The organism is Salmonella sp. 32070601201500089SM (genome assembly GCF_017573605.1).
Taxonomy (GTDB): Bacteria; Pseudomonadota; Gammaproteobacteria; order Enterobacterales; family Enterobacteriaceae; genus Salmonella; species Salmonella enterica.
On the sequence record NZ_JAGETK010000010.1, the window covers coordinates 57,672 to 115,342 of the forward strand.

Consider the following 57,671-nt stretch of genomic DNA (forward strand, 5'->3'; position numbering starts at 1 on the left):
AAAGAAACATCCTTGGTATAGATACGTTGGATCTGGAAAGCCATTTCAGTGTTATTTTGTTCTGACATGTGTAAAACCCTTTAGTGTTGTCCTTAAATACTTGAGTACGCCTTAACGCAACAGCGGATCCAGTCCACCACGCGCATCCAGCGCATACAAGTCGTCACAACCGCCAATGTGCTGTGCATCAATAAAAATTTGCGGAACCGTCGTTCGGCCACTACGTTTGATCATCTCTTCACGCTTCACGGCGTCGCCGTCAATCGCAATTTCCTGGAAACTCACGCCCTTGCTGTTTAACAGCGCCTTTGCACGATGGCAAAACGGGCAGGTTGCTTTGGTGTAGATTTCAATATTGGCCATGACTTCGCTCCTGTTTTTTACCCGATGGATTTCATGTCGACGCAAAGGCAAGTCATTCCCCTTGCGCCATGAAAACGACGGGTAATCACTTACCGCGCACCAGAGGCAGATTCTCGCCGCTCCAGCCTGCTACGCCTTCTTTCAACACAAAGACCTTTTCAAAGCCGGCTTTTGTCAGCGCGTTAGCGGATTCCTGGCACTGCATACCAGAACCGTCGACCACGATAATCGGCTTGTCTTTGTGCTTTTCCAGTTCGCCAACATTGTTGGCTTTGATTTCGCTCGGCAGCAAATTGGTCGCGCCAGCGATATGGCCTTTACGGAAATCGTCACGTTGACGTAAATCCACAACAACGGCGTCCTCTTTGTTGATAAGGCGCGTGGCTTCGCCGCGTGTAATCACCTTAACTTTTGAAGTCAGACCTTTGAACGTGGTAAATAAAACCGCCACCAGTAACGCAATCCAGGCGATACTCAGTATGGGATGACGGCCAACAAATTGCATAATTTCTTGCATGGGGGGTAACAACTCCCGACGTAGTGATTAAAAAACCAGGAAAGGAGTATACCTGTGCAGTGGCGCAAATACAGCCAGAGCGTGCACTGGAATGCATTTTTGCGGGGCGCTACGAAAAAAAATCACGCTATTACTTACCTTCTCACGCCAGCGCGATCCCTTTCTTTGATCTTCTGAGGCTATTTTATCGATTCAGCTGTAGTAAAATTACGCAATTATTTTGTCTATTGAGTATGAGGTTGTCGCAATGTCGGTTTCTAAAAAACCTATGGTACTGGTGATTCTGGATGGCTACGGCTACCGTGAAGAACAGCAGGATAACGCTATCTTAAACGCCAAAACCCCGGTGATGGATGCTCTGTGGGCAAAACGTCCGCATACCCTGATCGACGCATCCGGTCTGGAAGTGGGTCTGCCTGACCGCCAGATGGGCAACTCCGAAGTGGGCCACGTTAACCTGGGCGCAGGCCGCATCGTTTATCAGGACCTGACGCGTCTGGACGTTGAAATTAAAGAACGTACTTTCTTTGCTAACCCAGTCCTGACCAATGCGGTAGACCAGGCGAAAAACGCCGGTAAAGCGGTTCATATTATGGGTCTGCTGTCCGCGGGCGGCGTCCACAGCCACGAAGATCACATTATGGCGATGGTGGAGCTGGCCGCAGAGCGCGGCGCAGAAAAAATCTATCTGCACGCCTTCCTCGATGGTCGCGACACGCCGCCGCGCAGCGCTGAAGCCTCGCTGAAAAAATTCGAAGACAAATTCGCCGCGCTGGGCAAAGGCCGCGTGGCGTCTATCGTCGGTCGTTACTACGCTATGGACCGCGACAACCGTTGGGATCGCGTGGAAAAAGCGTATGATCTGATGACCCTGGCGCAGGGCGAATTCCAGGCAGATACCGCTGTGGCTGGCCTGCAGGCCGCTTACGCTCGTGATGAAAACGATGAGTTTGTCAAAGCGACCGTTATCCGCGCCGAGGGCCAGGCTGATGCGGCGATGGAAGACGGCGACACGCTGATTTTCATGAACTTCCGCGCTGACCGCGCGCGCGAAATTACCCGCGCTTTCGTTAATGCTGATTTCGACGGCTTTGCGCGTAAGAAAGTGGTTAATCTGAACTTCGTGATGCTGACCGAATACGCCGCCGACATCAAAACTGCCGTTGCCTACCCACCAGCGTCGCTGGCGAATACCTTTGGCGAATGGATGGCGAAAAACGACAAAACTCAGCTGCGTATTTCCGAAACGGAAAAATATGCGCACGTAACCTTTTTCTTTAACGGCGGCGTAGAAGAACCGTTTGCTGGCGAAGAGCGCATTCTGATCAACTCCCCGAAAGTGGCCACTTATGACCTGCAACCGGAAATGAGCTCTGCAGAATTGACTGAAAAATTGGTCGCGGCGATCGAAAGCGGTAAGTACGACACCATCATTTGTAACTATCCAAACGGCGATATGGTCGGTCATACCGGCGTGATGGAAGCCGCCATCAAAGCGGTGGAAGCGTTGGATAACTGCATTGAACAGGTAACAAAAGCGGTTGAGTCCGTTGGTGGACAACTGTTGATTACCGCGGACCACGGCAACGCGGAGCAGATGCGCGATCCGGCGACCGGTCAGGCGCATACCGCCCACACCAACCTGCCGGTGCCGCTGATTTATGTCGGCGAGAAAAACGTGAAGGCGGTCGAAGGCGGCAAACTTTCAGACATTGCGCCTACCATGCTGTCGCTGATGGGGATGGAAATCCCGCAAGAGATGACTGGTAAGCCGCTGTTCATCGTGGAATAATCCCTCCCCATGAGGGGAAAGGCGATTAACACCATTCAACAGGCCGTGAAACCAAGAACGTTTTCAGTCAGGCCTTTGTTCTACGCCAGCGTACTTAGCGCTGGCGTATTGTTGTGCGCCTTTTCCGCCCACGCGGATGACCGTGATCAACTCAAATCTATTCAGGCCGATATCGCCGCGAAAGAACGCGACGTACGCCAGCAGCAGCAGCAGCGCGCCAGCCTCCTGGCACAACTGAAAGCCCAGGAAGAGGCCATCTCGGCCGCAGCGCGTAAGCTGCGCGAAACGCAAAGCACTCTGGATCAGTTAAACGCGCAAATTGATGAGATGAACGCCTCAATTGCCAAACTGGAGCAGCAAAAAGCCAGCCAGGAGCGTAATCTCGCCGCACAGTTGGACGCCGCTTTCCGCCAGGGCGAACACACCGGCATTCAGCTTATTCTTAGCGGAGAAGAAAGCCAGCGTGGGCAACGCCTGCAGGCCTACTTCGGCTATCTGAACCAGGCGCGCCAGGAGACTATCGCCGAACTGAAACAGACTCGCGAACAGGTCGCCACGCAAAAAGCCGAGCTGGAAGAGAAGCAAAGCCAACAACAAACGTTGCTGTATGAACAGCGCGCCCAGCAGGCGAAGCTGGAGCAGGCGCGTAATGAACGTAAGAAAACGCTTGCCGGACTGGAGTCGTCTATTCAGCAAGGCCAGCAACAGTTAAGCGAACTGCGCGCCAACGAATCACGCCTACGCAACAGTATCGCGCGGGCGGAAGCGGCGGCCAAAGCGCGAGCGGAGCGTGAAGCCCGCGAAGCGCAGGCGGTACGCGATAAGCAGCAGGAAGCCTCGCGTAAAGGCAGCACCTATAAGCCGACGGAAAGCGAGCGTTCGCTAATGTCCCGCACCGGCGGTCTGGGCGCGCCTCGCGGTCAGGCATACTGGCCGGTACGCGGCCCGATATTGCATCGCTATGGCGAACGGCTGCAGGGTGAGCTACGTTGGAAGGGGATGGTGATCGGCGCGTCGGAAGGCACCGAGGTCAAAGCCATCGCCGACGGCAGGGTGATTCTGGCGGACTGGCTGCAAGGCTATGGCCTGGTGGTGGTCGTGGAGCATGGTAAAGGCGATATGAGCCTTTACGGCTATAATCAGAGCGCGCTGGTCAGCGTAGGCGCGCAGGTACGCGCCGGACAACCTATCGCCCTTGTGGGCAGTAGCGGCGGTCAGGGCAGACCTTCGCTTTATTTCGAAATTCGTCGCCAGGGTCAGGCCGTCAATCCACAGCCGTGGTTGGGAAGATAAGTTTTGCCTCAGTTTCGTCGCTCCATTCTCACGCTGGCCACTTTGCTGGCGTTTGCACATCCCGTTTTCGCTGGCAAGCTCGCCATCGTGATTGATGATTTTGGCTATCGCCCGCACACGGAAAACCAGGTTCTGGCGCTGCCGCCAAACATCTCCGTCGCCGTACTGCCCAACGCGCCGCACGCGCGCGAAATGGCAACTAAAGCGCACAATAGCGGGCATGAGGTGTTAATCCATCTGCCGATGGCGCCGCTAAGCAAACAGCCGCTGGAGAAGGATACGCTGCGACCAGATATGAGCAGCGATGAGATCGAGCGCATTATCCGCGAGGCGGTAAACAACGTGCCGTATGCCGTCGGGCTTAATAACCACATGGGCAGCGCAATGACCTCCAGCCTGTTCGGTATGCAAAAAGTTATGCAGGCGCTGGAACATTACAATCTCTATTTTCTCGACAGCATGACGATTGGCAATAGCCAGGCGATGCGCGCGGCATCCGGTACGGGTGTGAAAGTGATCAAGCGCAAAGTGTTCCTCGACGATACGCAAAACGAGGCAGATATCCGTCGTCAGTTTAATCGCGCTATCGAACTGGCCCGTCGCAACGGTTCCGCTATCGCGATTGGTCATCCACATCCCGCAACGGTTCGCGTGCTGCAACAGATGGTTTATCGCCTGCCGGCGGATATCACCCTGGTACGCCCAGGCAGCCTGCTCAACGAACCGCAGGTAGATACGTCCCGACCTGATTTGATGCCGCAGAAAATTGACGCGCCGCGCAATCCCTTTCGCGGCGTGAAGATGTGCAAGCCGAAAAAACCGCTGCAACCGGTCTACGCTACGCGCTTTTTCAGCGTCATCGGCGAGAGCATTACGCAAAGTTCCGTGGTTGTCTGGTTTCAGCACCAGTGGCAAGGCTGGGGGAAAATCGCCGCGCCTAAAAACGTGAGCGCTAAGACAGATTGAGCGCCTTACGGGCCATACGACGGTGCGACAAGGTTTTGTCGCGCCATTGCCACAGCCGGAAAGACCAGAGCAGCGTCTGATAAGCCGCTTTCGCGCTGCGGACGTTAGCCATCATCCGTCTATACATGCCAGAAGTAAAAATTTCGGCAATCATACGCTGGCGGGTCAAAATATCAGGCTCTTTACGTACCGCATGACAAACGCGTAACGCTTCCCAGGTAATTTGCTGGCGAAACTCCGGGTAAATCGGAATACGCCGGGCATAATCACGATTGAGCTTTTCTAATAACCGCGTAATTTTAATATAATGCCGCTGATAATTAAGATTTTTATTGCCTTGTCTTTGCAAACGGCTTACCGAATTATCATGCAGGAAATATTTATATAATGATTGTTCGGTATAACGTACGCGCGTGGCATTAAACATAACTTCCGTCGACCATAATATGTCCTGATGATGTAGTCCGGGAACGAAAGTAATATTGTTATCGGTAATTAACGCACGTCGATAAACGCCCATCCAGACAACATGCGTCCAGCGCCGCGAGGCCAGCGCCATACGCAACCAATCCGGTCCGCTTAATACCCCGGTGGAGCGCAGACGATCGGTCGGAATAGATTGCCAGGCGTGCCCGGTTTTTCGGACGCACCAGTCCGCATTACACTGCGCAACGTCCAGATCATCGTTAAGCGCCATAGTCATCAGCGTTTCATACATCTTCGGGTAGACCAGGTCATCCGCATCGACAAAGGCGACGTAATCGCCGGTCGCCGCTTGCAGGCCAAGATTACGGGCGACAGATGCGCCAGCATTGGCCTGATGAAGCAGTCGAACATGCGGGTAATGTTCCGCGTAATGTTTTGCTATCTCAACGGAATGATCCGTCGATCCATCATTCACAATAATAATTTCCAGCGCCGACCACGTTTGCGCGATTAACGACACCATGCAAGCATTAAAATCCGCTCCCGCATTATATAACGGGATAATGATACTCACTTTGGTTTTACTATTTTTCATAACGATTACCAGAAAAACCTTAATTTACCCTGCCTTTATACTGTGGCCCTATTAAGAAACTATTAAGCCGCCATAATTAATTTTTACAGTAAAAAGCAAGCACAAAACTCAGAGTAGAGCGTGACGTTAGCGAGTAAAATAAGAGTAAAGCGCAATTACGAATGCTTGATGTCTATGACAATTCTTTACGGCTTTCCAGATTTTCCCTAACAAAAAAGGTTGGCGAATGACACCAACCTTTTACGATGAAACGTATATCAGACCCGATAAAATTATCGGGTCTCTATACCCTTCATACTTCAAGTTGCTTATGTGTTGGCTACGGATTACTCGGCCCATCCATGGGCCTCGCCCTGACGGGCCGTCGCAAGCGACGTTCAAATCTGCTCCCGGCAGATTTGTCGTTCACCCCAGTCACATAGTTATCTATGCTCCTGGGGACTCACTCCCTTGCCGCCTTTAAGCAACTCGAATTATTTTGGGTATATACATATTAATCCCAGCTCAGAATAACTTTTCCTGACTGGCCTGAACGCATGGCATCAAAACCTTTCTGGAAATCATCAATAGAGAAACGATGGGTGATAATCGGTGACAGATCCAGACCGGACTGGATCAGCGCCGCCATTTTGTACCACGTTTCGAACATCTCACGACCATAAATACCTTTAATGAACAAGCCCTTAAAGATGACTTTTGTCCAGTCGATAGACATATCTGATGGCGGAATCCCCAGCATCGCAATACGACCGCCGTGATTCATGGTGTCCAGCATGGTACGAAACGCCGGCGGCGCGCCGGACATCTCCAGACCCACATCGAACCCTTCGGTCATTCCCAGCTCCGCCATGACGTCGTTCAGGCTCTCTTTCGCGACGTTGACCGCGCGGGTGACGCCCATTTTGCGCGCCAGCTCCAGACGGTATTCATTGACGTCAGTAATCACCACATGACGCGCGCCAACATGTTTCGCCACCGCGGCGGCCATTACGCCGATTGGCCCCGCCCCCGATACCAGTACATCTTCGCCGACCAGATCGAAAGACAGCACCGTATGCACCGCATTACCAAACGGGTCGAAAATAGAGGCTAAATCATCAGAAATGTTATCCGGGATTTTAAACGCATTGAACGCCGGGATGACCAGATATTCCGCGAAGCAGCCGGGACGGTTGACGCCCACGCCGGTGGTGTTGCGACACAGGTGAGTACGACCGCCACGGCAGTTGCGACAATGACCACAGGTGATGTGACCTTCGCCGGAGACGCGATCGCCGATTTTAAAGCCTTTCACTTCCTGACCGATGCCGACCACTTCGCCGACATATTCATGCCCCACGACCATCGGAACCGGGATGGTTTTTTGCGACCAGTCATCCCAGTTATAGATGTGAACGTCAGTGCCGCAGATGGCTGTTTTACGGATTTTAATCAGCAAATCGTTATGGCCGACTTCCGGTTCCGGAACGTCGGTCATCCAGATGCCCTCTTCCGCTTTCAGTTTGGATAACGCTTTCATCTTACATCCTCAGGCAATCACGCCCAGTTGTTTACCAATACGCGTGAACGCGTCTACCGCACGCGTAATTTGCTCAGGCGTATGCGCCGCAGACATCTGGGTACGAATACGCGCCTGACCTTTTGGTACGACCGGATAGAAGAAACCGGTAACGTAAATGCCCTCTTTTTGCAGTTCGCGGGCAAATTTCTGCGCGACAACCGCATCTCCCAGCATTACCGGGATGATGGCGTGATCCGCGCCTGCCAGCGTAAATCCCGCGGCAGACATCTGCTCACGGAACTGCCGGGCGTTCGCCCACAAGCGATCGCGCAGTTCTGCGCCCGCTTCCACCATCTCTAACACTTTAATAGAAGCCGCCACGATCGCCGGCGCCAGGGAGTTGGAGAACAGATATGGGCGGGAACGCTGACGCAACCACTCAACGACCTCTTTACGCGCCGCGGTATAGCCGCCGGATGCGCCGCCTAACGCTTTGCCCAGCGTACCGGTAATAATATCTACGCGGCCCATTACGTCGCAGTATTCATGGGAACCACGACCGTTTTCGCCGACAAAGCCTACCGCGTGAGAATCATCAACCATCACCAGCGCATCGTATTTATCGGCCAGATCACAGACGCCTTTCAGATTGGCGATGACGCCATCCATTGAGAACACCCCGTCGGTGGCGATCAGGACATGACGCGCACCGGCTTCACGCGCCTCTTTCAGCCGCGCTTCCAGCTCTACCATATCGTTGTTGGCATAGCGATAGCGCTTCGCTTTACACAAACGCACGCCATCAATGATAGACGCGTGGTTCAGCGCGTCGGAAATAATAGCGTCTTCCGCGCCCAGCAACGTCTCAAACAAGCCGCCGTTAGCGTCGAAACAGGAGGAATACAGAATCGCATCTTCCATGCCGAGGAAGCTTGCCAGCTTTTGCTCCAGCGCTTTGTGGCTGTCCTGGGTGCCGCAGATAAAACGCACGGACGCCATACCGAAACCGTGGCTGTCCATGCCCGCTTTTGCGGCATTAATCAGCTCAGGGTGATTCGCCAGCCCGAGATAGTTATTGGCGCAAAAGTTAATAACGTGGCTTCCATCCGCCACGGTGATATCCGCCTGCTGCGCAGACGTAATAATGCGCTCTTCTTTAAACAATCCTTCCGCTCGGGCGGTTTCCAGATCGTTGGTTAACTGTTTGTAAAAATCCCCACGCATTGCGATTCTCCAGACTGGGCAAATTTCAGCACATATTACCCAAAGCGATACGTTGATACGAGATGACGCGTCATCACTTCTTTAAAATGCAGCATAAATCACGCGTATCCTCACGGGTTATCAGTGAATGGATGAATAGTGTTATGATAAGAGCATTCATGTCTGAGACAGTCTCTGACACCATAATTCAAAGGTTACAGTTATGATCATCGTTACCGGCGGCGCGGGCTTTATCGGCAGCAATATCGTTAAGGCCCTGAATGATAAAGGTATCACCGATATTCTGGTGGTGGATAACCTGAAAGACGGCACCAAGTTTGTAAACCTGGTGGATCTGAACATTGCTGACTATATGGATAAGGAAGATTTCCTGATCCAGATTATGTCCGGAGAAGAGCTCGGCGATATCGAAGCTATTTTCCATGAAGGCGCCTGCTCTTCCACCACCGAGTGGGACGGCAAGTATATGATGGATAATAACTATCAATACTCCAAAGAGCTGCTGCACTATTGTCTTGAGCGCGAAATCCCGTTCCTCTACGCCTCTTCTGCCGCCACCTATGGCGGTCGCACGTCTGATTTCATCGAATCGCGCGAATACGAAAAACCGCTTAACGTTTATGGCTATTCTAAATTCCTGTTTGATGAATATGTGCGCCAGATCCTGCCAGAAGCGAACTCGCAGATTGTCGGTTTCCGCTATTTCAACGTCTATGGACCACGTGAAGGCCATAAAGGCAGCATGGCAAGCGTGGCATTTCATCTGAATACACAGTTAAACAACGGCGAAAGCCCGAAACTGTTTGAAGGCAGCGAAAACTTCAAGCGCGACTTCGTTTACGTGGGCGATGTGGCCGCCGTTAACCTGTGGTTCCTGGAAAGCGGCAAGTCCGGCATCTTTAACCTGGGCACAGGCCGCGCGGAATCTTTCCAGGCCGTCGCCGACGCGACGCTGGCATACCATAAAAAAGGCAGCATTGAATACATTCCGTTCCCGGATAAGCTGAAAGGCCGCTATCAGGCGTTTACGCAGGCGGATTTAACCAATCTACGCAACGCGGGCTACGACAAACCCTTTAAGACCGTCGCCGAAGGCGTCACGGAGTATATGGCCTGGCTGAACCGCGACGCGTAAGTATGAAAATTTTGGTCATTGGCCCGTCCTGGGTGGGCGACATGATGATGTCGCAAAGTCTCTATCGCACGCTTAAAGCGCGCTATCCCCAGGCGATAATCGACGTGATGGCGCCAGCCTGGTGCCGTCCGTTGTTATCGCGTATGCCGGAAGTTAACGAGGCGATACCCATGCCGCTGGGCCACGGCGCGCTGGAAATCGGCGAGCGCCGCAGATTGGGCCATAGCCTGCGTGAGAAGCGCTACGATCGCGCCTGGGTGCTGCCAAATTCGTTTAAATCGGCGCTGATTCCTTTCTTTGCCAATATCCCGCACCGTACCGGCTGGCGCGGCGAAATGCGCTATGGCCTGCTGAACGATGCGCGCGTCCTTGATAAAGACGCCTGGCCGCTGATGGTGGAGCGCTACGTGGCGCTGGCCTATGACAAGGGCGTGATGCGCACGGCGAAAGATCTGCCGCAGCCGCTACTCTGGCCACAGCTCCTGGTTAGCGAGGGTGAAAAGTCGTTGATACGCAGCGACTTTTCGCTATCTTCTGAACGTCCTCTGATCGGCTTTTGCCCCGGCGCGGAATTTGGCCCGGCAAAACGTTGGCCGCACTATCACTACGCCGAACTGGCAAAGCAGCTCATTAACGAAGGGTACCAGGTCGTACTGTTTGGCTCGGCAAAAGACCATGAAGCCGGAAATGAGATCCTAGCGGCGCTGAATAGCGAGCAGCAGGCATGGTGTCGCAACCTGGCGGGGGAAACCCAGCTGGAACAGGCCGTCATTCTGATAGCCGCCTGTAAAGCCATCGTCACCAACGATTCCGGGCTGATGCACGTCGCGGCGGCGCTCGACCGCCCGCTGGTCGCCTTGTATGGCCCAAGTAGCCCGGATTTCACGCCACCGCTGTCTCATAAGGCCCGGGTGATTCGTCTCATTACGGGTTATCACAAAGTGCGTAAAGGCGATACGGCGCAAGGCTATCACCAGAGCCTGATCGATATCACGCCGCAGCGGGTTCTGGAAGAGCTTCATTCGCTGTTGTCGGAAGAGGGCGTTTAATGCGGGTTTTGATCGTTAAAACATCATCGATGGGCGACGTATTACATACCCTGCCTGCGCTTACCGACGCGCAACAGGCTATTCCAGGGATTCAATTTGACTGGGTTGTCGAAGAAGGGTTTGCGCAAATTCCGTCCTGGCACAGTGCTGTCGATCGCGTGATTCCCGTCGCTATTCGCCGTTGGCGCAAAGCCTGGTTTTCCGCGCCCATTAAAGCGGAACGCACAGCCTTTCATCGGGCGGTATGCGCATACCAATACGACGCTGTGATTGATGCGCAGGGGCTGGTGAAAAGCGCGGCGCTGGTGACGCGTCTGGCGCATGGGATAAAGCACGGTATGGACTGGAGTACTGCCCGCGAACCGCTGGCCAGCCTGTTCTATAACCGTAAACACCATATCGCAAAGCAACAACATGCGGTTGAGCGGACGCGCGAGCTGTTCGCCAAAAGCCTGGGATACGATAAACCGCAGTCGCAGGGCGATTATGCCATCGCAAAACATTTTCTGCATTGCCAGCAGGCGGTCAGCGATCCATATGCGGTATTTTTACATGCCACGACCCGCGATGATAAACACTGGCCGGAAGCAAACTGGCGCGAGCTTATCGGTATGGTGGGCAACACCGGATTACGGATAAAACTTCCCTGGGGCGCGCCTCATGAGGAGGCCCGGGCTAAACGACTGGCCGAAGGCTTTGACTATGTGGATGTGTTACCGCGCATGAGCCTGGAGGAGGTCGCCAGAGTGCTGGCTGGCGCAAAATTTGTCGTATCGGTTGATACCGGCCTGAGCCATCTCACCGCCGCGCTCGACAGACCGAATATTACGCTATATGGCCCAACGGACCCTGGGTTAATTGGAGGTTATGGGAAGAACCAAATGGCATGCTGCTCACCAGAAAAAAACCTGGCGAATTTAGATGCCACAAGCGTATTTGGAAAGATTCATTAAAGAGACACTGTCTCATCCCAAACCTATTGTGGAGAAAAGATGCTAACCACATCATTAACGTTAAATAAAGAGAAATGGAAACCGATCTGGAATAAAGCGCTGGTTTTTCTTTTTGTTGCCACGTATTTTCTGGATGGTATTACGCGTTATAAACATTTGATAATCATACTTATGGTTATCACCGCGATTTATCAGGTCTCACGCTCACCGAAAAGTTTCCCCCCTCTTTTCAAAAATAGCGTATTTTATAGCGTAGCAGTATTATCATTAATCCTTGTTTATTCCATACTCATATCGCCAGATATGAAAGAAAGCTTCAAGGAATTTGAAAATACGGTACTGGAGGGTTTCTTATTATATACTTTATTAATTCCCGTACTATTAAAAGATGAAACAAAAGAAACGGTTGCGAAAATAGTACTTTTCTCCTTTTTAACAAGTTTAGGGCTTCGCTGCCTTGCAGAGAGTATTCTGTATATCGAGGACTATAATAAAGGAATTATGCCATTCATAAGCTATGCGCATCGACATATGTCCGATTCCATGGTTTTCTTATTTCCAGCATTATTGAATATTTGGCTGTTTAGAAAAAATGCAATTAAGTTGGTTTTTTTAGTGCTTAGCGCTATCTACCTTTTCTTTATCCTGGGAACCCTATCGCGAGGGGCATGGTTGGCGGTGCTCATAGTAGGTGTTCTGTGGGCAATACTGAACCGCCAATGGAAGTTAATAGGAGTTGGTGCCATTTTATTAGCCATTATCGGCGCTTTGGTTATCACTCAACATAATAACAAACCAGACTCAGAACATTTACTTTATAAATTACAGCAGACAGATAGCTCATATCGTTATACTAACGGAACCCAGGGCACCGCGTGGATACTGATTCAGGAAAACCCGATCAAGGGCTACGGCTATGGTAATGATGTGTATGATAGTGTTTATAATAAACGCGTTGTCGATTATCCAACGTGGACCTTTAAAGAATCTATCGGTCCGCATAATACCATTCTGTACATCTGGTTTAGTGCAGGCATATTAGGTCTGGCGAGCCTGGCCTATTTATATGGCACTATCATCAGGGAAACAGCCAGCTCTACCTTCAGGAAAGTAGAGATAAGCCCCTACAATGCTCATCTCTTGCTATTTTTATCTTTCGTCGGTTTTTATATCGTTCGTGGCAATTTTGAACAGGTCGATATTGCTCAAATTGGTATCATTACTGGTTTTCTGCTGGCGCTAAGAAATAGATAAAAAAACGCGCTGATACTTATTACGGTATCAGCGCGTTTTTCATCATCAGAACTCAATCACTTATCAAACCAGCTTTTCATTTGTTCCTCGAAACGCTGCGCTACATTTTCCCAACTGTATTTTGAAAACACCAGGGATTTTGCTTTTTCGGCAATCTGGTGGCGTTCCTTATCAGCAAGCGCACGGTTAATATCATTAATTATACTGTCGCTCGACATAGGCTCTGCGAGGTGATAGCCCGTTATGCCATCTAACACAAATTCGCTAATCCCCCCTTTTTTGCTGGCAAGAACCGCTTTTCCTGCTGCCATCGCTTCTACAGCCACCATGCAAAATGCTTCTTCAACCTGAGATGGCACAATAACCAGATCGGCTATATGATAGAAGTTATGCATCTGGTCAGGAGATTGCCCCCCAGCCATAATACAATCCGTTCCAATCTCTTTTGCGGCGTCCAGTACTTTCTTTTGATACTCTGCTTTTTCACCCTTGCGGCTTGCATAAGGGTCGCCAACAACGACAAGTTTAATATTACTTCTTAAGGTACGTAATTGTTTGAACGCCTGCAAAAGCAACAGGATGCCTTTATCAGGCGAAATTCTCCCGGCATATAAGAGAACGGTGGCATCTTCCGCAATATTTAATTGCTGACGAAGATTATCTTGTGGGTTTCTTTTATAAGTCTCAGCACAAAAACCATTAGGTACAATACTAACAGCAGCGGCGGGCAATCTTTCTTCATAAAACGCTTTAAGAAACTGACTGGGCACGATAATTTTTGCATCGTTATCAGGAAGTTCTGGTTCAAATGCGTTATGCATGTGCATAACCAGTTTTGCATTCGGATTGCGCTCTCTGATCTGCCGATACAGTTTCATACTATTATGAATAACAATGACGCTATCTTTCTGGGTAGTCACTTTATCTCTAATATTAAGGACGCGCTGGGAATAGGGTAGTGGGTCGAGACGAGTCCATTTCTGAAAAAGACGCTTATAAACTTTACCAAACCCAATGTAATGAATATCACAGTTATCGTTTATTTTATTATATTCAGGATAGCCAACATTCTTTATACAAGCAATAGTACTCGGTATTGATAGTCGTTTTGCAACCTGGTAAATCCAGGTTTCTACCGCAGCCGCACCACGAGGAGGAATTGAAAATATAGGAGTAACAGTAAATATGATTTTTTTAATCATAATAGCTATAATCCAGAATAGTTAACTTTATAGAAAAAGAAATGTTATAGAAAAAGAAATGCGTGCCGAAGCAACGCAAAATAATGATTTATCTAGTGTCTAGACAATTTTATCGTAATATATTTCATCCTCAAGTTCCGAGGCTGTAATATATGGAATAATATCGTAATGAATTGCAGTATCATCTGATAAATTAAAGATATTTAAATCACTCACATTTTTTCTCATAAAAGTAAAAAATGGCAGTATTTTAAACAGGTCTTTACTAAGCTCAGATGGCATAGGGCTGGTAGATTCGTCATAGAAACGTGGGCAACTCCCTGTTAAGTCAAGCCCAGAACATATAATACGGCCATACTTGAGGGAATAGGCAACCTGAATAGCGGTATAAGCAATAGTATGGCAAGAGCAATACCCGATGCTGATATCCTTGCAAAATCCAGCCAGTCGCCCTCTTTTCGAAAGGGGAACTGAAATAAGTAATGCTTTATGAACCCGCTTGAGGATATTAAATTTAATTTTCTTTAAAAAGCCCCCTTTTTCTCGGCGATAAAAGGAGCGAATAATTAAACAGTTTTCTTCAATATATTTTTGATCATCCACTGAAGCCTGTTCGTACACATCAAGATTGACGATAGTAAACTGACTGTTACGGCTAAAGTTATAAAAATCTTCGCGCCGACGATGGAGGAAGCGAACATCCGTCAGAAGGTACAAAAATGGCTTGACGTTATTGTTTAGCAAATATTGAACAGAACCATTGACTGCAATGACATCTTTCATTCGTAACAAGGACAGCGGCGTCTTTCTGGACGTAGGACCAGAAAGAAAAATAATACAATCTTCAGCCGTTCTTTTCGCAATAAGTTGCAGAACATCGGCGTGAGTTATGAAGTTAACGCTGCCCATAAAAAACTCGTATGTTTATCATGCAACCTATAAATAAATGTTATATTCAATAACTAATATTACATCTCAAATTCTCTCAAGTATGTCATAACGCTGCAGCAAATAAAAGTCAGGCAGCCCCTTAAATTAAACCAAACGTGCTACATTGATCAGCGCTTTTCCTTACCCTTAATACGACGAAGGAAATTTCGAAGTTTTTTCTTATAAATCAATAAGTAAAATCCGATATCTCTCACATTATTTTTGATACCATAATGTCTTTCTAAATCAATACGATCCTTTGCTTTTCGTTGTCTGGAAGGTCTTTTTCCGGACAAATCAATAATTCTGATCTCATTGCCTTGCAGGATAAAGTTACCTTTATGGGGATCGCCCGAAACCATACCATGCTGATGCAGAGAATATATCGACTGTTTGATTTTTCCTCTCACTTCGTCAGAAATTTCTGGCATATCAACAAGTTCAATACCTTCAATATACTCAATTATCATCACGTATGTTTTTACATAGCGTAATGTTTTAATTTCCGCCAGCAGGTAAAAATCATTAAGCGCCGCAAACCCTTCACGCCGCACACGATCTGTCTGATGAAAAAGCTTTTCGTAGTAATCTCCTTTTACTAACGATTTGAAAAAGCGTTCAGTATTTTTTACTTTTGGACTAAATACTTTGAGAATATATTTTCCGTAGTCTGTATTAATCAATACAACTTTTGTATCTTCTATATTACGGAAGACTTTAATAACCTGATGATTATAAGATAGAAAATCTTTGAATATCTCAATGTATTTTTCACCGTCTTTTTTGACAAAGACGGTATAGTTTTTAATCTTTTTTTCAATAATCATAATGGAGATTTAGGCAGGGGAATTATTTGTGGAAAAGTTTACGATAAAGATATGCGCTTCCAGCCAGAAGGCCTTTAAAATAATGCCCCTGCACGAGAAGATGTTTATATCGCTTCTTAAATTCAACTATGGTACGCGCATCTTTTGCAGGAGAATCTTTCCAGGGCGAGTTCAGTCGTGCATTTTTATAATAGATAACTGAAGGATAATTTGCCCAGGCATGCCATGGTTTTGTAGCGCCCGTATAATGAATTAAAACAGTATTATCATTAATTATATTGCTATATTTTTTATGTGACTTATCTTTCAACTCACTTTTGATAGTATAAATGGTATTATATGGTCGCGGCAGAAAAATGACTTTGTCCTGTAGGAGAATATTCAAAACATCCTGATCGGGATATTTAAAAGAGTCAGCCTCTTTACCTGCCAGAAGTAAAAATGCCTTTTCAGTTAAGGCATTTTCTTTCCATAGTTTCAGGTTAACAAAAACCACGCCGGAGTTAAAATAACCACCTTGTAAATTAAAAGCGCTTAATCTCTCATTTACCTTATTCTGGATGGAATCAACATCTTTTACGACCGCAGCGATCTTCTCTGTCAGATCAAGCTGTAAAAGATCTTGCAAAGATCCTTTGCATACAACATCGGCATCCAAATAAAGTAAGGTGTTTACCTTCTTGCTGAGATAATCGAAAGCAAATAAACGAAAATACATTGCTCTCGACCATACTTTAGTTTGAGGCAATACCTCAAGGCTTTCTACTTTAATAAGATAAAGAGAAATTTTTATGTGATGCTGTACGGCTAAACGCTCTATATACTTTACAAAACACGGGGAGTATGAATCACAAATAATGTGAAAAGAGAGCGGGATATTATTGTTTAATACAACTGAAGCGATTGATACCCCCACACCATCAAGATAGTTTTCATCAACGCCATAAGAAATGTTTAATACGTTATTATCATTATTATTACTTTCATCAAAAACTTTATATTCAGCTATTTCTATCTCAGGAAATGAATCCATTACATCACCTATGGGTTTTATTCAAGAAGTTTACGTTTAAAGTAGGCTATATAATAATTTACACCCGAAGTATAATGCTTCTGATTAAACATATGCTTTGCCGCATAACGTAACTGATGGCTAGTGACTGGATTTAAAAGTGCACAATGAGACCATGGTGAGTTGCTCTTAGCCTGTAAAAAATATTGTGACACAGGGTAAGCCCCCCAACTATGCCAGGGCTTCGTTGGTCCGATATAATGAACAAATACAGTCTCAGCATCGACTGGATTAATAACTGAATCTTTTAATTCATAGTTAAGACTAAATTGTGTATTAAATTTTTTATCAACAAAACGCGCTTTATTCACTAACAATATATTTAATACATCCTGATCAAGGTGCGTTATGCGCTGTACTACCTCCGGATCTTTTAGCATTTCAATCGCTTTCTTAGAGATATTTTCTGCGGTCCAAAGAGGTATGTTAATTAAAATAAAACCGGCATTAAAATAGCCAGAAACCAGCCCAGGCGTTGCCAGGCTAACCGAGCGCTTAGTCCACCATTCCAACTCGCCTTCAGCAACGACAGCCGCAATCTCATTTTCAGCGAAGTTAAGATCAATAAGTTCCTGAATACTCCCCTTACATGCAATATCTGCATCCAGATAAAGTACTCTATCTGTTTTATCTGAAAAATAATCGGCGATAATGAATCTAAAGTATGTTGCATAGGTCCAGTTTTTGGTACTGGGTAGCGATTTTAAGCGCTCACAGTCGATTAGGTAAACAACAATCTGCGTAGCGTACTGTTTTGCTAATGCCTCAAATCGCTGCTGGTCTTCAGAGTCAAAGAAATCGGTAAAAACATGGAAAGCTAACGCCTTCTCTGGGTTAGCAAGGAGAACCGATGCAATAGAGACACCACAGCCAAAAAGAAAGTTTTTATCAATCCCATAAGCTATATTAAATTTATCAGCATCACTATGTTGTGCATAGTTATAATCTAAAGTCTGTTGAATGACTTCTTCTTCAAAATATTTTCTGCTCATAGTGATCACTTTTGTAATTTCGAGAATATCGCATTATTAAAATTTTTAAAATATAGCACATCGTAAAATCTCTCAATCGTGCCGGGAATAATATCATGCTGATATTTTACTTCACCAGAAATAACGCGATTAAGGTGCCCTACAAAATCATCTATAGCCCCCGGGGTGTAAAGCTCACCATTCAAACCGGGTTTAATCATATCGCGCGGACCAGACATACAATCAGAACTAATACACGGAATTCCATATGACATTGCTTCCAGCAGGGTCATAGGGAATCCCTCAAATGCAGAGGTAAGTAGTAACGCGGTGACATTTTTTATTTTTTGCTGTACAACTTGCCACGGCGCGCTTTGCCAACCGTACCAGATCACACGCTGCTCAATACCAAGCTCCCGACTATAGGACTGGCACTTTTCAAAATCTGAGCCATCACCAATAATATGTAACTGCCATTCCCCTGTCGTACGAGCTAAGCCATCAAATAAATCTTTAACTCTTTTCTGCCCTTCAAATTTAAGACGCCCTACATAGAGAAATACAGCGGGTTTATCGCGCTCAGGCGGCGGCACAATGATTGTTTTAATAGAGACAGGATTATAAACGACGCTAATATCTTGCGCTGAGATACCCCGTGCCATCATCTGTTCTTTAATACCACTACTGATGGCCAGATGATAATCCGCGTACGTTATACATTCTGCATGTTTTTTATGGTCGAGCGAAAAATGCGGCCACGAGAAAATAGTAAACTGTTTACCACTTTTCTTTCGTGCTTTATTGGCATAAAGACATGAGATGACATCAATACATATCACAATATCTGGTGACGTTTCTTTCAGCCACTGACTAAAATTATAAACATGCTTAGCTCGACGAAGGAAACTTAATTTTATATTTGAGAATGATTGCGCATATTTAATCTCTTTTAGCCATGCTTTATCCATTTTGTCATTACGACAAAAGAAAAACATTTCACAGTTGATTTTCGGAGAGCTATTTTCAAACGTATGGATAACGTTGCTAATAACGGTTTCCATCCCTCCAAAACCGGATACCGCTTCGCCAATAAAAGCTATTTTCATATATACCCCAGAGTTAAAACCTTAATCTAAAGACTTTAGATATTAAATAGCAAAAATAGTAATATAACCCTATAGAGTAATTTTTACCTGACATCTCTCTTTTTGCTTTAAGGCGTAGTCAATATCTTTATTATTTTCGATAATGGAATATATTGCCACACCTGCTGGCATTATAAAACCATGATCAAAGCAAAGAGCAATGTCCAGTCTTCTTCCAAAAAAATCATCATGTTGAATTATGTTTTTTTGGTTTGAAATATAACTTTTAATGTTAGACATTCTGTCTATCCTTGTCTCACTCATAAATTACTCACTGAGTGCATAATTATTATAATTACAGATTTTTTCTTATTGTCCTTTCTTTAATTCGAGCGGCTTTAACATCTGCCTGATGAATCAACCCCGATTCTTTTTGCAAAATCTCTCGCAGGGGGAGAGAGAAATACTCACGCATAAACCGGAATATATCTCGCTGAGTCAGGCCAATATTCATTGAAGAAAAATAAAGCCCAATTAAATCTTTGTCACGCCAGCGAAGGGGAACGTGCTGACGTATCTGCGCGCGATGCAGGTCAATTACGGAGATTTTTAAATCCTCTTCGCGACCAGTGAAAGGTAAATGCAGAAGAAAGTGGCAAATATAACAGTCGCGATGGTTAATTCCCCCGGCGTGCATTTTACGTACCATAGTCGCAACACGCTTAATGATCATCCACTTCACCTGCGCGTCCGGTGGATTAACAGCCCAGTCAGCACAGTAGTCTTCAAGGCTAATGGTGGGCGTTAAATCTTCGGTGATAATAAATGATGTTCTGGTTAGCGGGTTTACGCCTTTTTCACCAAAACCAACGCCGTGCATCGTATCAACGCCCAGCTCATGTAGACGATGAATGGCGTGCCATTCTCTGTCAGCGCCCAGAACAGGCATACGTAACGAAATCAGGTTCTTCACAATTTCTTTCAGCGAAGTGCCTTTATGCCACTTCAGGAAGTAACTTTTGCCGTCCAGCTCAAACCGCAATGTTCGACGCGTCTCCAGCTCTCTGAACACTTCGCCCTGTAACGTTTTCACTTCCTCAAAAGCATCTTTACCGCGCCATAGTGTGGTTAACGGCGCTTTCAGCTCAACCATCTAAATCACCTGTAATAATATCTGCGGCCTTCTCCGGTAAGCTGTATAAATCCTGGGTATCAGCATAATACCGCGCATTTTCAGCCCAGGCGTTGCGTAAGGAAGGCTGTGTCAGCGCTTTGAGTAAAACCTCATTTAGCGCATCCTGACGGAATGGTTCAGTCATCGCTTCGCCACAGTTGGCATCCACAATATAATGTGCATAACCGCACACCGCAGTTGTCAGCACCGGCAAACCAGCAGTAATGGCTTCCAGCAAAACAATACCTGCAGCTTCCTGATAGGCTGGATGCAGTAAAAGGTCGGCTGCCGCCATTAACTCCGCGATATCATTACGTCCGGAGAAAAAATGCACATTCGTGCCGACACCGCTTCTTTCAGCCAGTGCTGCAAACTTCTTCGGCTTATCCTGCCCGACAACATAGAGCACCGTATTTTGCCGTAAAGATTCGGGTAGCGATGCCAGCGCTTCAATAGAGCGATCCACACCTTTACGGGTGAAGTCAGACCCTACTTGCAACAGTAATTTTTGCTGTTCTGAGATACCATTTTTCTGACGATAAATTTGACGACTGTTCGGGATCTGTTGGCTATATTTTCTGTCCGGGTAAATCCCCGGAGGAAGAATATGGAAACGCTCCGCTTCAGTCTGATAATGTTTTTGGAAGTCAGCAATCTGCTTATTCGTCAGCATTAATAGTTGCGTCTGCTTGCCGTGTTCAAACGTGGCGCGTTCAAAAGCAGCATAATGCCGATAGCGTGATGTCAGGCGATAGAAAAAACCTTTTTCCTGTGCGACTTTTTCGGCGTAACACACGTCTGCGGCGTAATACACATCAAGGCCTGGCATCTTATTGAACCCAACCACCCGATCGACAGGATGGTCGCGCAAATGGTGTTGCACCCAGGCATAATATTCTGCGTTACGACCGTGGTTCGTCCGGGATTTAACCGGCACGCGGATTAATTCAAAGTTATCCGGGCATTCCCCTTCCCATGACTGAGTATAAACACGAACCTGATGCCCTCGCGCCGCCACGGTTTGGGCAATGCGCATAAAATCACGCTGCAGACCGCCAAAAGGAAAATACTTATATAAGCAAAAGGCAACTCTCATAGCAGGCTGTCCAAATCTATGGCGCGTGCCTCATGCGGCAGCATTTTTTCCGTCGCGGCGATAACATCTTCAGCCGGAATCACGGAAAGGTATTTTTTATTACGATCAAGCTCATGCCGTTCAGGCATCGGCTGATAATTTCCTGCCCAAAACTGAATGATGTCGTCGGTCCAGGGACGCCAGAACACATGATCCGTCGCGCCGAAAAGGCAAATGACCGGCGTTTTGACTGCTGCGGCAATATGACCAGGGGCCGAATCAACGCCGATAAAGAGATCCGCATGGTCAATCAACGCGCCCAATTCAGGAAAGCGAGTTTTACCCGCCAGACCAGTAACCGGTTTTGTTTCACAGCCGCGTGCAATAGCATCCACGCAGGCCATCTCGTCTGCGGCCGGGCCTGACGTCAGTACAACTTGATAACCGCGGCGCTGCACGGCATCAATAACCTGCGAGAATTTATCATTATCCCAGCACTTAAATAACTGCCGTGCCGTAGGCTGAATAACAACATATTGTCGGGTCACACCAAGTTGTTTGAGCTGTTGTCGCATGTTTTCCCAATGTTCCGGGCGATAGCTCATGGTGGTTTCAGTGACATACTGTTTTAGCGCTAACGGCTTTAGCGCGGATAATGTGCGCTCAACAGCATGTTCTCCCGCATAAGGTACTAAATGCGTAAAGCTTTTTTTCCATAAAGCAGACTGACGATTACCGAAATCCTGCGAGATTTTCATTTTTGCGTTTAAAAAACGCACAATAAGCGCCACGCTCCACTGATCGGTGAGATTGACGACCAGATCATACGAGTTAGCACGCAATTTTTTGATTAACGATAGCGCGTTTTTGATCTTCTCTTTTGTTCCTGCGCCTTTGTTACTAATGCCGTAGAGTGCATTAATCTCCGGATTTTCCGACAATATCGGTATGGTGTTCTGGTAAAGAAGCACATCGATTTTTGCATCGGGATAATTCTGCTTCAGCGTGCTGATGACAGGAGTGGTAAGTAACATGTCTCCATGAAAACGCATTTTTATAATCAGAATTCTTCGAAATGGCTTTTCCACAAGCGACTCTTTGGTTGAAATTGTCCGGATAAATAAGCAGAAAAAAGCACGCTACCGCCCCAGGCTCACAGCAACCCGATGGCTAATACCGCACTCATTTTAGATGCGCTAGTGTAACACTTCTTTCGCAGCAATCCGATACGAATAATTTTTATACACAATCATTTTTTTAATCATAAATTCAAAGAGATATTAATTTATCCCTCTCTTGTGAATGGTCATTCCCATTGTCTGGGGCGACAAGGGCGGCAAATTTCAATGGATTGCGTAAAAATGCAAAAATAATGGGGTTCAGCGCCTGGAATCCTCGCTTCTGAGCCAATTTGGCGCAAAAATGGGAAAAGTAATGGTAAAGCCCAGGCTAAATACATAGAATCCCCAGCACATCCATAAGTCAGCTATTTACTATGCTCGAATTGCTTTACACCGCTCTTCTCTACCTTATTCAGCCTCTGATCTGGATACGGCTTTGGGTGCGTGGACGTAAAGCGCCGGCCTATCGTAAACGTTGGGGTGAACGCTACGGATTCTACCGCCGTCCGTTGAAACCGGGCGGAATCATGCTGCATTCCGTCTCGGTGGGCGAAACTCTGGCGGCCATCCCATTGGTCCGCGCTCTACGTCATCGCTATCCCGATCTGCCTATTACCGTAACGACCATGACGCCGACCGGCTCGGAGCGCGTCCAGTCCGCCTTTGGCAACGATGTTCAGCACGTTTACTTGCCTTATGATTTGCCCGATGCGCTCAATCGTTTCCTCAATAAGATTGATCCTAAGCTGGTATTGATCATGGAGACTGAGCTCTGGCCAAATCTGATTGCTGCGCTGCACAAACGTCATATTCCGCTGGTTATCGCTAATGCGCGGCTTTCCGCCCGCTCCGCCGCGGGTTATGCGAAGCTTGGCAAGTTTGTCCGTACGCTCTTGCGCCGTATCACCCTGATTGCCGCGCAAAACGAAGAAGATGGCGAACGCTTTGTGGCATTGGGCGCGAAGAACAATCAGGTCACGGTCACCGGCAGTCTGAAATTTGATATTTCAGTTACGCCGCAGCTGGCGGCTAAAGCCGTTACGCTACGCCGCCAGTGGGCGCCGCACCGTCCGGTCTGGATTGCCACCAGCACCCACGATGGCGAAGAGAGTATCGTTATCGCCGCTCACCAGGCGTTATTACATCAATTCCCGAATTTATTACTGATTCTGGTGCCCCGCCATCCGGAGCGTTTCCCGGATGCTATCAATCTTGTGCGTCAGGCAGGGTTAAGCTACATCACTCGTTCTTCGGGCGAAGTACCGTCCGCCAGCACCCAGGTCGTGGTAGGCGATACCATGGGCGAATTAATGTTGCTCTATGGCATTGCCGATCTCGCCTTTGTTGGTGGTTCGCTGGTTGAACGCGGCGGTCACAACCCGCTGGAGGCCGCCGCTCATGCGATTCCGGTACTGATGGGTCCGCATACCTTTAACTTTAAAGATATTTGCGCCCGTCTGGATCAGGCGAGCGGACTTATCACGATTACCGATGCGGCTACGCTGGCAAAAGAAGTTTCCTCTTTACTGACCGACGCTGATTATCGTAATTTCTACGGACGTCACGCAGTTGAAGTGCTGTATCAAAATCAGGGCGCGCTCCAGCGTCTGCTGCAACTGCTGGAACCTTATCTGCCACCGAAAACGCATTGAGGACTGTCATGCAAAAACGGGCGATTTATCCAGGTACGTTTGATCCGATTACTAACGGTCATCTCGATATTGTGACGCGCGCAACGCAGATGTTCGACCATGTCATTCTGGCCATCGCCGCCAGCCCCGGCAAGAAACCCATGTTCACCCTGGACGAACGTGTGGCGCTGGCGCAAAAAGCGACCGCACACCTGGGTAACGTAGAGGTGGTGGGCTTTAGCGACCTGATGGCCAATTTCGCCCGCGACAGACAGGCGAATATCCTGATTCGTGGTCTGCGCGCGGTGGCGGATTTTGAATATGAAATGCAGTTGGCGCATATGAATCGCCATCTGATGCCGCAACTGGAAAGCGTTTTCCTGATGCCGTCCAAAGAGTGGTCGTTTATTTCATCGTCGCTGGTCAAAGAAGTGGCGCGCCATCAGGGCGATGTGACCCACTTTCTGCCGGACAATGTGCATCAGGCGCTAATGGATAAGTTGAAATAAGTTTCCTTCCCTGCCGGGCCTGGCGTTTTACTTCTGACAGTGACGGCAATAGAACGTCGCACGCTGTGCGTGTTTCGTTGCGACTATCGGCGTACCGCATACCCAACACGGCTCGCCTTTGCGCCCGTACACCTGCAACTCCTGCGCAAAATAGCCCGGTTTCCCATCGCTTTGCAGAAAATCCTTCAGCGTTGTCCCGCCTTGTTCAATAGAGCGCAGCAAAACGGCTTTAATCACCCGTGCCAGCAGGTCGCACTCCTCTGTCGAGAGTGACGACGCCAGGCGGTCAGGGTGAATACCAGCGGCAAACAGCGACTCGCTGGCGTAGATATTCCCCACGCCGACCACCAGCTTGTTATCCATCAGCCAGGGTTTAATCGCCGTCTTCTTCTTCGCGCATTTCTGCTGCAAATATTCGCCATTAAACTCATCGCTTAGCGGCTCCGGTCCCAGATGCGCCAGTACGTTATGCCCTTCCAGCTCTTTGGTCCATAACCAGGCGCCAAAGCGGCGAGGATCGGTATAACGTAGAATTTTGCCGTTGCTCATCACCAAATCGACATGGTCGTGCTTTTCCGCCGGCAGCGCTTCCGACAATATCCGCAAGCTTCCCGACATCCCCAGGTGAATAATTATCCAGCCGTCAGGCAGCTCCAGCAGTAAATATTTAGCACGACGCTGAACGCTAAGGACGGGTGTATCGCTCAGACGATAAATTTCGTCTGAAACCGGCCAGCGCAGACGGCCGTTACGGATATGGGCGTGCAGGATAGTAGCGCCAACTAAATGGGGTTCAATACCCCGGCGGCTGGTTTCAACTTCGGGTAATTCAGGCATAACGTCTCCGGCTGTGTGGCAGGTCTCATTAATATGGGGACGGCCAGAAAACAAAAAACCCCGCCGAAGCGAGGTTTTTGTTACATCAAAGCGAGAATTATTTGATTTTCGCTTCTTTGTAGATCACGTGCTGACGGACAACTGGATCGAATTTTTTCAGTTCCAGTTTTTCCGGTTTAGTACGTTTGTTCTTCGTAGTGGTATAGAAGTGACCAGTACCAGCAGAAGAAACCAGCTTGATTTTCTCACGAATACCTTTAGCCATGATTTATTTCCTCTTAGTACTTAGTACTTTTCGCCACGGGCACGCAGTTCAGACAGAACTGTTTCGATGCCTTTTTTATCGATGATACGCATACCTTTAGCAGATACACGCAGGGTGACAAAACGCTTCTCGCTCTCAACCCAGAAACGGTGAGAGTGCAGGTTAGGCAGGAAACGGCGTTTAGTCGCGTTCAGTGCGTGGGAACGGTTGTTACCGGTCACCGGACGCTTGCCAGTAACTTGGCAGACTCGGGACATGTCTATTCTCCAAAAATCAAATTAGCTCGAGCTTCGTATGGGGTATCGGCGCCTCGTCAGGCTTTACAGCCTGGTCATCGCGCAGTTCTATTGAACTCTCGATTGCCAGGCCCAAATGCCAAACCCGAGATTCTCAAAGGTGGCGTAGTATACGCTGACCCGGCGATATGCTCAAGTCCCGAACAGACAAAGATCCCGATGGATCGCGCAAAGAATCTTAAATCCAGCCGCGTTCGGCAAAAGAAACGTACTCTCCGCGCCCAATTATCAGGTGATCGAGCACCCGGATATCCATAAACTGGCAACACTTTATCACGCGCTCAGTGATAAGTTTATCTGCTTTACTTGGCTCTGCGCAGCCTGAAGGGTGGTTATGCGCCAGAATGACCGCTGAAGCATTGAGTTTAATCGCTTCCCGAACAATCTCACGCGGATGCACCTCTACGTGGTTAAGCGTGCCGGAAAACAGGCGGCTGTGCTGAAGCACCCGGTGCTGGGCATCGAGGAAGATCACCAGAAAGATCTCACGCTCTTCGCCCGTCAGTTGGCTTTGCAGAAATTCCCGCGTCATTTCCGGACTCAGCAACGCACTTTCCTCATTCATGCGCACGCTGTAATAGCGCCTTGCCAGCTCAGCAATGCCTTTCAACTGCGCGAATTTCGCCAGGCCGATGCCGTTTACGCCGCGAAACTGCGCAAAGTCCGCCGACAGCAGGCCATACAGCGACCCAAAGTGCTGCAATATCTCTTTTGCCAACGTCATAACATCTTTTCCCGGCGTGCCGGTACGTAAAAAAAGCGCCAGCAGTTCCACGTCGCTGAGGGAAGCAATGCCGGATCTGAGCATTTTTTCACGCGGCAATAATTCGTCCAACGTATCCATACGCGCACCTCCTTTTTTAAGGAAGCGGCATAGTGGCACAGCCTTTGGGAGAGATCGACGCCCTGATTTTGTTCTTGCGTAGCGCCTCGCAAAGTGGAACGCAGGCAACGACACGACGCCGTAGAGATTGTGATAAAATAGCCGCCTTTCAAAGTCACCCAACAGGAAAGACATGATGAGCCTGGCCGGTAAAAAAATTGTTCTCGGCGTTAGCGGCGGTATCGCTGCGTATAAAACGCCGGAGCTGGTGCGCCGTTTACGTGAGCGCGGCGCTGACGTGCGCGTGGCAATGACCGAGGCGGCAAAAGCCTTTATTACCCCCCTGAGCTTACAGGCAGTGTCGGGCTATCCCGTATCCGACAGTCTGCTTGACCCTGCCGCCGAAGCCGCGATGGGGCATATCGAGTTGGGGAAATGGGCCGACCTGGTGATTCTTGCTCCCGCGACCGCCGATCTGATCGCCCGTGTAGCATCGGGTATGGCTAATGATTTAGTCTCCACCATCTGCCTGGCGACGCCAGCCCCGGTGGCCGTTCTTCCGGCCATGAACCAACAGATGTACCGCGCTGCCGCCACGCAACATAATCTGGAGGTGCTCGCCTCTCGCGGCCTGTTCATTTGGGGGCCGGATAGCGGCAGTCAGGCGTGCGGCGATGTAGGTCCAGGCCGAATGCTGGACCCATTAGTTATCGTTGATAAGGCCGCCGCGCATTTCGCTGCCGTCAACGATCTGCGACATCTTAATATCATGATTACGGCAGGCCCGACGCGCGAACCGCTCGACCCGGTGCGTTATATTTCCAACCACAGCTCAGGTAAAATGGGCTTCGCTATTGCGGCGGCCGCAGCGCGTCGCGGCGCAAATGTCACGCTGGTCTCCGGTCCCGTTTCGTTACCAACGCCGCCTTTTGTAAAACGGGTTGATGTCATAACCGCGCTGGACATGGAAGCCGCTGTTCAGGCCGCCGTTCAACAGCAGCACATTTTCATTAGCTGCGCCGCCGTGGCTGACTATCGCGCAGAGACTATCGCCAGTGAAAAAATCAAAAAACAGGCGGCGCAAGGTGATGAATTACTAATAAAAATGGTCAAAAACCCGGACATTGTCGCCGGGGTGGCCGCACTCAGTGACAATCGCCCCTACGTTGTTGGGTTTGCCGCGGAAACGAATAATGTGGAAGAATACGCCCGGCAAAAACGTACCCGTAAGAACCTTGACCTGATTTGTGCAAATGATGTTTCACTTTCAAATCAGGGATTTAATAGCGATAAAAACGCTTTACACCTTTTCTGGCAGGATGGAGATAAAGTCTTACCGCTTGAGCGAAAAGAACTCCTGGGCCAATTATTACTCGACGAGATCGTGACCCGTTATGATGAAAAAAATCGACGTTAAGATTCTGGACCCGCGTGTTGGTCAGCAGTTTCCGCTGCCGACTTATGCTACTTCTGGTTCTGCCGGGCTTGACCTGCGCGCCTGTCTCGACGACGCCGTAGAACTGGCGCCTGGCGCAACGACGTTGGTGCCTACCGGACTGGCCATTCATATCGCCGATCCATCATTGGCGGCAGTCATGTTGCCGCGTTCTGGCCTGGGCCATAAACATGGTATCGTGCTGGGCAACCTGGTCGGGCTGATTGATTCCGATTATCAGGGGCAACTGATGGTTTCGATCTGGAACCGTGGTCAGGACAGTTTTACCATTGAACCGGGCGAACGTATCGCGCAAATGGTGTTTGTTCCGGTCGTTCAGGCCGAATTTAATCTGGTGGAAGCATTTGACGCCACCGAACGTGGCGAGGGCGGCTTCGGTCATTCTGGCCGTAAGTAAATTTTACGCATCCCCATAACGTCATAATACTGCCGCAAGCGCTGAGTTTGCGGTTATAGCGTGGGTGCTCGCCTGGCAAGTGCTTATTTTCAGGGGTATTTTGTAACATGGCAGAAAAACAAACTGCGAAAAGGAATCGTCGCGAAGAAATACTTCAGTCACTGGCGCTGATGCTTGAATCCAGCGATGGAAGCCAACGCATCACGACGGCAAAACTGGCGGCCTCGGTCGGCGTTTCCGAAGCGGCGCTATACCGCCATTTTCCCAGCAAGACCCGCATGTTCGATAGCCTGATTGAGTTTATCGAAGATAGTCTGATTACCCGTATCAATCTGATTTTAAAAGATGAAAAAAACACCAGCACGCGTTTGCGCCTGATTGTGTTGCTGATTCTGGGTTTTGGCGAACGCAACCCTGGCCTGACGCGCATTCTTACCGGGCACGCGCTGATGTTTGAACAGGATCGCCTGCAGGGGCGCATTAATCAGCTTTTTGAACGCATCGAAGCGCAGCTCCGCCAGGTGCTACGAGAAAAAAGAATGCGTGAAGGCGAAGGCTACACGACGGATGAAAATCTGCTGGCAAGCCAGCTGTTAGCCTTCTGTGAAGGTATGCTTTCACGGTTCGTGCGTAGCGAATTTAAATACCGCCCAACGGACGATTTCGACGCCCGCTGGCCGCTCATTGCCGCTCAGCTACAGTAACGCTGACTGGATAGTGGCTCACGCCTTATCCAGGCGACAGAAACATAAGCCCGGTAAAGCGCCACCGGGCAATTCGCTTACACGCCAAATTCTTCCCGGTATGCTCGCACAGCCGCCAGATGCTCAGCCATATCAGGTTTTTCTTCCAGATAGGCAATCAGGTCTTTCAGCGTAATGATGGAGATAACCTTACAACCATAGTCGCGCTCCACTTCCTGAATCGCGGAAATCTCGCCGCGGCCACGTTCCTGACGATCCAGCGAAATCAGTACGCCAGCCAGCGTAGCCCCGTGCGCCTGAATAATCTCCATCGACTCGCGAATCGCCGTACCTGCAGTAATCACGTCATCCACCAGCATCACGCGGCCCTGTAGCGCACTGCCCACCAGACTCCCGCCTTCGCCATGATCTTTTGCCTCTTTGCGGTTAAAGCAGTACGGCAGGTCTTTATCGTGATGTTCCGCCAGCGCAACCGCCGTCGTCGTCGCGATCGGAATACCTTTGTATGCGGGGCCAAACAGCAGATCAAATTCAATACCGGAATCCACCAGCGCTTCGGCATAAAAACGGCCTAACAACGCCAGGTCGCGCCCGGTATTAAACAGCCCGGCGTTGAAGAAATAGGGGCTTTTGCGGCCGGATTTCAGCGTAAACTCGCCAAACTTTAGTACCTGCTTGTTAAGCGCAAACTCAATAAACTGGCGCTGATACGGTTTCATGGATTCGCTCCTTTTCTTACTTTCATCATTTACGAAATTTACGGACAAAAAAAAGGCGACTTTTCAGTCGCCTTAAAATCAATTTTCTAGCGCCGCCTTCTGCGTCGCCACAATGGATTCAATTCCCCCTCGGGCCAGCGCCAACAAAGTGAGAAGTTCTTCATGGCTGAACGGCTCGCCTTCCGCGGTACCCTGTACTTCAATAATGCGGCCGTCTTCAGTCATCACGACGTTCATGTCGGTTTCTGCTGCGGAATCTTCAACATATTCCAGATCGCAGATCGCTTCGCCGTTAACGATGCCTACGGAAACCGCCGCCACCATGCCTTTCATCGGGTTGGTTTTCAGCTTACCGTTGGCAACCAATTTATTCAGCGCATCCGCCAACGCCACGCAGGCACCGGTAATAGACGCTGTACGCGTACCGCCATCGGCCTGGATTACATCGCAGTCCAGCGTAATGGTAAATTCGCCGAGCGTTTTCAGATCGACCGCCGCACGCAGCGCACGCGCGATCAAACGCTGAATTTCCATAGTACGGCCGCCCTGCTTACCCTTTGCTGCTTCACGCGCATTACGGGTATGGGTAGCGCGAGGCAACATGCCATACTCTGCGGTGATCCACCCCTGGCCTTGTCCTTTCAGAAAACGTGGAACGCCTTCTTCAATGGAGGCGGTGCACAACACTTTGGTATCTCCAAATTCGACCAGTACCGAGCCTTCAGCGTGTTTTGTATAGTTACGGGTCAGGGTTACGGGACGCACCTGATTAGCGCTACGGCCTGCTGGACGCATATTGAGATCTCCGGCTTAAAACGAATGTGGCTGCGCATTATACGGACTTCCGATGGTTATTCCTATCCTGACAAGGCATGGATAGCTATAATCCCCTCATCTCTCCTTTAAAAACGGGAACATCTATGATCCGCAGTATGACCGCCTACGCCCGGCGTGAAATCAAGGGTGAATGGGGTAGCGCGACCTGGGAAATGCGCTCGGTAAACCAGCGTTATCTGGAAACTTACTTTCGTCTGCCGGAACAGTTCCGTAGTCTTGAACCCGTCGTGCGCGAACGCATTCGTACACGCCTGACGCGCGGCAAAGTCGAATGTATGCTGCGTTTTGAACCCGATGCCAGCGCGCAAGGCGAGCTTATTCTGAATGAAAAGCTCGCGAAACAATTAGTTAGCGCCGCAAACTGGGTCAAAATGCAGAGCGACGAAGGGGAAATCAATCCGGTTGATATTTTGCGCTGGCCAGGTGTCATGGCGGCGCAAGAGCAGGATCTGGACGCGATTGCCGCAGAAATTTTAGCCGCCCTGGACGGTACGCTGGATGACTTTATCGTGGCGCGTGAAACGGAAGGCCAGGCGCTGAAAGCGCTGATTGAACAACGTCTGGAAGGCGTCAGCGCCGAAGTTGCGAAAGTCCGCGCGCATATGCCAGAAATCCTGCAATGGCAGCGTGAACGCCTGGTCGCGAAGCTGGAAGATGCTCAGGTTCAGTTGGAAAACAACCGTCTGGAGCAAGAGCTGGTGATGATGGCGCAACGCATTGATGTGGCGGAAGAGCTGGATCGTCTCGAAGCGCACGTCAAAGAGACTTACAACATTCTGAAGAAAAAAGAGGCGGTAGGTCGCCGTCTGGACTTCATGATGCAAGAATTTAACCGTGAGTCGAACACCCTGGCCTCCAAATCCATCAACGCTGATGTAACTAACTCCGCTATTGAATTAAAAGTGTTGATCGAGCAAATGCGCGAGCAGATCCAGAATATTGAATAATTCTGGCGCTCAATATGTCACAGAGCCCGCCTTATGCGGGCTCTCGCGTTTATCGGTAGTACGTTTTTAATTTCCGGCGAATAGCGTCGATAAGGCGCCGCTTCCACTCTACCGTCGAAGCCCGATACTGCATAAAAATAGCGCCTTCCGCCTGCTCCCCGGTAAGCGGCAGGACAAAAAGACCGCGCTTATCGGATAAATTTTCATACCAGGGGCGCGGTACAATCGCCATTAGCGGCGCCGACTGGACAGCAGGCGCAAGTTGACTGTAATCATGACAAACAAACGCCAGCGGACGTTCAAACCCGGCACGAGCCTGCTGCCTGTCCAGTTCGTTGTTCTCTTTTGTCCACGGCAAACAGTAAATGTGTTGATAATGCTGCAGATCAGCAAAATTCAACGCTGCGGCATTCTCCAGACGTGAACGCAATGGCGCGCCATAAACCGCGATCAAACGCGTCGTCCCCACCCGCTCGTAATGCAGAGCGCTGACCTGCTTTTGATGGTCGCCAATTGCCAGCACCAAATCAACCGAGCTATCCAACAGTTCATCACGCCAGGGTCGGCGGGCAAAAGGAAGGCACTCGATCACCGCCTGATGAAGATGACCTTTCTCTGCGAGAACGGGCGTAAGCAGCGCGTTCAATGCGGGAGGAAGTACCACCCGAAAACAACGGGAGCCGTTCTCTTTATCGCCAAATAGCTCCTCATTAAGCGAAACAAACACAGGCGCCAATTTGTCACGCAGCGCCTGCGCATAAGGAGTAGCAATCTGGCGGTTCCCTTCCCGTCGAAACAACGGATCGTTTAGCGCATCGCGCAATCTCATTAGCGCATGACTTACCGCAGAAGGCGACAAAGCCAGCTTTTGCGCCGTTTTCCCCGTAGAGCTCGTCTCCAGCAGCACATACAGTACTTTTAACAGGTTCATATCCATTTGCAGCAAGTTCATTAAACGTCTCTCTTATTGAACCTGGCTAAATTACTGCCAGGTATACTGCGGGCGCTTCAATCAGGAGAACATTATGAATCGCTATGCATTATTCTTTGTATGTATATTTTCAACATCAGCACTTCCTGCCATGGCGGCATTAGATCCTTCACAACCGTTATCACCCGCGCCTCCGTTATCACTGTTTAAAGCGTGGGCTAAGCCTATAAAGCCGTTTCAAATCACAGAAGGCGTGTGGTATGTCGGCACGGAAAATCTCTCTTCTATTCTGCTGACCACTCCGGCAGGGCATATTCTTATTGATGCGGGGTTGGATGAAAGCGCACCGCAAATTAAAGCGAATATTGAAGCGGCAGGATTCCGCCTCACAGACGTGCGCTATCTGTTGAATAGCCATGCGCGGCTGGATCAAGCGGGGGGCATGGCACGTTTGAAAGCGTGGAGCGGCGCACAATTGGTCGCCAGCCAACCCAACGCCGATCAGATGGCGAGGGGTGGACGACAGGATTTTGCGCTTGGCGATGCGCTCCCCTTCCCGCCCGTCACCACCGATAAAATTATCCACCACCAGGAAAGCATCATCCTCGGAGGGATAACCGTGACAGCGCTATTCACGCCTGGACATCTACCCGGCTCAACCTCCTGGCGCGTAACGCTCCGCAACGGCAAGACGCTAATTTACGCTGACAGTCTCGCCACGCCCGACTATCTGCTGATTAACAACAAAAATTACCCTGACCTGGTTACTGATATTCAGGGTAGCTTTAAGACACTGGCCGCCCAGCATGTTGATATCTTTATTGCCAATAAAGGTGACCGCTTCGGGCTACTGGAGAAACGACAGCAACTTCGCAACGGCGATACACAGGCATTCTTTGATTCCAATGGCTTGCAACAGTATGTAGAACGCTCGCGTCAGCGCTTCATCACACAACTTACCGCACAGCAGCCATAATGAAATGACTCACCGGCGGCGCGTCCGGGGCGCCGTTCTTTTAAATTATCTAAGTCAAAACAGAAAAACCTCGCATACAATAAACCACAAAAATGATGCTCAATTTATTGATATTTATAATAAATAATTATTAATCATAAATTTAAAATCATTACTAAAATTTATTAATCGCGTAATGCCTTAGAAAATCTCAATCGTGATACAGCGCACAAATCGTTAATCTTCGCCCCCAGTAAATTAGGGGGAAATCATGCTGTTGCACGTTCTTTATTTAATTGGCATCACTGCCGAGGCCATGACGGGCGCACTCGCTGCGGGTCGTCGTCGCATGGATACATTCGGCGTAATTATTATTGCTACCGCCACCGCCATTGGTGGAGGCTCGGTTCGCGACATTCTGCTCGGTCACTATCCGCTGGGTTGGGTGAAGCATCCCGAATATGTCATTATTGTGGCGACTGCCGCTGTATTGACCACCATTGTTGCCCCCGTCATGCCCTATTTACGCAAGCTTTTCCTGGTACTTGACGCGCTGGGGTTGGTGGTTTTCTCTATTATTGGCGCTCAGATAGCCCTTGATATGGGCGAAGGGCCAATTATCGCCGTGGTAGCCGCCGTCACTACCGGCGTCTTTGGCGGCGTGCTCCGCGATATGTTCTGCAAACGCATTCCACTGGTGTTTCAAAAAGAGCTATATGCCGGCATTTCGTTCGCCTCGGCGGTGCTCTATATTGCGCTGCAACATTACGTCATGAATCCGGATGTCGTCGTTATCTCTACGCTACTGTTTGGCTTTACAGCAAGGTTATTAGCGCTACGTCTTAAACTTGGCCTGCCGGTATTTTATTACCGCCATGAAGGGCACTAAGACCCAAATCCGGGAATATGCTGAGCAGCCAGCCATCTGCTCAGCGTTTTGATCTGCGGATTATCCCGCCAGTCGATAACTCTCCCGGCACGGCGCTCGCCCGTCGCTGGCAACTGCCGCCAGTGTTGCTCTGTTCGCATTAATAACTGCTCCCATGAGCGATCGCCGCTGGCCTGTAATGCGGCCTGCGTTAAGGGGATATCCATCGCCATGATCCAGCGGGTAAACGGCTGCCGGCGCGCCAGGTTAAATTGCCGCCATATCTGCTCGCTTTTTCCTTTAGCAAAGCCTGGCGTGTTGGCTATTTGCGCTGACGTCAGGGCAAGCCAGGAGAAGATATGCTCAAAGCGATGCGTCTGATGCAAGGCCCGCCAGCTGGCTTCGCCCATTCCGTCCAGACCCAACGCCGACCGTGACCCCAGCCATACCAGCCTGGAGATAAACTGTTCCTGACACGTTTCCGACGCGTAAAAGCAGGTCAGCGAGTTGAAATGGCTATCAGGCGGTACAGGCTTACTCCGCTCACGACTCCGCCAGACGACCTCATCAAGCCGGGGAATGCCTTGCCCCGCCAGACTCACCAGGATCTGATCGCCCGGCGCGATATCCCACGCTTCCCAACGCTTCACAGAACCGATATTGACCCGCTGAACCCGCTTATCATCCAATATAACGGGGACAAGCGACGCTACTACGGTAATTTTGCCGCTTTTCCCCACCGAGAACTGAATAGCGCTCACTTGCGCGACCTGCGCTACTGGCGGATATTTCCATGCTGCCAGCCAGTCGCCCTGCCCGGGTCGCCAGTATTGTGACGCGGGTTCTTTAGCCATGCGTATCACTACGCCATCCGTCACAAAGGGTAATGCTGACGTCAGCCATGACTGGCGCGCCCGCTCGACCTCGCTGGTATCTTTTACCGCCAGAGAATATTTCTTCGTCAGACTGAATCCAGCCTTAGCAAGTTGGCTTAATCTTTCGGGCATATTTGCCGGACCGTCCGGCCACGCCCAAATAAAAATACCCAACGAATTTAGCTCGGAGGCGTTATCCTGGCGCATTAACATTCCTGCGGCTTTCGAGCGCGCATTCATCCCGCCCATCCGTTGCTGGATATGTCCCTCGCGCTGTAGAAAGATTTCGCCCTGCAACACCGCGTTAGCTAGCGCGCCTTGTGTTGTCTGCGGTATAGAGGGGATCAGGCGAATTTTTGGCGTCCAGTCCTCGCCTTGTAGTCCGTTACCCCGGCTAATGGCCCTGGTCAGTTTACCGTTTTGATAAACCAGTGTTACCGCTACGCCATCCACTTTTGGCTGTACCCAAAGCTCGCTGCGCCCGCGCATCCACTGTTCTACCGCCTGTCGGTCCGCGAGTTTACGTACGCCCGTGTGCGCAACAGGGTGCATTGTTGTACCGTTTAACGGCGGTGAAACCGGAGTAGATGAAACATCCTGACCAACACAGCGTTGCCACTGAACCAGCCTTGCGCTGAGCTGGTCGTACACACTATCGTCAACCGCGCTAACACCTTGTTTCCAGTAGATGTCATTCCAGTCAGCGAGCTGTTGCTGTAAACGGGTGATTTCTTCAGCGGCCCTTGCTGGCAGCCAGGCCGGGCAAAGCGCCCCACTCTGCGAATGCCACAATAAAATTCCCCACGCCATACTTTTCCATAATCTCATCACGACCTCCTGCGCACATTGCCCGGCAGGTATAGCGCTTTAGTGAATAAAAACCGACAGGTAAAAATGCATCATCCGAGCCGCTTTCCAGATTTTTTGGTGGGTTGCTGCAACGACGCGATAAAAGCGGAAAAAGGGACGCAAAATGCAATAATCTGGCGCAAAAAGTGTGACAAAGACTACGTCGCATAACGGCGATGTGTATAATAAGCCCGTATCAAGGCTCTATTTCGATAATCACAGACGTAAGATACTCATGGCTCAAGGTACGCTTTATATTGTTTCTGCCCCCAGTGGCGCGGGTAAATCCAGCCTGATTCAGGCTTTATTAAAAACCCAACCGTTGTACGACACTCAGGTTTCCGTTTCACATACCACGCGCGCGCCGCGTCCGGGTGAAGTGCACGGTGAGCACTATTTCTTTGTAAATCATGATGAGTTTAAAACCATGATTGGCAGGGAGGCGTTTCTGGAGCACGCGGAAGTGTTTGGCAATTACTACGGCACTTCGCGCGAAACCATTGAGCAAGTGCTGGCAACCGGCGTTGATGTTTTTCTGGATATCGACTGGCAGGGCGCCCAGCAAATTCGCGAAAAGATGCCGCAAGCACGCAGCATTTTTATTTTGCCGCCATCAAAGATCGAATTGGATCGCCGTTTACGCGGCCGCGGGCAAGATAGCGAAGAAGTCATTGCCAAACGAATGGCTCAAGCGGTTGCAGAAATGAGCCATTACGCCGAATATGATTATCTTATTGTGAATGACGACTTTGATACCGCGTTAAGCGACTTGAAAACCATCATTCGCGCTGAACGTCTGCGTATGAGCCGCCAAAAGCAGCGTCATGACGCTTTAATCAGCAAATTGTTGGCAGACTGAACCCACTTTCAGTATCATGCCCAGTCATTTCTTCACCTGTGGAGCATTTTAAGTATGGCACGCGTAACTGTTCAGGACGCTGTAGAGAAAATTGGTAACCGTTTTGACCTGGTACTGGTCGCCGCGCGTCGCGCTCGTCAGATGCAGGTAGGCGGAAAGGATCCGCTGGTACCGGAAGAAAACGATAAAACTACCGTTATCGCGCTGCGCGAAATCGAAGAAGGTCTGATTAACAACCAGATCCTCGACGTCCGCGAGCGCCAGGAACAGCAAGAGCAGGAAGCCGCTGAATTACAAGCCGTTACCGCTATTGCTGAAGGTCGTCGTTAATCACAAAGCGGGTCGCCCTTGTATCTGTTTGAAAGCCTGAATCAACTGATTCAAACCTACCTGCCGGAAGACCAGATTAAGCGTCTTCGGCAGGCGTATCTCGTTGCACGTGACGCTCACGAGGGCCAGACACGTTCAAGCGGTGAACCCTATATCACGCACCCGGTAGCGGTGGCCTGTATTCTGGCCGAGATGAAACTCGACTACGAAACGCTGATGGCCGCTCTGCTGCATGACGTGATTGAAGATACCCCCGCCACCTATCAGGACATGGAACAGCTTTTCGGTAAAAGCGTTGCCGAGCTGGTAGAGGGGGTGTCGAAACTTGATAAGCTCAAGTTCCGCGATAAGAAAGAGGCGCAGGCCGAAAACTTTCGCAAAATGATTATGGCGATGGTGCAGGATATCCGCGTCATCCTCATTAAGCTTGCTGACCGTACCCATAACATGCGCACGCTGGGCTCGTTACGCCCGGATAAACGTCGTCGTATTGCCCGTGAAACCCTCGAAATCTACAGCCCGCTGGCGCACCGTTTAGGTATTCATCACATTAAAACCGAGCTGGAAGAGCTGGGTTTTGAAGCGCTGTATCCCAATCGTTACCGCGTCATTAAAGAAGTGGTAAAAGCGGCGCGCGGCAACCGTAAAGAGATGATCCAAAAAATCCTCTCTGAAATCGAAGGACGTTTGCAAGAGGCGGGAATTCCGTGTCGCGTTAGCGGTCGCGAAAAACATCTTTACTCGATCTACTGCAAAATGGTGCTCAAAGAGCAGCGTTTTCACTCGATCATGGACATTTACGCTTTCCGCGTGATCGTTCATGACTCCGATACCTGCTATCGCGTACTCGGCCAGATGCACAGTCTCTATAAGCCGCGTCCGGGACGCGTGAAAGACTATATAGCCATTCCCAAAGCGAACGGCTATCAGTCTTTGCACACCTCGATGATCGGCCCGCACGGCGTTCCTGTTGAAGTCCAGATCCGTACCGAAGATATGGATCAGATGGCGGAAATGGGGGTCGCAGCGCACTGGGCGTATAAAGAACACGGTGAGACCAGCACCACGGCGCAGATCCGCGCCCAGCGCTGGATGCAGAGCCTGCTGGAGCTACAACAGAGCGCCGGTAGTTCGTTTGAATTTATCGAAAGCGTAAAATCCGATCTCTTCCCGGATGAGATTTACGTTTTCACCCCGGAAGGACGCATTGTCGAACTGCCCGCTGGCGCTACGCCGGTGGATTTTGCCTATGCAGTGCATACCGACATCGGCCACGCCTGCGTCGGCGCGCGTGTCGACCGGCAGCCTTATCCGCTGTCGCAGCCGCTTAGCAGCGGTCAGACCGTCGAAATTATTACCGCGCCGGGCGCACGTCCTAACGCCGCCTGGCTGAACTTTGTCGTCAGCTCTAAAGCGCGCGCTAAAATTCGTCAGTTGCTGAAAAACCTCAAACGTGATGACTCCGTAAGCCTGGGCCGTCGTCTGCTTAACCATGCTTTAGGCGGTAGCCGTAAGCTGGCGGAAATTCCGCAGGAAAATATTCAGCGCGAACTGGATCGTATGAAGCTGGCAACGCTTGACGATCTGCTGGCGGAAATCGGTCTCGGCAACGCGATGAGCGTAGTGGTCGCGAAAAATCTGCAGCAAGGCGAAGCCGTGGTGCCGACCGTTGCGCAATCGAATCACGGCCACCTGCCGATTAAAGGCGCGGATGGCGTGCTTATCACCTTTGCGAAGTGTTGTCGTCCGATCCCAGGCGACCCGATCATCGCTCACGTCAGCCCAGGTAAAGGACTGGTGATCCACCACGAATCCTGCCGTAATATCCGTGGATACCAGAAAGAGCCAGAGAAATTTATGGCGGTCGAATGGGACAAAGAGACGGAGCAGGAATTCATTACCGAAATCAAGGTGGAAATGTTTAACCATCAGGGCGCGCTGGCTAACCTGACGGCGGCGATTAATACCACCACCTCCAATATTCAAAGCCTGAATACTGAAGAGAAAGATGGTCGCGTCTATAGTACCTTTATTCGCCTTACCGCACGCGATCGCGTACATCTGGCGAATATCATGCGCAAAATCCGCGTGATGCCAGACGTTATTAAAGTCACCCGTAACCGAAACTAGCGCTATGAATCCAAAACGTTATGCGCGTATATGCGAAATGCTCGCCAGGCGTCAGCCTGATCTCACGGTCTGCATGGAGCAAGTCCACAAACCTCATAACGTTTCTGCAATCATTCGTACCGCAGATGCCGTTGGCGTCCATGAAGTCCATGCTATCTGGCCAGGTAGCCGGATGCGCACCATGGCTTCCGCGGCGGCGGGCAGCAACAGTTGGGTACAGGTGAAAACTCACCGTACCATTGGCGATGCGGTAGCCCATTTGAAAGGACGGGGAATGCAGATTCTGGCAACCCATCTTTCTGATAAAGCCGTAGACTTTCGCGAGATTGATTACACGCGCCCGACCTGTATTCTGATGGGTCAGGAGAAAACCGGTATTACTCAGGAAGCATTAGACCTGGCGGATCGGGATATCATCATTCCGATGATCGGCATGGTACAGTCGCTGAACGTTTCCGTCGCCTCCGCGCTCATTCTTTATGAAGCCCAGCGCCAGCGACAGAACGCGGGCATGTATCTGCGTGAAAATAGCATGTTGCCGGAAGATGAACAGCAGCGCCTGCTGTTTGAGGGTGGTTATCCGGTGCTGGCGAAAGTCGCTAAACGTAAAGGTCTGCCTTATCCTCGCGTCAATCAGCAGGGCGAAATCGACGCCGATGCTGACTGGTGGGCGACGATGCAGGCGGCAGGGTAATCACCATGTCAGGCCGCTTGTTAGACGCTGTTTCGCTCAATTCCCTGACAGGCGTCGGCGCAGCGCAAAGCAGTAAACTGGCGAAAATTGGCCTGCACACCGTGCAGGACCTCCTGCTCCACCTCCCTCTGCGTTACGAAGACCGCACCCATCTCTACCCCATTGGCGAACTGCTGCCTGGCATCTACGCCACCGTTGAAGGCGAAGTGCTGAACTGCAATATCACTTTCGGCGGTCGTCGGATGATGACCTGCCAGATTAGCGACGGTTCCGGCATTCTTACCATGCGCTTTTTCAATTTTAACGCAGCGATGAAAAACAGCCTGGCGACGGGACGACGTGTGCTGGCCTACGGGGAAGCGAAGCGCGGCAAGTATGGCGCAGAGATGATCCATCCGGAATATCGCCTGCAGGGCGATCTCAGCACGCCGGAACTTCAGGAAACGCTCACCCCCGTCTATCCGACCACCGAGGGCGTGAAGCAAGCGACACTGCGCAAGCTTACCGATCAGGCGCTGGAGTTGCTCGACACCTGCGCCATTGCCGAACTACTGCCGCCGGAACTGGCGCAGGGTATGATGAGCCTGCCGGAGGCGCTACGTACCTTGCATCGCCCGCCGCCGACGCTCCAGCTCGCCGATTTAGAAACCGGCAAACACCCGGCGCAGCGGCGGCTTATTCTTGAAGAGCTACTGGCGCATAATCTCAGTATGCTGGCGCTTCGCGCAGGCGCGCAGCGCTACCACGCTCAGCCGCTAAGTACCAACAACATATTGAAAGACAAGCTGCTGGCGTCGTTGCCGTTTAAACCCACCAGCGCGCAGGCGCGGGTGGTAGCAGAGATCGAACGTGATATGGCGCTCGATGTGCCGATGATGCGTCTGGTTCAGGGCGACGTGGGTTCCGGTAAAACATTGGTTGCGGCGCTTGCCGCCTTGCGCGCTATTGCCCACGGTAAGCAGGTGGCGTTGATGGCGCCGACCGAACTGCTGGCTGAACAGCACGCAAATAATTTCCGCAACTGGTTCGAACCGTTGGGCGTTGAAGTGGGTTGGCTGGCCGGTAAACAAAAAGGTAAAGCGCGTCAGGCGCAGCAAGAGGCTATTGCCAGCGGTCAGGTGCAGATGATTGTCGGCACTCACGCTATCTTCCAGGAACAGGTGCAGTTTAACGGGCTGGCGCTGGTCATTATCGATGAGCAGCACCGCTTTGGCGTCCACCAGCGGCTGGCATTGTGGGAAAAAGGCCAGCAGCAGGGCTTTCATCCGCATCAGTTGATTATGACCGCAACGCCCATTCCGCGCACCCTGGCGATGACTGCCTACGCCGATCTCGATACCTCGGTGATTGACGAGCTACCGCCGGGCCGTACCCCTGTCACTACCGTTGCGATTCCGGATACCCGTCGCCATGAAATCATTGATCGTGTGCGCAACGCCTGCACAACCGAAGGCCGTCAGGCCTACTGGGTCTGTACGCTGATTGAAGAATCTGACCTGCTGGAAGCGCAGGCGGCGGAAGCCACCTGGGAGGAGCTCAAGCTGGCGTTACCGGAGTTGAATATCGGCCTGGTACACGGCCGCATGAAGCCCGCCGAAAAACAGGCGGTGATGCAGGCCTTTAAGCAGGGCGAACTGCAACTGCTGGTCGCCACTACGGTGATTGAGGTGGGGGTCGATGTTCCTAACGCCAGCCTGATGATTATTGAAAATCCGGAGCGACTGGGCCTGGCGCAGTTACACCAGCTCAGAGGACGCGTTGGCCGTGGCGCGGTCGCGTCGCACTGCGTGCTGCTCTATAAATCGCCGTTGTCGAAAACGGCGCAGAAGCGTTTACAGGTATTGCGCGACAGCAACGACGGCTTTGTGATTGCACAAAAAGATTTAGAGATTCGCGGCCCGGGGGAATTACTGGGCACGCGCCAGACAGGGAACGCCGAATTTAAAGTTGCGGATTTACTGCGCGATCAGGCCATAATCCCCGAAGTTCAGCGTATTGCCCGTCATATTCACGAACGTTATCCGCAGCAGGCACAAGCGCTGATTGAGCGCTGGATGCCGGAAACCGAACGTTATTCCAACGCCTAATCCTATTCGCCGCGCGACAGAGCCGACAGAAGATCCTCAATCTGGATAGCGATAACGTCCTGGGCTGCCAGGGCATCGCGCGAGATACGCGTTGCCATCGCACTCTCCGGCTCGTCCCGCAGCATTGCCGCCGCCTTCTGCACCCCGTCGAGGATCATCTCCGGCGTTAACTGCCGGGTTAAAAACGCCAGATTATTTTCCAACCACGGTTCTTCCGTCGCACCTAATGGCGGTTGCCACTGCCACGAGCCTTCTGGCCAAAGCGGGTTAACCTCTACCGGATAAATTAAATGCGCGGCGTACTGCAACGCGCATACCGCTTTACCCGGCGTATCCAGTAACCACCACTGATTCCAGAGCGAACGGATAAACGGCGCAATGCCACCGAGAACATTGAAGGTATCCAGCCAGGTCAGCGGAGAATTGAAACCGCGCTCGTGATTGATTCGCGCCAGCATGGTCTCCAGCAAAAAATGCCGTACCTGCTGGCGCTGAGCGGCATCCATCATTTCCCGCCAGAGATAAGGCCGCCGTAACGCGCGCAGGAAAGACTCCTCGAAGTGATCGCCATAGCCATGGGTTAACAGCGTTTCGCGCCAACAGGCAAGGCACAGCGGAAACAGATAACGAAACAATTCCGGCTGCATCGGCTCGTGGTAAACCAGATTCAGCACATAATAAACGCTCAGATGCCAATCGGTAATCTGCCGCCAGTCCGTCGCCGCCAGCGCCTGCAACTCAGCATCGGCATAGTCAAACTCCGCTTCCCATACGTTAAGAACCGGCGGCTCATCGCCAAAAATATGACGGCAGCGTTCACGCAGGGTTTCAGGTTGACGGCAACGTTTTTTCATCTTTATCCGGCAAACATTGGCAGCATCAGGTACAGCTTGATCACCAACGCATTGACGATATCGATAAAGAACGCGCCGACCATCGGCACCACCAGGAACGCCATATGCGAGGGGCCAAAACGATCGGTAATCGCCTGCATATTAGCAATGGCGGTCGGCGTTGCGCCCAGGCCAAAACCGCAGTGACCCGCCGCCAGCACCGCCGCATCGTAGTTTTTCCCCATCATGCGCCAGGTGACGAAGATCGCGTACAGCGCCATGAAGATGGTCTGTACCACCAGAATCGCCAGCATCGGCAGCGCCAGCGACGCCAGTTCCCACAGCTTCAGGCTCATCAGCGCCATTGCCAGGAACAGTGACAAACTCACGTTCCCCAGTACCGAAACAGCACGCTCAAATACGCGATAAAAACCCACCAGCGCCAGGCCATTGCTGAGGATCACCCCAACAAATAGCACACAAACGAAGACCGGCAGTTCAAGCACCGTTCCCGCCAGTAGCTGCGCTACGATTTTGCCCACGGTCAGACAGATAGCAATCAGGGCGATGGTTTCGATTAGCACCAGAGAGGTGATCATACGGCCCACATCCGGCTTTTCAAAGGCTGTCGGCACGGCCTGATCGTCAGGCATTCCATCCGGCGTGGTGGAGTGTTTCACCAGATAACGCGCTACCGGGCCGCCAATCAACCCGCCCAGCACCAGGCCAAAGGTTGCACATGCCATCGCAACTTCGGTGGCATTGGCAAAACCATAACGTTCGACAAACAGTTTACTCCACGCCGCGCCGGTACCGTGTCCGCCGGACAGCGTAATTGACCCGGCAATCAGCCCCATTAACGGGTCCAGCCCCAACAGACTCGCCATGCCGATACCGATGGCATTCTGCATCAGCAGTAATCCGACCACGACGACCAGGAAGACGCCAACAACGCGTCCCCCCTTGCGCAGGCTGGCAAGGTTAGCGTTAAGGCCGATCGTCGCGAAAAACGCCAGCATCAACGGATCGCGCAGGGTCATATCAAAGTTGACTTCCCAACCGACGCTTTTTTTCAGCACAAGCAGAGCAACCGCGACCAGTAACCCCCCTGCCACCGGCTCCGGAATCGTATATTTCTTCAGTAAGGAGACAGACTGGACCAGCTTGCGACCCAGTAGCAGCACCAGCGTGGCGGCGACAAGGGTCGATAAGGTATCGAGTTCAAACATTTAAAGCTCCTGTAGTGCGCTGTGACACGTGCGCACAAATCATTTCCTGAGTCAGTTTTTTAGCTCTTTGCGAGTCTTCGGCATGGATTTTAAGCAGAAAAAGGCAAAAAGTTATATAAAAAGGTGCATTTATCTTTTTTAAATATTAAGAATATTCGCTCGCAATCGTTTGCTTTTACCATCTGGTCAGATAAAATCACCGCTTTTCCACCACGAGAATGTCCCTGATGTCCGTTAACGCCATCGAGCCGGCAGATGCGCAACCGGTTGCGCAGACGCAAAACAGCGAATTAATTTACCGTCTTGAAGATCGCCCGCCGCTCCCTCAAACCCTTTTTGCCGCTTGTCAGCATCTGCTGGCCATGTTTGTCGCGGTAATCACGCCAGCGCTGTTAATCTGCCAGGCGTTGGGTTTACCGGCGCAGGATACGCAGCACATTATCAGCATGTCGCTGTTCGCCTCCGGCGTAGCCTCTATTATTCAAATCAAAGCGTGGGGGCCGGTAGGATCGGGGCTGTTATCCATCCAGGGAACCAGTTTTAACTTTGTCGCCCCGCTGATTATGGGCGGTACCGCGCTGAAAACCGGCGGCGCGGACGTCCCGACGATGATGGCGGCGCTGTTCGGCACGCTGATGCTGGCAAGCTGCACCGAGATGGTGCTTTCTCGCATTCTACATCTGGCGCGCCGGATTATCACGCCGTTAGTCTCCGGCGTAGTGGTGATGATTATTGGCCTGTCGCTGATTCAGGTGGGGCTAACCTCCATCGGCGGCGGCTATGCCGCCATGAGCGACAACACCTTTGGCGCACCGAAAAACCTGCTGCTGGCCGGCGTCGTCCTGGCCATTATTATCCTGCTGAATCGGCAGCGTAATCCCTACCTGCGCGTGGCTTCTTTGGTTATTGCCATGGCGGCAGGCTATCTTTTGGCCTGGTTTATGGGCATGTTGCCTGAGAATAACGCGCCGGTCTCACAGGACATCCTGATGGTGCCGACCCCGCTGTATTATGGTCTGGGCATTGACTGGAACCTGTTACTGCCGTTGATGCTGGTCTTTATGATTACGTCGCTGGAGACCATCGGCGACATCACCGCCACCTCTGATGTCTCCGAGCAGCCGGTATCCGGCCCCTTGTACATGAAACGGCTAAAGGGCGGCGTACTGGCTAACGGCCTGAACTCATTTGTTTCAGCGGTATTTAATACGTTCCCGAATTCCTGTTTCGGTCAGAACAACGGCGTCATTCAGTTGACCGGCGTCGCCAGTCGCTATGTGGGATTTGTCGTCGCGCTGATGCTGATTGTACTCGGCCTGTTCCCGGCGGTAAGCGGTTTTGTGCAGCATATCCCGGAACCGGTGCTCGGCGGCGCCACGTTGGTGATGTTCGGCACCATTGCCGCCTCCGGGGTGCGTATTGTCTCGCGTGAGCCGCTGAACCGCCGCGCGATTCTGATTATCGCCCTGTCGCTGGCCGTGGGTCTTGGCGTCTCGCAACAGCCGCAGATCCTGCAGTTCGCGCCGGAATGGGTGAAAAATCTGCTCTCATCCGGAATTGCCGCTGGCGGCATCACGGCTATCGTGCTGAACCTGATTCTCCCGCCGGAAAAACCGTAAAAACCCTGCGGCGGCGACACGATTCGCCGCTGCTGTAACGCTCTTTCACCATTCCTGTCTTGAGGATTGCACGCAAATCGTGCATAAATCCCCTATGTGCATTTCACGGGATGGAAGACCATGAAATTGATTGGGAGGTTGCTTCTCTATGTGCTGATCGCCTGTTTAGTGGTGATTTTCGGCTTTTATTTTCTGCTGCAAACGCGCTGGGGCGCAGATCACATCAGCAACTGGGTATCAGAGAACAGCGGTTATCACCTCACATTCGACGTGATGGATCATCGTTTTTCCGCCCCATCCCATCTTTTACTGGAGAATGTGACCTTTGGTCGTGATGGTCAGCCTGCTACCCTGGTCGCGAAAACCGTAGATATCGGTCTGAGCATTCGCCAGTTAACCGCGCCGCTGCATGTCGACACGATCCTGTTACAGGACGGCACGCTGAATATTTCAGTGCAAACCGCCCCTTTCCCGTTTGAGGCCGACCGCCTGCAACTTCGCAATATGGCGCTCAATAGTCCCGGCAGCGAATGGCGGTTGAGCGCCCAGCGCGTTAACGGCGGCATTATGCCCTGGCGCCCCGAAGCCGGTCGGGTATTAGGCAATAAAGCCCAGATCCAACTGAGCGCCGGTTCGCTGACGTTAAACGACGTTCCCGCCACTAATGTGCTTATTGAAGGCAGTATCGACCATAATCAGGTGATGTTAAACACCGTCGGCGCCGATATGGCGCGCGGAGCGTTAACCGGCGTCGCCCGACGTAACGCTGATGGTAGTTGGGTCGTTGAAAATCTGCGGCTGAATGATATTCGGTTACAAAGCGATAAATCCCTGAGCGAGTTTTTCGCGCCACTGACTACGGTTCCATCTTTGCAGATTGGTCGTCTTGAAGTGACGGACTCCAGCCTGCAAGGACCAGGCTGGGCAGTCACCGATCTTGACCTGAGTTTGCGCAATCTGACTCTGCGCAAAGAAGACTGGCAAAGTCAGGAAGGTAAATTATCGATGAACGCCAGTGAGTTTATTTACGGCTCACTGCACTTGCTCGATCCAATCCTGAACGCCGAATTTTCACCACAGGGCGTTGCGCTACGCCAGTTCACCACCCGCTGGGAAGGCGGTATGGTCAGAACCTCCGGCGCCTGGTTACGCGAGAGCAAAGCGCTGATTCTGGACGATACCGCTATCGCCGGGCTGGAGTATACGCTGCCGGAAAACTGGAAGCAGTTATGGATGAAGCCGTTGCCCGACTGGTTGAACAGCCTGACGCTGAAAAAATTCAGCGCCAGCCGCAATCTGGTGATCGATATCGACCCGGCCTTCCCGTGGCAAATCACCGCTCTGGACGGCTACGGCGCAAACCTGGAGCTGGTACAACATCATCAATGGGGCGTCTGGAGCGGCAATGCGACCCTCAACGCCGCAGCGGCAACCTTTAACCGTGTGGACGTGCGCCGCCCGTCGCTGTCGTTGACGGCTAATGCCAGCACGGTCAACATCAGCGATCTGAGCGCGTTTACTGGAAAAGGGATACTGGAAGCCACTGCCAGCGTATCGCAACTGCCGCAGCGTCAGACGCAAATCAGCCTGAACGGACGCGGCGTACCAATGGATGTGCTACAGCAGTGGGGCTGGCCGGCATTACCGATTGCTGGCGATGGCAATATTCAGCTCACGGCCAGCGGCAATATTCAGGCCGATGCGCCGTTGAAACCGACGGTAAACGGGCAATTACACGCGGTCAACGCACAAAAGCAGCAGATAACACAGACGATGCAAGCGGGCGTGGTGTCCGGCGGTGAAGTTACGTCAACGGAGCCAACGCTGTAATTGAGGGCTTGCCCGGTGGCGATGGCGCTTACCGGGCTTACGGTTCTTGCTCATTTGTAGGCCGGATAAGCGCAGCTCACGGCGCCATCCGGCGATTCAGATTTAAAGCGTAATCACCACTTCATTTCCCTGCGGGGTGACCACTACGCCCAGTTCACTTCCCGCATATGAGCCGCATTTGGTACCGCTAATCTGCGTAATATTACGCAGACACAGCGTCCAGTTGCGCGCCTTGCCTTCGCCGCTCACCGTAATAGTATTGCCTGTGCGTTTCGCCTGCAGCGTAAAGATTGTCGAACCATCCGTAGCAGGGACTTCGCAGACCGCTTCGCAGCCGTCATCCAGATGGAATAACTGGAAGGCCGTACCCTCATGCCAGGCGTAATCGGGCTTCTGGCTATTGTTGCCCAGCGCCAGTAGTGTATTGTCACGCACGTACACTGGCAGACTCAGGAAGTCATGCTGCTGTTTATGCCAGCGGCTGCCCTGCACTTCATCGTTGCGCCACAGGTGCGTCCAGCGGCCTTCTGGCAGGTAGAACTCCACGTCGCCCGCTTCACTAAATACCGGCGCTACCATGACCGCATCTCCCAGCATGTACTGGCGATCAAGATAATCACACGCCGGATCGTCCGGGAACTCCAGCATCATCGCCCGCATCATTGGCGTACCGGCTTCGTTGGCGCGCGCCGCTTCCCGATACAGATACGGCATCATCCGGCACTTCTGTTCGGTGAAGAAGCGCACCACGTCACAGGACTCGTCGTCATAGGCCCACGGAACCCGGTAGGATTTGCTACCGTGCAGGCGGCTGTGGCTGGAGAGCAAGCCGAATGCGCACCAACGCTTGTAGACATGCGCCGGCGCGGTATTCTCGAATCCGCCAATATCATGACTCCAGAAGCCAAACCCTGACAGGCCGATGGACAGCCCGCCGCGCAGGCTTTCCGCCATCGATTCGTAGTTGGCGTAGCAGTCGCCGCCCCAGTGCACCGGGAACTGTTGCGCGCCCACCGAGGCGGAACGGGCGAACAGCACCGCCTCTTCAACGCCGACGGTCTCTTTCAGCACGTTCCACACCAGTTCGTTGTAGATGTAGGCATAATGGTTGTGCATTTTCTGTGGATCTGAACCATCAAACCACTGCACATCCGTTGGAATGCGTTCGCCGAAGTCAGTTTTGAAGCAGTCCACTCCCATCTCCACCAGGCCCTTCAGCTTGTCGGCATACCATTCGCAGGCTTGCGGGTTGGTGAAGTCGTAAATCGCCAGTCCCGGCTGCCATTTATCCCACTGCCACAAGGAGCCGTCCGGGCGTTTAAGTAAATACCCTTTCTCTTTCAGCTCCTGGAAAACCGGGGATTTCTGGCCGATGTAGGGGTTAATCCACACGCAGACTTTCAGCCCTTTCGCTTTCAGGCGGCGAATCATCCCTTTCGGATCGGGGAAAGTCACCGGGTCCCATTCAAAATCGCACCACTGAAAAGCTTTCATCCAGAAACAGTCGAAGTGGAAGACGTGCAGCGGCAGATTGCGCTCGGCCATACCGTCGATAAAACTGTTAACGGTCGCTTCGTCGTAGTTGGTGGTGAATGAGGTGGTCAGCCACAGGCCAAACGACCAGGCGGGCGGCAGCGCCGGACGACCCGTAAATTGGGTATAGCGGTTCAGCACGTCTTTCGGGGTCGGGCCGTCGATGACGAAGTATTCCAGATACTCGCTCTCGACGCTGAACTGAACTTTGGAGACTTTCTCGGAGCCAATTTCAAACGACACGCACTGCGGATGATTCACCAGCACACCGTAGCCACGGTTGGTGATATAGAACGGGATATTCTTGTACGATTGCTCGGTACTGGTGCCGCCGTCGCGGTTCCAGGTCTCCACCGTCTGACCGTTACGCACCAGCGCGGTAAAGCGCTCGCCCAGCCCGTAGACGGTTTCGCCCACGCCGAGATCCAGACGCTCGAACATGTAGTTGCGCCCGCTGTTGGTATCCTGCACATAGCCGTTATTCTTCAACTGGCTACCGGTGATACGTACACCGTTGCGCAGAAAATCCAGAGACCAGATCTCGCCTTTGGTGACGCGCACGCTCAGGCTGCCGCTCTTAAGTTCGGCAAATTCGGCGTTGTTCTGCATCTCCACGTTGATATCTTGCAAGACATTGAGCGGATAATGTGGGCCGTTATCCAAAGCGCCCTGGAAGTGTTCCATCCGTACACCTATCACTCCTTCCTGCGGCGAGAAAAAGCGCAGGGTAAACAACGGGGTATCCAGTTGCCAGGTTCGTTCGCGGACATCGCGCGGCGCGGCATAGACCACCATCTCATTCCCGTGCTGTTCAACGTCGAACACCTGAACCGGGTGAATCAAATTAAGGCCAGGCTGGATCAGCCAGTTTCCGTCGCTAATTTTCATAGTCTGTTCCTTTAGTTCTGCAATTCTTTATGGGTAAATTCTTGTTCATTACGGTGTGCGCCCTGCGCCAGTTGTTCCAGAATGGTTTTCAGGAACGGGCTTTTCAGGGTGTAGTAGCGTTTAGCGATCGCGGCGCTCAGCAGATAACAGATGGCCGGGACGATAGTGAACAGAGCGATGATGATGCTGATCGTGGCGCTGTTTTGCGTTTTCGCCGCCGCGTCGTAACCGCCGCCTGCCAGCATCCAGCCAATCAGCGCCCCGCCGAGGGCAAGACCCAGTTTCAGCACGAACAACGTGCCGGCAAAACTGATCCCCGTCAGGCGTTTGCCGTTACACCATTCGCCGTAGTCGACGGTGTCGGACATCATCACCCACTGAATAGGCGTGACTAACTGGTGCAATACGCCAATCACGAAGATAAAGACGAACATAGCGATCGTGGCGTGCATCGGTACGAAGAACATCGCCACGCTGATTACTGCGAGTAAAGCGTTGGTCCACCAGAAAACGCTCACTTTGCATTTCCAGTCGGTCAACGGTTTTGCCAGCGCCGAGCCAATCAGGTTGCCGACACAATAGGTGGTGAGGAAGGCGACAAACACGCCCGGTTTGCCCAATATCCAGGTGACGTAATACATCATCGCCCCGCCGCGCACGCATACCGCCAGAATATTCAGGATGGTGAGCAGGCCGACTATGCGCCACTGGTCGTTGTGCCAGATATCACGCAGGTCTTCACGCATGGAGGTATGGGTGGCAGGCGCTTCAACGCGCTCTTTGGTGGTAAAGAAGCAGAACGCCAGCATCAGGAACGCCACCACCGAGAGCGCCGCGATACCCCCCTGGAAGCCCAGCGCCTTATTCTCGCCGCCAATCAGTTTCACCAGAGGCATCATCAGTACGGTAGAGAGCATTCCGCCCGCCGTTGCCAGCACAAAGCGCCAGGATTGCAGGGAGATACGCTGCGTTGGGTCATTGGTTATTACACCCCCCAACGCGCAGTAAGGGATGTTGACCACAGTGTACAGAAGGGTGAGCAACGTGTAGGTGATGGCGGCATAAATCATTTTGCCGTTCAGACTGAGATCCGGCGTGCTATAAGCCAGCACACAAACGATACCAAACGGCAACGCACCAAACAGCACCCAGGGCCGGAATTTGCCCCAGCGAGAGCGGGTGCGGTCGGCCAGCAGGCCCATGCAAGGGTCGGAGATGGCATCAAGCGCACGCGCCAGTAAAAACATGGTGCCGACAAAACCAGCGGGAATACCGAAAATATCGGTATAGAAGAACATCATATATAACATGACGTTATCAAAGATGATGTGGCTCGCGGCATCGCCCATACCATAGCCAATCTTCTCCTTAACGGAGAGAATCTCACTTTTCATTACGCATCCTTAATGCTCACAACGCTCACTGATACCGGTTACAGTTTTTGTAAACCTTCCCTGCGAGCGTGAATATTCCGTTATTTAGTTATCAAATTACGATTCTTGTTTTCTGTGATCAGGGTAGCGTCAAAAAGTGTGATGAAATGTAACTAATGGATTTTATGGGGGTTTATATGAAACCGGTCATGGCAGAAGGAAAGGGAAGTTAAAAAAGCACGGGAGGGGATGTGGAAACGCCAGGAAGTAGCTATAATGCGCGCGCCTCCATGTAGCAATCGAGGCGCGGAAGATCGTCGTCTCCGGTGAGGCGGCTGGACTTCAAATCCAGTTGGGGCCGCCAGCGGTCCCGGGCAGGTTCGACTCCTGTGATCTTCCGCCAAAATCCTTCTCTCATGCCCACCATTCGTCCTCTATTTCGGGACAAAGTATTTGCTTATTATTAAGACCAGTTCTTGCATATAATACGAAAGGAAAGGTGGAGAGAGAAAGTGGAATATTATTTTATTAATCACCATTTACCGATTGCTAAAACCAAACGTCCATTTATTGTGGGATATCGTCCGCAAAGAAGGGATAAAAGTACGCCAGAACTAACGCGGGCGGGACTTAACTAATCACCAAACGAACTTGTGGGTCATACTTACAGGCTCATCCTTTCTCAAAAGAGGTAACGCTTACCAGGCCAAAATTATGAGATCAACGTATAGAGCCATCTGGATAAAGATACATGCCTCCCTCCAGATACACGGGTTCTCCTTCGTCTACCGCTAAATTATGATATAGCGATTGCATTTCATCATCTGCACTTTCTTCCTGTTGGTTTTCAACTCGATAATAGGTATCTACATCATAGTTCTGTTTACGGAGATCGTCGTCGCTGTATACGCCAAGCCGTTTTTTTAAGCCTGTTATATTAAATATCCATTTTAATCCATCTTTAATATAATAGGCATCACCATAAGCATTTTCATCGGGGCATTCTTTATAGCCCATCCGCAATGCAACATCACAGCCATGCTTACCAACATATTTATAACTCATATCCCCCCCAATATGTTGCTTCAATATCCCAGATAAAATTCATAACGAAAACCTATCCTGATAACCTATGCCACATGAAGGATAGAATTTAAACTAAAGTACGCGTTATATTATCCCCTAAGTCCGTATCAAGTATGCGTATTCTGTAGTAGTTAGTAATATGTTCTAATTTATTAATGTGAGTTATATATGAAGAGATTATTTACAGCGATGATTATCGCTTTTATTACCGTCACGGCATCATCCAGTGCGCTTGCCTGCCCAAAGGGTCAACATCCACATGGGGGTACAGGCTCACATCATAAGGGTGGATGGTGTTCATACGAGCAGTAACGTCGCAGCTTACTCATCTACTTGAAGGCACTATAGCCTTACGTTTATCAACGCAGGCGCTACGTTTGTCGATGCCGTAACTTTCTGAAGAAAAAACATGAACGAGTTGGTATCGATCGCAAAGAATATGGTTACCAGCAACAGTCACCTTGTCTCCAGGCTGTCGATATTCTACGGACACGACAGGAAAGGATTTTATTAATTCCTTATAAAAACCATGTTAATCAACAGGATAAATAGTTAAAACGTGATAAAAGGCGTAACCTTTACCCGCTTAAAGCGGGCAAGATTGCAGGCAAGAGATGTTATTATACTAAAACATAAAAACAGGTGAGGCTGGTGTAATGAGAATCGACAAACTTTCACTGCTTCACTTTCGTTGTTTCAGGCAGCTCGATATTACTTTTGATGAACACATTACGATTCTGGTTGCACCAAACGGCGCGGGCAAGACGACAGTACTGGATGCGGTACGCCTGGCGCTGTTCCCCTTTATTCGTGGCTTGCCGGCCTCTATGTAAAAGATAAATCGCTGGCGATCCGTACAGAAGATGTACGTCTGGTTTTCCGCCCCGAAGCGCTGAACATGGAAATGTCGTCTCCGGCCATGATTACGGCTACCGGGGAATGGGAAAGTGGAAAGACGGCAACCTGGATGCTCGACAAGCGAGGAGAACAGCCGCCGCATGAAGATAAGACGGCGGCGCAGCTTACCCGTTGGGGTGAACAACTTCAGACGCTGGTGCGTGAAGAGCATAATTTGCTGCAGGTTGAACTTCTCCTAATGCTTTATCTGGGGACTGCTCGCTTGTGGTATCAGGAACGTTATGAGGCACAGCCTACTGAACAGCGTCTGGATAACAGCGCCTTTTCACGTTTGTCTGGTTATGACGATTGCCTCTCGGCCACATCAAACTATAAACAGTTTGAGCAGTGGTATAGCTGGCTATGGCATAGCTACCGTGAACATCAAATCACACAACTTGAATCACCTTCAACAAAGTTAAAAGAAGATGTTCGTATTCGCGGATGAAAGAAGCTATTCAGGCTATCCAGCAAGCCATTAACTGTCTGACAAAAGACGTAACTGGCTGGCGCGATCTGGAATACAGCTCCAGCCATAACCAGCAACTGGTAATGAATCATCCGCAGCACGGCAATATCCCCTTAGCCCAGCTCAGCGACGGCCTGCGTAATGCGGTTGCGATGGTAGCGGATATCGCGTTTCGCTGTGTCAAACTCAACCCCCATTTACGCGATGAAGCCGCCTTAAAAACACAGGGATTGTGCTGATCGATGAAGTCGATATGTTCCTGCACCCAGCCTGGCAGCAGCAAATTATCCAGTCTTTGCGCAGCGCATTTCCACTAATCCAGTTTATTGTCACTACCCATAGCCCGCAGGTTATCAGCACGGTAAAACGTGAGTCTGTTCGCCTACTTGAACAGGACGAGAAAGGTAATGGTCTGGCGTCAATACCACCGGGGCGACCTACGGCGAGCCAAGTAATGATGTACTGCACAGCGTGATGGGCGTCGATCCCCAACCTCCGGTTAAGGAACAGGATGTTTTCGAACGTGGGATTATCAATGTATTTAAGGGGTTAAGCCAAGAGTACAAAACCAATAATCCTTGTTATTTCGGCAAGAAGATTATCGTCAACAATCTGGTGAAGCATGACCGATGGGGCTACAGCCTGAACTGGGGCTGGCGACGCGACCAGCTCGCCGATCTGGAACGAATGCTCTACCTGCTGGATAGTAAAACCATTCCTGACAACCGGCATGATGTCTCTATCCGGTTTATGGACTTCGTGCGCGATAATCCGCGTGAGCAGGTCTTTGAAGACGATATGTTCACCATCCGCTACTTTCAGAAGGGCAGCGGACATATCACGTTTAAGCGTCTGGATCTGGTGGAGAAGATGAATGATATCGTGGCGAAGCATTATCCGGGGGCGCTGCCCGCAAAATAAACGCTATCTGCGTAATAAGCTTCACCAGGAATTTCTGGCATACTAGGCAGATTACGGCATTGCGAGTCAGATATAAGCGGAGGCGGCATGGCAGACAAATACTTAACCCAATCCCCGGCAGGCGAATTTGTTATGTTTGCCAGCGATGACGGTGAAGTTCGTGTGGAGTGCCGCTTTGAGCAAGAGACGCTATGGCTCCCTCAGGCAACCATCGCCAACCTTTATCAGATCACTCCCCAGGCAGTTACACAGCACATTAAAGCGATCTATGAAGAAGGCGAACTTGAGCAAAACGCAACCTGTAAGTCTTACTTACAAGTTCAACAGGAAGGTAGCCGTCAGGTAAGCCGCAACAGGCTTCACTACAGCCTGCCTGTCATCCTTGCTGTCGGCTACCGCGTTCGCTCCCCGCGCGGCACACAGTTCCGCCAGTGGGCAACCCAGACGCTCCAGGAATACCTGATCAAAGGTTTTGTGATGGACGATGAGCGCCTGAAAAATCCGCCCGTGGGTTCATCGGCTGTACCCGACTATTTTGCTGAGATGCTGGAGCGTATCCGCGATATTCGCGCCAGCGAACGTCGGGTTTATTTGCGGGTACGAGAGATCTTTGCGTTAGCCGCCGACTATCAACCATCGCTCAAAGAAACCACGCAATTTTTTCAAACCATCCAGAACAAGTTGCATTTTGCCTGTACCGGACATACCGCTGCTGAACTCATTCATCAGCGTGCTGACGCCAGCCAGCCGCATATGGGGCTGACCAGCTATAAAGGTGAAGAGGTACGTAAGGGTGACGTGACGGTGGCAAAAAATTATCTCACTCAAGATGAAGTCAGCGAGCTTAACCGCGTAGTTAACATGTGGCTGGATTTTGCCGAGGATCAGGCCCGTCGTCGTCAGCAGGTCTTTTTACGCGACTGGCAGGATAAGCTGGATCAGTTCCTGCAATTTAACGACCGTGAGGTTTTACAAGGCGCAGGTAAAGTCACTAAGAAAATGGCCGATGAAAAAGCGCAGGCGGAATATAGTCAGTTTGCTGAACAACAACGGCGCTTAAAAGAAGCCGAAGGTGAGAAGGATATCGCCGGTTTGCTACAATGGAAAACAGAACCTAAAAAGTAGCTCAGAATGCCCCGAACCCCACAAGCAAAATCATTTGAGGGCATAATAGGGGGCATCAATAAAAACCCAACACAATAAAAGTCAATAAATTCAACAGACCAAGATATCAAATTAGACTCCTGTGATTGCATGATGCCGTCGTGAATATGGCGGTTTTATCCAGGCGTAAAGACTGTGGGTAGTAATATCAAGACGTGTTGCGACGCTGGAAACAGAATGGCCGCGCTCAATAACCTGTTTTACCGCTTTAATTATAAACTCTTCGGGATAACGTTTACCGCTCATGGGCTCCTCTCTTTAAGTCATCTTAAATGACTCAGCGGTGTCTGTTAAACCTGTGGCGATTCCCTCCTCCGTTTTATCCAGACGAAATTATCCTGATAATGCGCTGTAGCGGCTGAATGACTTAATATCACATCAACCTAAACACTGAATAGTTTCTCAATTACCTGATTTTTCATTGTTATCTATTAGATACTGCAAGCATTTTATCTTTATACCCTTTCTCTCCCATACGTCCTGTTTATTCATAACCCCTCCCATTATTATATTTCAGCAGTAAAATATCCGTATACATTCTTATACCATGTGCTCATATTACTCCACATAATCGTGCTACTCACATTTAGAGATCACGTAATCGATCTGCTGACGAAGGAATCTCTATGCGTAAAGTCCGTCTTACTGAGCATCAGAACATCGCCGTAATTAAGTTGGCCGAAGCCGGATGAATGGTTAAAGATATCTGCCCTGAGGCGGATATTTGTGAAGTGACTGACTATATCTATGGACATTGGGTTTCACCACATCCTGTTTCTCACTAATGTGCTCCGGGAAAGAGTTTTCATCAGATGAGCGATTGAAAAGAGAAGCCAGAAGCTGAAGTTGCTTCGACCAATAAGTCTGTCACTTGCTCAGACTGTCACGATCAGAATTAAGTCAGATCAACTTATTGGCAAGGTATGACTCCCGGCGTTAAGTTACAAAATTTTCTCATGGCATTAGCATTACACCCTCTTAAAGTTTACATGCGTCTCTATAAAATAGTCTTAAATTTGTATATAAGAAGTTGATGAGAGCACAAATATCACCATTAAGTCATTGAATAACAATGCAATAAAAGAAAAAATCTTAAATTAGCTTTTAATAATAAGAATTCATTACAGGTTTACAGGAATTACTTTTATATTTCATCACATCACCCCGATAGTGACAAAGGCAGCAGACAGCTGGTATTGAGAACCGTTATTTATCACTCTCATGATTTAGCAAATAGTGCTGTTTTAAGATTTTTTATGATACTGGAGATACTGTATAAAAATCTCAATGCGTGAAATACAAATC

Annotated in this window: 51 protein-coding genes, 1 tRNA gene and 5 pseudogenes (1 of these 57 only partly in view); 27 read left to right on the top strand and 30 right to left on the bottom strand. The window is 50.5% G+C overall.

Annotated elements, in window-relative coordinates; genetic code table 11:
• The 3 genes from secB to J4728_RS16335 form a co-directional block, all read right to left on the bottom strand.
• A protein-coding gene (secB, locus tag J4728_RS16325) for a protein-export chaperone SecB (protein ID WP_000003370.1) crosses the window boundary here: on the bottom strand, positions 1-68 show its 5' end (the start). It extends 400 nt beyond the left edge of the window; the window shows 68 of its 468 coding nt (coding positions 1-68); its start codon is at positions 66-68; its stop codon lies beyond the left edge, outside the window.
• A 43-nt stretch (positions 69-111) separates the two neighbouring features.
• Positions 112-363, bottom strand: a complete 252-nt coding sequence (gene grxC, locus J4728_RS16330; protein WP_001273795.1) for a glutaredoxin 3 — start codon at positions 361-363, stop codon at positions 112-114.
• A gap of 85 nt (positions 364-448) precedes the next feature.
• Positions 449-880 (bottom strand): rhodanese-like domain-containing protein, encoded by a 432-nt coding sequence (locus tag J4728_RS16335; RefSeq protein WP_001156179.1) that lies wholly within the window; start codon positions 878-880, stop codon positions 449-451.
• A gap of 247 nt (positions 881-1,127) precedes the next feature.
• Between J4728_RS16335 and gpmM the strand changes: the two genes are divergently transcribed.
• Genes gpmM through J4728_RS16350 form a run of 3 tightly spaced genes read left to right on the top strand, consistent with a single transcriptional unit; the run spans position 1,128 to position 4,931 of the window.
• Entirely contained in the window at positions 1,128-2,672 is a 1,545-nt protein-coding gene (gene gpmM / locus J4728_RS16340; protein ID WP_000116576.1) for a 2,3-bisphosphoglycerate-independent phosphoglycerate mutase, read from the top strand.
• Between the two features lie 33 nt (positions 2,673-2,705).
• Positions 2,706-3,965 (top strand): murein hydrolase activator EnvC, encoded by a 1,260-nt coding sequence (gene envC / locus J4728_RS16345; RefSeq protein WP_058814511.1) that lies wholly within the window; start codon positions 2,706-2,708, stop codon positions 3,963-3,965.
• A gap of 3 nt (positions 3,966-3,968) precedes the next feature.
• The gene (locus J4728_RS16350; protein ID WP_001135509.1) at positions 3,969-4,931 is read left to right on the top strand and encodes a divergent polysaccharide deacetylase family protein; all 963 of its coding nucleotides are present in this window, start codon (positions 3,969-3,971) and stop codon (positions 4,929-4,931) included.
• Here J4728_RS16350 and J4728_RS16355 read toward each other — a convergent pair.
• The 3 genes from J4728_RS16355 to kbl all read right to left on the bottom strand — a co-directional run bounded on the left by J4728_RS16355 (position 4,918) and on the right by kbl (position 8,677).
• Positions 4,918-5,952, bottom strand: a complete 1,035-nt coding sequence (locus J4728_RS16355; protein WP_023243765.1) for a glycosyltransferase — start codon at positions 5,950-5,952, stop codon at positions 4,918-4,920. The genes J4728_RS16350 and J4728_RS16355 overlap by 14 nt on opposite strands.
• A 493-nt stretch (positions 5,953-6,445) precedes the next feature.
• The gene (gene tdh, locus J4728_RS16360; protein ID WP_208212078.1) at positions 6,446-7,471 is read right to left on the bottom strand and encodes an L-threonine 3-dehydrogenase; all 1,026 of its coding nucleotides are present in this window, start codon (positions 7,469-7,471) and stop codon (positions 6,446-6,448) included.
• Between the two features lie 9 nt (positions 7,472-7,480).
• On the bottom strand, positions 7,481-8,677 hold the full coding sequence (gene kbl / locus J4728_RS16365) for a glycine C-acetyltransferase (protein WP_001213794.1): 1,197 nt from the start codon (positions 8,675-8,677) through the stop codon (positions 7,481-7,483).
• A gap of 202 nt (positions 8,678-8,879) precedes the next feature.
• On the opposite strand from kbl, the gene rfaD reads away from it, so the two are divergent.
• The 4 genes from rfaD to rfaL are packed head-to-tail and all read left to right on the top strand — an operon-like array spanning position 8,880 to position 13,068.
• A complete protein-coding gene (gene rfaD, locus J4728_RS16370; protein ID WP_000587771.1) occupies positions 8,880-9,812 on the top strand; it encodes an ADP-glyceromanno-heptose 6-epimerase in 933 nt (310 codons plus the stop codon).
• 2 nt (positions 9,813-9,814) lie between these two features.
• Entirely contained in the window at positions 9,815-10,861 is a 1,047-nt protein-coding gene (rfaF, locus tag J4728_RS16375; RefSeq protein WP_024157568.1) for an ADP-heptose--LPS heptosyltransferase RfaF, read from the top strand.
• A complete protein-coding gene (gene rfaC / locus J4728_RS16380) occupies positions 10,861-11,814 on the top strand; it encodes a lipopolysaccharide heptosyltransferase RfaC (protein ID WP_001264616.1) in 954 nt (317 codons plus the stop codon). The genes rfaF and rfaC overlap by 1 nt, the downstream gene beginning before the upstream one ends.
• Before the next feature lie 39 nt (positions 11,815-11,853).
• Positions 11,854-13,068, top strand: a complete 1,215-nt coding sequence (rfaL, locus tag J4728_RS16385; RefSeq protein WP_208212080.1) for an O-antigen ligase RfaL — start codon at positions 11,854-11,856, stop codon at positions 13,066-13,068.
• Between the two features lie 56 nt (positions 13,069-13,124).
• On the opposite strand, the gene J4728_RS16390 is transcribed toward rfaL, so the two are convergent.
• The 10 genes and pseudogenes from J4728_RS16390 to rfaQ form a co-directional block, all read right to left on the bottom strand.
• Positions 13,125-14,270, bottom strand: a complete 1,146-nt coding sequence (locus tag J4728_RS16390; protein WP_208212082.1) for a lipopolysaccharide N-acetylglucosaminyltransferase — start codon at positions 14,268-14,270, stop codon at positions 13,125-13,127.
• Positions 14,271-14,369: 99 nt separating this feature from the next.
• On the bottom strand, positions 14,370-15,179 hold the full coding sequence (waaZ, locus tag J4728_RS16395; protein WP_000536017.1) for a 3-deoxy-D-manno-oct-2-ulosonate III transferase WaaZ: 810 nt from the start codon (positions 15,177-15,179) through the stop codon (positions 14,370-14,372).
• 149 nt (positions 15,180-15,328) lie between these two features.
• Positions 15,329-16,027, bottom strand: a complete 699-nt coding sequence (gene rfaY, locus J4728_RS16400) for a lipopolysaccharide core heptose(II) kinase RfaY (protein ID WP_000582809.1) — start codon at positions 16,025-16,027, stop codon at positions 15,329-15,331.
• A gap of 22 nt (positions 16,028-16,049) precedes the next feature.
• On the bottom strand, positions 16,050-17,060 hold the full coding sequence (gene rfaJ, locus J4728_RS16405; protein WP_208212084.1) for a glycosyltransferase family 8 protein: 1,011 nt from the start codon (positions 17,058-17,060) through the stop codon (positions 16,050-16,052).
• 17 nt (positions 17,061-17,077) lie between these two features.
• Positions 17,078-18,091 carry a lipopolysaccharide 3-alpha-galactosyltransferase gene (gene waaO / locus J4728_RS16410; protein WP_000088483.1) on the bottom strand — a complete coding sequence of 338 codons (1,014 nt, stop codon included), beginning with the start codon at positions 18,089-18,091 and terminating at the stop codon, positions 17,078-17,080.
• A gap of 5 nt (positions 18,092-18,096) precedes the next feature.
• The gene (gene waaB / locus J4728_RS16415; protein ID WP_000683985.1) at positions 18,097-19,176 is read right to left on the bottom strand and encodes a lipopolysaccharide 1,6-galactosyltransferase; all 1,080 of its coding nucleotides are present in this window, start codon (positions 19,174-19,176) and stop codon (positions 18,097-18,099) included.
• Positions 19,177-19,293: 117 nt separating this feature from the next.
• A pseudogene (locus J4728_RS16420) lies at positions 19,294-19,455 on the bottom strand (glycosyltransferase family 8 protein); the annotation flags it as partial.
• A 55-nt stretch (positions 19,456-19,510) separates the two neighbouring features.
• Positions 19,511-20,308, bottom strand: coding sequence for a lipopolysaccharide core heptose(I) kinase RfaP (gene rfaP / locus J4728_RS16425; protein WP_000229825.1), 798 nt, complete (start codon positions 20,306-20,308; stop codon positions 19,511-19,513).
• A complete protein-coding gene (locus J4728_RS16430; RefSeq protein WP_001261581.1) occupies positions 20,301-21,425 on the bottom strand; it encodes a glycosyltransferase family 4 protein in 1,125 nt (374 codons plus the stop codon). The genes rfaP and J4728_RS16430 overlap by 8 nt, the downstream gene beginning before the upstream one ends.
• The gene (gene rfaQ / locus J4728_RS16435) at positions 21,422-22,492 is read right to left on the bottom strand and encodes a lipopolysaccharide core heptosyltransferase RfaQ (RefSeq protein ID WP_208212086.1); all 1,071 of its coding nucleotides are present in this window, start codon (positions 22,490-22,492) and stop codon (positions 21,422-21,424) included. The genes J4728_RS16430 and rfaQ overlap by 4 nt, the downstream gene beginning before the upstream one ends.
• Before the next feature lie 407 nt (positions 22,493-22,899).
• Here rfaQ and waaA point away from each other — a divergent pair, with 407 nt between their 5' ends.
• The gene (gene waaA / locus J4728_RS16440; protein ID WP_000891582.1) at positions 22,900-24,177 is read left to right on the top strand and encodes a lipid IV(A) 3-deoxy-D-manno-octulosonic acid transferase; all 1,278 of its coding nucleotides are present in this window, start codon (positions 22,900-22,902) and stop codon (positions 24,175-24,177) included.
• 8 nt (positions 24,178-24,185) lie between these two features.
• Entirely contained in the window at positions 24,186-24,665 is a 480-nt protein-coding gene (gene coaD / locus J4728_RS16445; RefSeq protein ID WP_001171884.1) for a pantetheine-phosphate adenylyltransferase, read from the top strand.
• Between the two features lie 27 nt (positions 24,666-24,692).
• Here the strand turns inward: coaD and mutM are convergent, their stop codons facing one another.
• From mutM to radC, 4 genes are all read right to left on the bottom strand, one after another.
• Positions 24,693-25,502 carry a bifunctional DNA-formamidopyrimidine glycosylase/DNA-(apurinic or apyrimidinic site) lyase gene (gene mutM, locus J4728_RS16450; protein WP_208212088.1) on the bottom strand — a complete coding sequence of 270 codons (810 nt, stop codon included), beginning with the start codon at positions 25,500-25,502 and terminating at the stop codon, positions 24,693-24,695.
• A gap of 97 nt (positions 25,503-25,599) precedes the next feature.
• The gene (gene rpmG / locus J4728_RS16455) at positions 25,600-25,767 is read right to left on the bottom strand and encodes a 50S ribosomal protein L33 (protein WP_001051798.1); all 168 of its coding nucleotides are present in this window, start codon (positions 25,765-25,767) and stop codon (positions 25,600-25,602) included.
• A 20-nt stretch (positions 25,768-25,787) separates the two neighbouring features.
• Positions 25,788-26,024 (bottom strand): 50S ribosomal protein L28, encoded by a 237-nt coding sequence (rpmB, locus tag J4728_RS16460; RefSeq protein WP_001519051.1) that lies wholly within the window; start codon positions 26,022-26,024, stop codon positions 25,788-25,790.
• A gap of 217 nt (positions 26,025-26,241) precedes the next feature.
• Positions 26,242-26,907, bottom strand: a complete 666-nt coding sequence (radC, locus tag J4728_RS16465) for a RadC family protein (protein ID WP_000380129.1) — start codon at positions 26,905-26,907, stop codon at positions 26,242-26,244.
• Between the two features lie 175 nt (positions 26,908-27,082).
• On the opposite strand from radC, the gene coaBC reads away from it, so the two are divergent.
• From coaBC to slmA, 3 genes are all read left to right on the top strand, one after another.
• Entirely contained in the window at positions 27,083-28,303 is a 1,221-nt protein-coding gene (gene coaBC, locus J4728_RS16470; RefSeq protein ID WP_020838483.1) for a bifunctional phosphopantothenoylcysteine decarboxylase/phosphopantothenate--cysteine ligase CoaBC, read from the top strand.
• Entirely contained in the window at positions 28,281-28,739 is a 459-nt protein-coding gene (gene dut / locus J4728_RS16475; RefSeq protein WP_000976078.1) for a dUTP diphosphatase, read from the top strand. The genes coaBC and dut overlap by 23 nt, the downstream gene beginning before the upstream one ends.
• Before the next feature lie 107 nt (positions 28,740-28,846).
• Positions 28,847-29,443, top strand: a complete 597-nt coding sequence (gene slmA / locus J4728_RS16480) for a nucleoid occlusion factor SlmA (protein ID WP_000818607.1) — start codon at positions 28,847-28,849, stop codon at positions 29,441-29,443.
• Between the two features lie 77 nt (positions 29,444-29,520).
• Here slmA and pyrE read toward each other — a convergent pair whose 3' ends face one another.
• Both pyrE and rph read right to left on the bottom strand, forming a co-directional pair.
• Complete coding sequence (gene pyrE, locus J4728_RS16485) at positions 29,521-30,162, bottom strand: orotate phosphoribosyltransferase (protein ID WP_000806167.1); 642 nt, start codon at positions 30,160-30,162, stop codon at positions 29,521-29,523.
• A gap of 78 nt (positions 30,163-30,240) precedes the next feature.
• A complete protein-coding gene (gene rph / locus J4728_RS16490) occupies positions 30,241-30,957 on the bottom strand; it encodes a ribonuclease PH (RefSeq protein WP_001247078.1) in 717 nt (238 codons plus the stop codon).
• A 125-nt stretch (positions 30,958-31,082) separates the two neighbouring features.
• Here rph and J4728_RS16495 point away from each other — a divergent pair, with 125 nt between their 5' ends.
• Positions 31,083-31,946 carry a YicC/YloC family endoribonuclease gene (locus J4728_RS16495; RefSeq protein ID WP_000621352.1) on the top strand — a complete coding sequence of 288 codons (864 nt, stop codon included), beginning with the start codon at positions 31,083-31,085 and terminating at the stop codon, positions 31,944-31,946.
• Between the two features lie 49 nt (positions 31,947-31,995).
• Here the strand turns inward: J4728_RS16495 and J4728_RS16500 are convergent, their stop codons facing one another.
• Positions 31,996-32,898 (bottom strand): LysR family transcriptional regulator, encoded by a 903-nt coding sequence (locus tag J4728_RS16500; RefSeq protein ID WP_001050862.1) that lies wholly within the window; start codon positions 32,896-32,898, stop codon positions 31,996-31,998.
• A 73-nt stretch (positions 32,899-32,971) separates the two neighbouring features.
• On the opposite strand from J4728_RS16500, the gene J4728_RS16505 reads away from it, so the two are divergent.
• Both J4728_RS16505 and J4728_RS16510 read left to right on the top strand, forming a co-directional pair.
• Complete coding sequence (locus tag J4728_RS16505) at positions 32,972-33,853, top strand: HARLDQ motif MBL-fold protein (RefSeq protein WP_085376194.1); 882 nt, start codon at positions 32,972-32,974, stop codon at positions 33,851-33,853.
• A gap of 250 nt (positions 33,854-34,103) precedes the next feature.
• Positions 34,104-34,721 carry a trimeric intracellular cation channel family protein gene (locus tag J4728_RS16510; protein ID WP_000924334.1) on the top strand — a complete coding sequence of 206 codons (618 nt, stop codon included), beginning with the start codon at positions 34,104-34,106 and terminating at the stop codon, positions 34,719-34,721.
• On the opposite strand, the gene ligB is transcribed toward J4728_RS16510, so the two are convergent.
• The gene (gene ligB, locus J4728_RS16515; RefSeq protein ID WP_208212090.1) at positions 34,718-36,403 is read right to left on the bottom strand and encodes an NAD-dependent DNA ligase LigB; all 1,686 of its coding nucleotides are present in this window, start codon (positions 36,401-36,403) and stop codon (positions 34,718-34,720) included. The genes J4728_RS16510 and ligB overlap by 4 nt on opposite strands.
• Before the next feature lie 256 nt (positions 36,404-36,659).
• Between ligB and gmk the strand changes: the two genes are divergently transcribed.
• From gmk to recG, 5 genes are read left to right on the top strand one after another with little or no spacing between them, the layout of a single operon-like run.
• The gene (gene gmk / locus J4728_RS16520; protein WP_000046966.1) at positions 36,660-37,283 is read left to right on the top strand and encodes a guanylate kinase; all 624 of its coding nucleotides are present in this window, start codon (positions 36,660-36,662) and stop codon (positions 37,281-37,283) included.
• Positions 37,284-37,337: 54 nt separating this feature from the next.
• On the top strand, positions 37,338-37,613 hold the full coding sequence (gene rpoZ, locus J4728_RS16525; RefSeq protein ID WP_000135058.1) for a DNA-directed RNA polymerase subunit omega: 276 nt from the start codon (positions 37,338-37,340) through the stop codon (positions 37,611-37,613).
• Between the two features lie 18 nt (positions 37,614-37,631).
• A complete protein-coding gene (spoT, locus tag J4728_RS16530; RefSeq protein WP_000280481.1) occupies positions 37,632-39,743 on the top strand; it encodes a bifunctional GTP diphosphokinase/guanosine-3',5'-bis pyrophosphate 3'-pyrophosphohydrolase in 2,112 nt (703 codons plus the stop codon).
• A 4-nt stretch (positions 39,744-39,747) separates the two neighbouring features.
• The gene (gene trmH / locus J4728_RS16535; protein ID WP_001068436.1) at positions 39,748-40,437 is read left to right on the top strand and encodes a tRNA (guanosine(18)-2'-O)-methyltransferase TrmH; all 690 of its coding nucleotides are present in this window, start codon (positions 39,748-39,750) and stop codon (positions 40,435-40,437) included.
• A 5-nt stretch (positions 40,438-40,442) separates the two neighbouring features.
• A complete protein-coding gene (recG, locus tag J4728_RS16540; protein ID WP_208212092.1) occupies positions 40,443-42,524 on the top strand; it encodes an ATP-dependent DNA helicase RecG in 2,082 nt (693 codons plus the stop codon).
• A 2-nt stretch (positions 42,525-42,526) separates the two neighbouring features.
• Here recG and J4728_RS16545 read toward each other — a convergent pair whose 3' ends face one another.
• Complete coding sequence (locus tag J4728_RS16545; protein WP_000745466.1) at positions 42,527-43,378, bottom strand: hypothetical protein; 852 nt, start codon at positions 43,376-43,378, stop codon at positions 42,527-42,529.
• A gap of 2 nt (positions 43,379-43,380) precedes the next feature.
• A complete protein-coding gene (gltS, locus tag J4728_RS16550) occupies positions 43,381-44,586 on the bottom strand; it encodes a sodium/glutamate symporter (RefSeq protein WP_000462251.1) in 1,206 nt (401 codons plus the stop codon).
• A 227-nt stretch (positions 44,587-44,813) separates the two neighbouring features.
• Between gltS and xanP the strand changes: the two genes are divergently transcribed.
• Together xanP and J4728_RS16560 are read left to right on the top strand one after the other, a co-directional pair.
• A complete protein-coding gene (xanP, locus tag J4728_RS16555) occupies positions 44,814-46,205 on the top strand; it encodes a xanthine/proton symporter XanP (RefSeq protein ID WP_000115428.1) in 1,392 nt (463 codons plus the stop codon).
• Between the two features lie 120 nt (positions 46,206-46,325).
• Positions 46,326-48,035 carry an AsmA family protein gene (locus tag J4728_RS16560; RefSeq protein ID WP_023209653.1) on the top strand — a complete coding sequence of 570 codons (1,710 nt, stop codon included), beginning with the start codon at positions 46,326-46,328 and terminating at the stop codon, positions 48,033-48,035.
• Between the two features lie 102 nt (positions 48,036-48,137).
• Here the strand turns inward: J4728_RS16560 and yicI are convergent, their stop codons facing one another.
• On the bottom strand, positions 48,138-50,456 hold the full coding sequence (yicI, locus tag J4728_RS16565; RefSeq protein ID WP_183047258.1) for an alpha-xylosidase: 2,319 nt from the start codon (positions 50,454-50,456) through the stop codon (positions 48,138-48,140).
• An 11-nt stretch (positions 50,457-50,467) separates the two neighbouring features.
• Positions 50,468-51,850: a glycoside-pentoside-hexuronide family transporter gene (locus J4728_RS16570; protein WP_000834259.1), complete on the bottom strand. Its 1,383-nt coding sequence runs from the start codon at positions 51,848-51,850 to the stop codon at positions 50,468-50,470.
• Between the two features lie 287 nt (positions 51,851-52,137).
• Between J4728_RS16570 and J4728_RS16575 the strand changes: the two genes are divergently transcribed.
• Positions 52,138-52,232, top strand: a tRNA-Sec gene (locus J4728_RS16575).
• 317 nt (positions 52,233-52,549) lie between these two features.
• On the opposite strand, the gene J4728_RS16580 is transcribed toward J4728_RS16575, so the two are convergent.
• Positions 52,550-52,894, bottom strand: coding sequence for a hypothetical protein (locus J4728_RS16580; RefSeq protein ID WP_000120777.1), 345 nt, complete (start codon positions 52,892-52,894; stop codon positions 52,550-52,552).
• Positions 52,895-53,305: 411 nt separating this feature from the next.
• Here J4728_RS16580 and J4728_RS16585 point away from each other — a divergent pair.
• The 4 genes and pseudogenes from J4728_RS16585 to rhuM form a co-directional block, all read left to right on the top strand.
• Positions 53,306-53,467: pseudogene (locus J4728_RS16585) on the top strand (TA system toxin CbtA family protein); the annotation flags it as partial.
• Between the two features lie 104 nt (positions 53,468-53,571).
• Positions 53,572-54,756 (top strand): annotated as a pseudogene (locus J4728_RS16590) (AAA family ATPase).
• 29 nt (positions 54,757-54,785) lie between these two features.
• Positions 54,786-55,202 (top strand): annotated as a pseudogene (locus J4728_RS16595) (DUF4942 domain-containing protein); the annotation flags it as partial.
• A gap of 87 nt (positions 55,203-55,289) precedes the next feature.
• The gene (rhuM, locus tag J4728_RS16600) at positions 55,290-56,327 is read left to right on the top strand and encodes a virulence protein RhuM (protein ID WP_000774137.1); all 1,038 of its coding nucleotides are present in this window, start codon (positions 55,290-55,292) and stop codon (positions 56,325-56,327) included.
• A gap of 132 nt (positions 56,328-56,459) precedes the next feature.
• Here the strand turns inward: rhuM and J4728_RS16605 are convergent.
• Positions 56,460-56,612, bottom strand: a pseudogene (locus J4728_RS16605) (transposase); the annotation flags it as partial.
• Between the last annotated feature and the right edge of the window lie 1,059 nt (positions 56,613-57,671).

Excerpts from the sequence above, each read along its gene's own strand:
- grxC (WP_001273795.1), bottom strand. The coding sequence starts at position 363 with ATGGCCAATATTGAAATCTACACCAAAGCAACCTGCCCGTTTTGCCAT.
- J4728_RS16335 (WP_001156179.1), bottom strand. The coding sequence starts at position 880 with ATGCAAGAAATTATGCAATTTGTTGGCCGTCATCCCATACTGAGTATC.
- gpmM (WP_000116576.1), top strand. The coding sequence starts at position 1,128 with ATGTCGGTTTCTAAAAAACCTATGGTACTGGTGATTCTGGATGGCTAC.
- J4728_RS16355 (WP_023243765.1), bottom strand. The coding sequence starts at position 5,952 with ATGAAAAATAGTAAAACCAAAGTGAGTATCATTATCCCGTTATATAAT.
- tdh (WP_208212078.1), bottom strand. The coding sequence starts at position 7,471 with ATGAAAGCGTTATCCAAACTGAAAGCGGAAGAGGGCATCTGGATGACC.
- kbl (WP_001213794.1), bottom strand. The coding sequence starts at position 8,677 with ATGCGTGGGGATTTTTACAAACAGTTAACCAACGATCTGGAAACCGCC.
- rfaD (WP_000587771.1), top strand. The coding sequence starts at position 8,880 with ATGATCATCGTTACCGGCGGCGCGGGCTTTATCGGCAGCAATATCGTT.
- rfaF (WP_024157568.1), top strand. The coding sequence starts at position 9,815 with ATGAAAATTTTGGTCATTGGCCCGTCCTGGGTGGGCGACATGATGATG.
- rfaC (WP_001264616.1), top strand. The coding sequence starts at position 10,861 with ATGCGGGTTTTGATCGTTAAAACATCATCGATGGGCGACGTATTACAT.
- rfaL (WP_208212080.1), top strand. The coding sequence starts at position 11,854 with ATGCTAACCACATCATTAACGTTAAATAAAGAGAAATGGAAACCGATC.
- J4728_RS16390 (WP_208212082.1), bottom strand. The coding sequence starts at position 14,270 with ATGATTAAAAAAATCATATTTACTGTTACTCCTATATTTTCAATTCCT.
- waaZ (WP_000536017.1), bottom strand. The coding sequence starts at position 15,179 with ATGGGCAGCGTTAACTTCATAACTCACGCCGATGTTCTGCAACTTATT.
- rfaY (WP_000582809.1), bottom strand. The coding sequence starts at position 16,027 with ATGATTATTGAAAAAAAGATTAAAAACTATACCGTCTTTGTCAAAAAA.
- rfaJ (WP_208212084.1), bottom strand. The coding sequence starts at position 17,060 with ATGGATTCATTTCCTGAGATAGAAATAGCTGAATATAAAGTTTTTGAT.
- waaO (WP_000088483.1), bottom strand. The coding sequence starts at position 18,091 with ATGAGCAGAAAATATTTTGAAGAAGAAGTCATTCAACAGACTTTAGAT.
- waaB (WP_000683985.1), bottom strand. The coding sequence starts at position 19,176 with ATGAAAATAGCTTTTATTGGCGAAGCGGTATCCGGTTTTGGAGGGATG.
- rfaP (WP_000229825.1), bottom strand. The coding sequence starts at position 20,308 with ATGGTTGAGCTGAAAGCGCCGTTAACCACACTATGGCGCGGTAAAGAT.
- J4728_RS16430 (WP_001261581.1), bottom strand. The coding sequence starts at position 21,425 with ATGAGAGTTGCCTTTTGCTTATATAAGTATTTTCCTTTTGGCGGTCTG.
- waaA (WP_000891582.1), top strand. The coding sequence starts at position 22,900 with ATGCTCGAATTGCTTTACACCGCTCTTCTCTACCTTATTCAGCCTCTG.
- coaD (WP_001171884.1), top strand. The coding sequence starts at position 24,186 with ATGCAAAAACGGGCGATTTATCCAGGTACGTTTGATCCGATTACTAAC.
- mutM (WP_208212088.1), bottom strand. The coding sequence starts at position 25,502 with ATGCCTGAATTACCCGAAGTTGAAACCAGCCGCCGGGGTATTGAACCC.
- rpmG (WP_001051798.1), bottom strand. The coding sequence starts at position 25,767 with ATGGCTAAAGGTATTCGTGAGAAAATCAAGCTGGTTTCTTCTGCTGGT.
- rpmB (WP_001519051.1), bottom strand. The coding sequence starts at position 26,024 with ATGTCCCGAGTCTGCCAAGTTACTGGCAAGCGTCCGGTGACCGGTAAC.
- radC (WP_000380129.1), bottom strand. The coding sequence starts at position 26,907 with ATGGATACGTTGGACGAATTATTGCCGCGTGAAAAAATGCTCAGATCC.
- coaBC (WP_020838483.1), top strand. The coding sequence starts at position 27,083 with ATGAGCCTGGCCGGTAAAAAAATTGTTCTCGGCGTTAGCGGCGGTATC.
- dut (WP_000976078.1), top strand. The coding sequence starts at position 28,281 with ATGATGAAAAAAATCGACGTTAAGATTCTGGACCCGCGTGTTGGTCAG.
- slmA (WP_000818607.1), top strand. The coding sequence starts at position 28,847 with ATGGCAGAAAAACAAACTGCGAAAAGGAATCGTCGCGAAGAAATACTT.
- pyrE (WP_000806167.1), bottom strand. The coding sequence starts at position 30,162 with ATGAAACCGTATCAGCGCCAGTTTATTGAGTTTGCGCTTAACAAGCAG.
- rph (WP_001247078.1), bottom strand. The coding sequence starts at position 30,957 with ATGCGTCCAGCAGGCCGTAGCGCTAATCAGGTGCGTCCCGTAACCCTG.
- J4728_RS16495 (WP_000621352.1), top strand. The coding sequence starts at position 31,083 with ATGATCCGCAGTATGACCGCCTACGCCCGGCGTGAAATCAAGGGTGAA.
- J4728_RS16500 (WP_001050862.1), bottom strand. The coding sequence starts at position 32,898 with ATGAACTTGCTGCAAATGGATATGAACCTGTTAAAAGTACTGTATGTG.
- J4728_RS16505 (WP_085376194.1), top strand. The coding sequence starts at position 32,972 with ATGAATCGCTATGCATTATTCTTTGTATGTATATTTTCAACATCAGCA.
- J4728_RS16510 (WP_000924334.1), top strand. The coding sequence starts at position 34,104 with ATGCTGTTGCACGTTCTTTATTTAATTGGCATCACTGCCGAGGCCATG.
- ligB (WP_208212090.1), bottom strand. The coding sequence starts at position 36,403 with ATGAGATTATGGAAAAGTATGGCGTGGGGAATTTTATTGTGGCATTCG.
- gmk (WP_000046966.1), top strand. The coding sequence starts at position 36,660 with ATGGCTCAAGGTACGCTTTATATTGTTTCTGCCCCCAGTGGCGCGGGT.
- rpoZ (WP_000135058.1), top strand. The coding sequence starts at position 37,338 with ATGGCACGCGTAACTGTTCAGGACGCTGTAGAGAAAATTGGTAACCGT.
- trmH (WP_001068436.1), top strand. The coding sequence starts at position 39,748 with ATGAATCCAAAACGTTATGCGCGTATATGCGAAATGCTCGCCAGGCGT.
- recG (WP_208212092.1), top strand. The coding sequence starts at position 40,443 with ATGTCAGGCCGCTTGTTAGACGCTGTTTCGCTCAATTCCCTGACAGGC.
- J4728_RS16545 (WP_000745466.1), bottom strand. The coding sequence starts at position 43,378 with ATGAAAAAACGTTGCCGTCAACCTGAAACCCTGCGTGAACGCTGCCGT.
- gltS (WP_000462251.1), bottom strand. The coding sequence starts at position 44,586 with ATGTTTGAACTCGATACCTTATCGACCCTTGTCGCCGCCACGCTGGTG.
- xanP (WP_000115428.1), top strand. The coding sequence starts at position 44,814 with ATGTCCGTTAACGCCATCGAGCCGGCAGATGCGCAACCGGTTGCGCAG.
- J4728_RS16560 (WP_023209653.1), top strand. The coding sequence starts at position 46,326 with ATGAAATTGATTGGGAGGTTGCTTCTCTATGTGCTGATCGCCTGTTTA.
- yicI (WP_183047258.1), bottom strand. The coding sequence starts at position 50,456 with ATGAAAATTAGCGACGGAAACTGGCTGATCCAGCCTGGCCTTAATTTG.
- J4728_RS16570 (WP_000834259.1), bottom strand. The coding sequence starts at position 51,850 with ATGAAAAGTGAGATTCTCTCCGTTAAGGAGAAGATTGGCTATGGTATG.
- J4728_RS16580 (WP_000120777.1), bottom strand. The coding sequence starts at position 52,894 with ATGAGTTATAAATATGTTGGTAAGCATGGCTGTGATGTTGCATTGCGG.
- rhuM (WP_000774137.1), top strand. The coding sequence starts at position 55,290 with ATGGCAGACAAATACTTAACCCAATCCCCGGCAGGCGAATTTGTTATG.